Source organism: Mesorhizobium sp. M1396 (assembly GCF_040317725.1).
Lineage (GTDB): Bacteria > Pseudomonadota > Alphaproteobacteria > Rhizobiales > Rhizobiaceae > Mesorhizobium.
Genome location: NZ_JAMYLA010000054.1, coordinates 1 through 48,702, shown reverse-complemented (window position 1 = coordinate 48,702; position 48,702 = coordinate 1). Strand labels below are relative to the sequence as shown.

52 protein-coding genes are annotated in these 48,702 nt (G+C 63.0%); 31 read left to right on the top strand and 21 right to left on the bottom strand.

All coding sequences use genetic code 11. From position 1 onward, the window contains the following. The coding region (locus NKH02_RS27795; RefSeq protein WP_352882906.1) for an LssY C-terminal domain-containing protein at nt 1-456 on the bottom strand (456 nt) is incomplete at its 3' end. A gap of 111 nt (nt 457-567) precedes the next feature. Here NKH02_RS27795 and NKH02_RS27790 point away from each other — a divergent pair. Further along, a complete protein-coding gene (locus NKH02_RS27790; RefSeq protein WP_352863817.1) occupies nt 568-1,287 on the top strand; it encodes a gamma-glutamylcyclotransferase in 720 nt (239 codons plus the stop codon). A 5-nt stretch (nt 1,288-1,292) separates the two neighbouring features. Here NKH02_RS27790 and NKH02_RS27785 read toward each other — a convergent pair whose 3' ends face one another. The 3 genes from NKH02_RS27785 to NKH02_RS27775 all read right to left on the bottom strand — a co-directional run bounded on the left by NKH02_RS27785 (nt 1,293) and on the right by NKH02_RS27775 (nt 3,972). Then, on the bottom strand, nt 1,293-2,099 hold the full coding sequence (locus tag NKH02_RS27785) for an extensin-like domain-containing protein (protein ID WP_352882902.1): 807 nt from the start codon (nt 2,097-2,099) through the stop codon (nt 1,293-1,295). A 199-nt stretch (nt 2,100-2,298) separates the two neighbouring features. Beyond that, entirely contained in the window at nt 2,299-3,444 is a 1,146-nt protein-coding gene (locus NKH02_RS27780; RefSeq protein WP_352882900.1) for an extensin-like domain-containing protein, read from the bottom strand. 102 nt (nt 3,445-3,546) lie between these two features. Next, nucleotides 3,547-3,972 carry a DUF3775 domain-containing protein gene (locus NKH02_RS27775; RefSeq protein ID WP_352863811.1) on the bottom strand — a complete coding sequence of 142 codons (426 nt, stop codon included), beginning with the start codon at nt 3,970-3,972 and terminating at the stop codon, nt 3,547-3,549. Between the two features lie 145 nt (nt 3,973-4,117). On the opposite strand from NKH02_RS27775, the gene NKH02_RS27770 reads away from it, so the two are divergent. Further along, nucleotides 4,118-4,651 (top strand): tetratricopeptide repeat protein, encoded by a 534-nt coding sequence (locus NKH02_RS27770; protein ID WP_352882898.1) that lies wholly within the window; start codon nt 4,118-4,120, stop codon nt 4,649-4,651. Between the two features lie 264 nt (nt 4,652-4,915). Then, on the top strand, nt 4,916-5,389 hold the full coding sequence (greA, locus tag NKH02_RS27765) for a transcription elongation factor GreA (RefSeq protein ID WP_292183751.1): 474 nt from the start codon (nt 4,916-4,918) through the stop codon (nt 5,387-5,389). A gap of 224 nt (nt 5,390-5,613) precedes the next feature. Here the strand turns inward: greA and waaC are convergent, their stop codons facing one another. Genes waaC through rfaD form a run of 3 tightly spaced genes read right to left on the bottom strand, consistent with a single transcriptional unit; the run spans nt 5,614 to nt 8,548 of the window. Next, complete coding sequence (gene waaC, locus NKH02_RS27760; protein WP_352882896.1) at nt 5,614-6,603, bottom strand: lipopolysaccharide heptosyltransferase I; 990 nt, start codon at nt 6,601-6,603, stop codon at nt 5,614-5,616. After that, nucleotides 6,600-7,607, bottom strand: coding sequence for a lipopolysaccharide heptosyltransferase II (gene waaF / locus NKH02_RS27755; protein ID WP_352882894.1), 1,008 nt, complete (start codon nt 7,605-7,607; stop codon nt 6,600-6,602). Before waaF ends, waaC begins: the two co-directional genes overlap by 4 nt. Then, nucleotides 7,580-8,548 (bottom strand): ADP-glyceromanno-heptose 6-epimerase, encoded by a 969-nt coding sequence (gene rfaD / locus NKH02_RS27750; protein WP_352882893.1) that lies wholly within the window; start codon nt 8,546-8,548, stop codon nt 7,580-7,582. Before rfaD ends, waaF begins: the two co-directional genes overlap by 28 nt. Nucleotides 8,549-8,704: 156 nt before the next feature. Here rfaD and NKH02_RS27745 point away from each other — a divergent pair, with 156 nt between their 5' ends. From NKH02_RS27745 to NKH02_RS27725, 5 genes are all read left to right on the top strand, one after another. Beyond that, nucleotides 8,705-8,941 (top strand): type II toxin-antitoxin system Phd/YefM family antitoxin, encoded by a 237-nt coding sequence (locus NKH02_RS27745; protein ID WP_352828900.1) that lies wholly within the window; start codon nt 8,705-8,707, stop codon nt 8,939-8,941. A 442-nt stretch (nt 8,942-9,383) separates the two neighbouring features. Continuing rightward, entirely contained in the window at nt 9,384-10,016 is a 633-nt protein-coding gene (locus NKH02_RS27740) for a LysE family translocator (protein ID WP_352863801.1), read from the top strand. Between the two features lie 140 nt (nt 10,017-10,156). Then, complete coding sequence (rfaE1, locus tag NKH02_RS27735; RefSeq protein ID WP_352863799.1) at nt 10,157-11,650, top strand: D-glycero-beta-D-manno-heptose-7-phosphate kinase; 1,494 nt, start codon at nt 10,157-10,159, stop codon at nt 11,648-11,650. A 7-nt stretch (nt 11,651-11,657) separates the two neighbouring features. Continuing rightward, nucleotides 11,658-12,230 (top strand): D-sedoheptulose-7-phosphate isomerase, encoded by a 573-nt coding sequence (locus tag NKH02_RS27730; RefSeq protein ID WP_352863798.1) that lies wholly within the window; start codon nt 11,658-11,660, stop codon nt 12,228-12,230. After that, complete coding sequence (locus tag NKH02_RS27725) at nt 12,223-12,882, top strand: HAD family hydrolase (protein ID WP_352882892.1); 660 nt, start codon at nt 12,223-12,225, stop codon at nt 12,880-12,882. The genes NKH02_RS27730 and NKH02_RS27725 overlap by 8 nt, the downstream gene beginning before the upstream one ends. Before the next feature lie 4 nt (nt 12,883-12,886). Here NKH02_RS27725 and NKH02_RS27720 read toward each other — a convergent pair whose 3' ends face one another. Beyond that, complete coding sequence (locus tag NKH02_RS27720) at nt 12,887-13,681, bottom strand: glycosyltransferase family 2 protein (RefSeq protein WP_352882890.1); 795 nt, start codon at nt 13,679-13,681, stop codon at nt 12,887-12,889. Nucleotides 13,682-13,907: 226 nt separating this feature from the next. Continuing rightward, on the bottom strand, nt 13,908-14,387 hold the full coding sequence (locus NKH02_RS27715) for an Lrp/AsnC family transcriptional regulator (RefSeq protein ID WP_352863792.1): 480 nt from the start codon (nt 14,385-14,387) through the stop codon (nt 13,908-13,910). Nucleotides 14,388-14,639: 252 nt separating this feature from the next. Here NKH02_RS27715 and trxB point away from each other — a divergent pair, with 252 nt between their 5' ends. After that, a complete protein-coding gene (trxB, locus tag NKH02_RS27710; RefSeq protein ID WP_352882888.1) occupies nt 14,640-15,614 on the top strand; it encodes a thioredoxin-disulfide reductase in 975 nt (324 codons plus the stop codon). A 79-nt stretch (nt 15,615-15,693) separates the two neighbouring features. Beyond that, entirely contained in the window at nt 15,694-16,590 is an 897-nt protein-coding gene (locus tag NKH02_RS27705) for a LysR family transcriptional regulator (protein ID WP_352882886.1), read from the top strand. Between the two features lie 72 nt (nt 16,591-16,662). Here the strand turns inward: NKH02_RS27705 and NKH02_RS27700 are convergent, their stop codons facing one another. Both NKH02_RS27700 and NKH02_RS27695 read right to left on the bottom strand, forming a co-directional pair. Further along, entirely contained in the window at nt 16,663-17,166 is a 504-nt protein-coding gene (locus tag NKH02_RS27700; RefSeq protein WP_352863786.1) for a methyltransferase family protein, read from the bottom strand. 726 nt (nt 17,167-17,892) lie between these two features. Next, nucleotides 17,893-19,944, bottom strand: coding sequence for an elongation factor G (locus NKH02_RS27695; protein WP_352882884.1), 2,052 nt, complete (start codon nt 19,942-19,944; stop codon nt 17,893-17,895). Nucleotides 19,945-20,255: 311 nt separating this feature from the next. On the opposite strand from NKH02_RS27695, the gene NKH02_RS27690 reads away from it, so the two are divergent. Further along, nucleotides 20,256-20,651: a (R)-mandelonitrile lyase gene (locus NKH02_RS27690; protein WP_352863782.1), complete on the top strand. Its 396-nt coding sequence runs from the start codon at nt 20,256-20,258 to the stop codon at nt 20,649-20,651. Nucleotides 20,652-20,841: 190 nt separating this feature from the next. Here NKH02_RS27690 and NKH02_RS27685 read toward each other — a convergent pair whose 3' ends face one another. After that, nucleotides 20,842-22,044: a pyridoxal phosphate-dependent aminotransferase gene (locus NKH02_RS27685; RefSeq protein WP_352863779.1), complete on the bottom strand. Its 1,203-nt coding sequence runs from the start codon at nt 22,042-22,044 to the stop codon at nt 20,842-20,844. A gap of 218 nt (nt 22,045-22,262) precedes the next feature. On the opposite strand from NKH02_RS27685, the gene NKH02_RS27680 reads away from it, so the two are divergent. The 3 genes from NKH02_RS27680 to NKH02_RS27670 all read left to right on the top strand — a co-directional run bounded on the left by NKH02_RS27680 (nt 22,263) and on the right by NKH02_RS27670 (nt 24,811). Next, nucleotides 22,263-23,156: an EAL domain-containing protein gene (locus NKH02_RS27680; protein WP_352882882.1), complete on the top strand. Its 894-nt coding sequence runs from the start codon at nt 22,263-22,265 to the stop codon at nt 23,154-23,156. After that, complete coding sequence (locus NKH02_RS27675) at nt 23,153-24,001, top strand: EAL domain-containing protein (protein ID WP_352882880.1); 849 nt, start codon at nt 23,153-23,155, stop codon at nt 23,999-24,001. The genes NKH02_RS27680 and NKH02_RS27675 overlap by 4 nt, the downstream gene beginning before the upstream one ends. A gap of 201 nt (nt 24,002-24,202) precedes the next feature. Further along, on the top strand, nt 24,203-24,811 hold the full coding sequence (locus NKH02_RS27670) for a glutathione S-transferase family protein (RefSeq protein ID WP_352882878.1): 609 nt from the start codon (nt 24,203-24,205) through the stop codon (nt 24,809-24,811). Between the two features lie 437 nt (nt 24,812-25,248). Here NKH02_RS27670 and NKH02_RS27665 read toward each other — a convergent pair whose 3' ends face one another. Then, nucleotides 25,249-25,461, bottom strand: a complete 213-nt coding sequence (locus NKH02_RS27665; protein ID WP_010910991.1) for a cold-shock protein — start codon at nt 25,459-25,461, stop codon at nt 25,249-25,251. Nucleotides 25,462-25,739: 278 nt separating this feature from the next. Between NKH02_RS27665 and NKH02_RS27660 the strand changes: the two genes are divergently transcribed. Next, the gene (locus NKH02_RS27660) at nt 25,740-26,069 is read left to right on the top strand and encodes a hypothetical protein (RefSeq protein WP_352882877.1); all 330 of its coding nucleotides are present in this window, start codon (nt 25,740-25,742) and stop codon (nt 26,067-26,069) included. Between the two features lie 12 nt (nt 26,070-26,081). On the opposite strand, the gene NKH02_RS27655 is transcribed toward NKH02_RS27660, so the two are convergent. After that, on the bottom strand, nt 26,082-26,651 hold the full coding sequence (locus NKH02_RS27655) for a methylated-DNA--[protein]-cysteine S-methyltransferase (protein WP_352882876.1): 570 nt from the start codon (nt 26,649-26,651) through the stop codon (nt 26,082-26,084). 181 nt (nt 26,652-26,832) lie between these two features. On the opposite strand from NKH02_RS27655, the gene NKH02_RS27650 reads away from it, so the two are divergent. The 9 genes from NKH02_RS27650 (at nt 26,833) to NKH02_RS27610 (ending at nt 34,343) form a co-directional block, all read left to right on the top strand. Beyond that, the gene (locus NKH02_RS27650; RefSeq protein ID WP_352882875.1) at nt 26,833-27,726 is read left to right on the top strand and encodes a transglycosylase SLT domain-containing protein; all 894 of its coding nucleotides are present in this window, start codon (nt 26,833-26,835) and stop codon (nt 27,724-27,726) included. A 5-nt stretch (nt 27,727-27,731) separates the two neighbouring features. Then, entirely contained in the window at nt 27,732-28,220 is a 489-nt protein-coding gene (locus NKH02_RS27645; RefSeq protein WP_352882874.1) for a GNAT family N-acetyltransferase, read from the top strand. A 162-nt stretch (nt 28,221-28,382) separates the two neighbouring features. Continuing rightward, nucleotides 28,383-29,651 (top strand): ABC transporter substrate-binding protein, encoded by a 1,269-nt coding sequence (locus NKH02_RS27640; protein ID WP_352882873.1) that lies wholly within the window; start codon nt 28,383-28,385, stop codon nt 29,649-29,651. Between the two features lie 53 nt (nt 29,652-29,704). Continuing rightward, entirely contained in the window at nt 29,705-30,673 is a 969-nt protein-coding gene (locus NKH02_RS27635) for a carbohydrate ABC transporter permease (protein ID WP_352882872.1), read from the top strand. 1 nt (nt 30,674) lies between these two features. After that, on the top strand, nt 30,675-31,499 hold the full coding sequence (locus tag NKH02_RS27630) for a carbohydrate ABC transporter permease (RefSeq protein ID WP_352882871.1): 825 nt from the start codon (nt 30,675-30,677) through the stop codon (nt 31,497-31,499). 153 nt (nt 31,500-31,652) lie between these two features. After that, nucleotides 31,653-32,075 carry a lysozyme inhibitor LprI family protein gene (locus NKH02_RS27625; RefSeq protein WP_352882870.1) on the top strand — a complete coding sequence of 141 codons (423 nt, stop codon included), beginning with the start codon at nt 31,653-31,655 and terminating at the stop codon, nt 32,073-32,075. A gap of 137 nt (nt 32,076-32,212) precedes the next feature. Next, complete coding sequence (locus NKH02_RS27620; protein ID WP_352882869.1) at nt 32,213-32,956, top strand: DUF899 family protein; 744 nt, start codon at nt 32,213-32,215, stop codon at nt 32,954-32,956. A 70-nt stretch (nt 32,957-33,026) separates the two neighbouring features. Further along, a complete protein-coding gene (locus NKH02_RS27615; protein ID WP_352882868.1) occupies nt 33,027-33,581 on the top strand; it encodes a DUF4142 domain-containing protein in 555 nt (184 codons plus the stop codon). A 297-nt stretch (nt 33,582-33,878) separates the two neighbouring features. Further along, nucleotides 33,879-34,343 (top strand): cupin domain-containing protein, encoded by a 465-nt coding sequence (locus NKH02_RS27610; RefSeq protein WP_352882867.1) that lies wholly within the window; start codon nt 33,879-33,881, stop codon nt 34,341-34,343. A 7-nt stretch (nt 34,344-34,350) separates the two neighbouring features. Here the strand turns inward: NKH02_RS27610 and NKH02_RS27605 are convergent, their stop codons facing one another. Continuing rightward, nucleotides 34,351-34,671, bottom strand: a complete 321-nt coding sequence (locus tag NKH02_RS27605) for a DUF1476 domain-containing protein (RefSeq protein WP_352882866.1) — start codon at nt 34,669-34,671, stop codon at nt 34,351-34,353. A gap of 285 nt (nt 34,672-34,956) precedes the next feature. On the opposite strand from NKH02_RS27605, the gene NKH02_RS27600 reads away from it, so the two are divergent. The 4 genes from NKH02_RS27600 to NKH02_RS27585 all read left to right on the top strand — a co-directional run bounded on the left by NKH02_RS27600 (nt 34,957) and on the right by NKH02_RS27585 (nt 37,861). Next, the gene (locus tag NKH02_RS27600; RefSeq protein WP_352882865.1) at nt 34,957-35,349 is read left to right on the top strand and encodes a RidA family protein; all 393 of its coding nucleotides are present in this window, start codon (nt 34,957-34,959) and stop codon (nt 35,347-35,349) included. A gap of 213 nt (nt 35,350-35,562) precedes the next feature. Next, complete coding sequence (locus NKH02_RS27595; protein WP_352882863.1) at nt 35,563-35,955, top strand: RidA family protein; 393 nt, start codon at nt 35,563-35,565, stop codon at nt 35,953-35,955. A 67-nt stretch (nt 35,956-36,022) separates the two neighbouring features. Beyond that, on the top strand, nt 36,023-36,793 hold the full coding sequence (locus NKH02_RS27590; RefSeq protein ID WP_352882862.1) for an FRG domain-containing protein: 771 nt from the start codon (nt 36,023-36,025) through the stop codon (nt 36,791-36,793). 3 nt (nt 36,794-36,796) lie between these two features. Next, nucleotides 36,797-37,861, top strand: coding sequence for a DUF262 domain-containing protein (locus NKH02_RS27585; protein ID WP_352882861.1), 1,065 nt, complete (start codon nt 36,797-36,799; stop codon nt 37,859-37,861). A 14-nt stretch (nt 37,862-37,875) separates the two neighbouring features. Here NKH02_RS27585 and carB read toward each other — a convergent pair whose 3' ends face one another. The 4 genes from carB to NKH02_RS27565 form a co-directional block, all read right to left on the bottom strand. Next, nucleotides 37,876-41,379 (bottom strand): carbamoyl-phosphate synthase large subunit, encoded by a 3,504-nt coding sequence (gene carB, locus NKH02_RS27580; protein WP_352882859.1) that lies wholly within the window; start codon nt 41,377-41,379, stop codon nt 37,876-37,878. A gap of 245 nt (nt 41,380-41,624) precedes the next feature. After that, nucleotides 41,625-42,524 (bottom strand): SH3 domain-containing protein, encoded by a 900-nt coding sequence (locus tag NKH02_RS27575; RefSeq protein WP_352882858.1) that lies wholly within the window; start codon nt 42,522-42,524, stop codon nt 41,625-41,627. Nucleotides 42,525-42,701: 177 nt separating this feature from the next. Then, entirely contained in the window at nt 42,702-43,466 is a 765-nt protein-coding gene (locus NKH02_RS27570; RefSeq protein ID WP_352882856.1) for a metallophosphoesterase family protein, read from the bottom strand. Between the two features lie 91 nt (nt 43,467-43,557). Continuing rightward, nucleotides 43,558-43,914: an ArsR/SmtB family transcription factor gene (locus NKH02_RS27565; protein ID WP_352863740.1), complete on the bottom strand. Its 357-nt coding sequence runs from the start codon at nt 43,912-43,914 to the stop codon at nt 43,558-43,560. A gap of 190 nt (nt 43,915-44,104) precedes the next feature. On the opposite strand from NKH02_RS27565, the gene NKH02_RS27560 reads away from it, so the two are divergent. Next, nucleotides 44,105-45,283, top strand: a complete 1,179-nt coding sequence (locus NKH02_RS27560; protein WP_352882855.1) for an MFS transporter — start codon at nt 44,105-44,107, stop codon at nt 45,281-45,283. A gap of 22 nt (nt 45,284-45,305) precedes the next feature. Here NKH02_RS27560 and NKH02_RS27555 read toward each other — a convergent pair whose 3' ends face one another. Further along, nucleotides 45,306-45,764, bottom strand: a complete 459-nt coding sequence (locus tag NKH02_RS27555; protein WP_352882854.1) for a MarR family winged helix-turn-helix transcriptional regulator — start codon at nt 45,762-45,764, stop codon at nt 45,306-45,308. Between the two features lie 212 nt (nt 45,765-45,976). Between NKH02_RS27555 and NKH02_RS27550 the strand changes: the two genes are divergently transcribed. After that, on the top strand, nt 45,977-46,771 hold the full coding sequence (locus NKH02_RS27550) for an SDR family NAD(P)-dependent oxidoreductase (RefSeq protein WP_352882853.1): 795 nt from the start codon (nt 45,977-45,979) through the stop codon (nt 46,769-46,771). A gap of 209 nt (nt 46,772-46,980) precedes the next feature. On the opposite strand, the gene NKH02_RS27545 is transcribed toward NKH02_RS27550, so the two are convergent. Continuing rightward, entirely contained in the window at nt 46,981-47,580 is a 600-nt protein-coding gene (locus NKH02_RS27545) for a LysE family translocator (RefSeq protein WP_352863732.1), read from the bottom strand. Between the two features lie 98 nt (nt 47,581-47,678). Here NKH02_RS27545 and NKH02_RS27540 point away from each other — a divergent pair, with 98 nt between their 5' ends. Next, nucleotides 47,679-48,548, top strand: coding sequence for a LysR substrate-binding domain-containing protein (locus NKH02_RS27540; protein ID WP_352882904.1), 870 nt, complete (start codon nt 47,679-47,681; stop codon nt 48,546-48,548). Nucleotides 48,549-48,702: the final 154 nt, after the last annotated feature.

The following is a 48,702-nucleotide window of genomic DNA, read 5'->3' as shown; positions in this document are numbered from 1 at the left end:
CGGGGGGGGGCCTCTTGGGCGGGCTCTTTGGGTGGGCGTCAGGCCTACTTTTGCCCGCGGGGGGGGGGGGGCCCGCCCCGGCTTTTCGAAGGCGAGATCCTGGGCGCGGCCATCGAACAGCAGCCGGCTGACCGGCGCATCGGGGTAGGGGTGGTCGAACAACACGCTTTCGCCGATCTCGATCGCGGTCTTCAAGGTCACGGCGTCGGCGGTGTCCCAGCCGGCGACGGCGAAGGCATGGACCACCTCCTTCTGCGTGCCGACCAAGCCGACATTGATGGGGTCGCCCGGAATGCCCTGCGGCGTGTGTGTCACCATCTCGAAGTGCTGGGTGCGAAAGCCGCGGTCCCGGAACGTCCAGAATTCCGGCGCGGCGAAATAGGCGAGCGCCAGATAGGCGGCAAACAAGGCTGCCAGCCAGATTGCAATGCTTCGCCGAAAACTTCGCTGGCTCATGAATGCCGCTTCGATCTGTGCGTAGCTGTCGCCTGACAGACCTTGAAAATCAATGGCCAGCTGCATGCAGCTGGTCTATCGTCGGCCATCGTTTTTGCATTGGGGGCAGGAATGAAGCGAAAACCGCCAGGCCGCACTTCGATGGCGTTGACTGCCGATCTCGTCGCGCGAGTCGACCGTGTCGAACCAGACCCCGGCCCCGAGCCCGGAACCAGCGAGCATACCGAGGCTGAGTTCGACGGCCTTGTCGAACGGCTGCTTTCCTACCACCGGCCCGAAACGCTGTGGGTCTTTGCCTATGGCTCGCTGATCTGGAATCCCGAATTCGTCCATGTCGAACAGCGCCCGGCCACGGCGCCAGGGTGGCACCGCTCATTCTGTCTGAAGCTGACGCGCTGGCGCGGCACCCGCGATCTGCCGGCCCTGATGCTGGCCCTCGACCGTGGTGGCAGTTGCAACGGCATCGTTTACCGACTGCCGGCCGAAGATCATTTCGGGCAACTTGGCCTGTTGATGCGCCGCGAGATTGATGCGAACCCGCCAACCAACGTGCCGTGCTGGATCAAGGTCAGGACCAAGGATGGTCCGCTGCGTGCCGTGGCCTTCGTCGCCGCGCCAAACGGCAGGGCCTATGCCGGACGGTTGCCGCCAGAGCAGGTTGCGGACACGCTGGCGCGGGCCGCCGGACATTGGGGCTCATCGGCGCAGTATCTGTTCCGGACCGTCAGCAAACTGGAGGAAAGCGGTATTCGCGACAGGAATCTGTGGCGCATCCAGGATCTGGTGGCGCAACAAATCATCGCTTCCACCGGTAGCGCCCACCCTGTCTGATTTTCCTAGCGGCAGGCGCGATAACCGCTTTTGCGGTTCTTGATGTCGAAATGGAAATGGTTGCGGTGATCGTAATTGTAGCCGGGGCCGAGCACGGTGGTGAAGTACTGGCAGCCGTCGGCGCGCACATTGTTGAGGAAGCCGCGGGTGCGGAAGGCGAACAGGCCGGGCTTGCGCACGTCGATGTCGTCGCCATTGTTAAGTTCGATGCTCATGACGTCGAGTGCGTTGCCCTTGCCATGTTCCGACAAGACGCCTTCGCCAGCGATCCTGCGGCAGGAATAGCTGGAGCCCTGGTGGATGGTCTTGACGCCGGAGAAATAGCGCCAGCGGGCGGAGGGAACGAGTTCGTTCCTGGTCCAGCCGGCGAAGGTGGCGGCCATGTCGCAGGTCAGCGTCGCGGCGGGCTTCATCTGGATGTTGCCGATGGCCGAAACCTTGACCGGATAGTCGATGCCGCATTGGCCTTCATGGATCGGCGCCAGGTCGGTGAAGGCAACATCGAGGCGCTTCAATTGCTGGCGGCAGTCGGCTTCGCTGGCCGGCATCTGCTCGACCGGCGACATCGGCTCGTCCATGCGCGGATAAGCGGCCTGCGTCATGTAGGGGTTGGAGGGAACAAGCTTCTGCATGCCGGCATATTGCGGCACGGCTGAGGTCTGGGAGCCGACGTCGACAGCCGGTTCAAGTGACAGCACGCTGCCGGTGTTGCAGCCCGAAATCGCGACGAGGGCAAGGCCGGCGGCTGCCATCGCCGCATGTTTCGATTGGCGCGCGACGGCGAAAAACACGGCGCGAAATGTCCCGGCCATCGGCGGAATCCCTATTCCCGAACCTGATCCCGATCAGGTTCTACCTTTGCCTGACCACGATCTTTTCCGAAAACCGGTTCCCATTTTTCGGGATCATGGTTCAGATATCCGGCATTTTAACGATCAAGGGTAAAGGAAAACTCAGCGCCCGCGTTCATGCCTGCGGCCGAATTGGGGCACGTGGTCCGGCTAACCATGCTCACTGACAGAACGTTCCGCCATGCTGTCTAGGCTCGAGATCGAGATGGAAGTGCATGGAATGATCGGCATCGGCGCCCGGGCCAAGCACGGTCTTGAACGGCCCGCAGGCCGCCTTGCGCACGGCGTTGAGGAATTTGGCGTCCTTCTCGGGCGGCGCCGGACCGACCTCGATCTTCTTGCCATCCGACAGCGTGAAGCTGGCGATATCGAGCGCGTTGCCGAAGGCATGTTCCGACAGCTTTCGTGTGCCATTGCGTGGCCGGCAGATAAAGGCCGACGCCTGGTCGATCGATTTCAGGTCGGCACCGAATTCGGCTTTCGCGGTCGGCTGGATCACATCGGCGGCAAAACGCGCCGTCGCCTCGGCCATCTTGCAATTGAGCTCGGTGCCGGGGCCGATGGCGACTGAATTTTCAAGTGTCTTCAGCACGATCGGGTAGGGGATCGAACAGCCGATTTCGGGGTTGCTTTCCGCCTTGTGCTCCTCGAATTCGACGCCGAGCGTCTTCAGCCGCTCGCGGCAGGCGACTTCCTCGGCGGGCATCCTTCCTTGGGGCCGGTCAGCCGAGCGCGGATCGGCGAGCATCTTCTCGCCTGCATCGGCGGGCTTTTGCGGCGGCTGCGGGGCGACCACCGGAGGCTCAACCTCGGGCTCTTCTTCGACGTCAGGTTTCGGTGTCGGTGTCGGCGCAACGGCTGGCGGCTCCGGCTCGCTTTCCGTATTGGCTGACGGTTCTGGGGCGGACGACTCGGGGCGTGCCTGCTCTTTCTGACGGGATTTTTCTTCATTGAACCGATCGGGCGCTCCGGTGGTCTTCGGACCTTTCGTCTTTTGCCCTTCCGGCGCCGCGGCATCGGTCTTCGGAGCATCCGCCGGGCGTGGCTCGGGCACCGGAATACCGGGCCCGGGCATCGGAACATCGGCAGGCGAGGGAAGCGGTTCCTGCGTTTTCTGCCGTGTCTGGTTCGGTGCGAGCTGCCGTTTACCCCGCGATTTCAGGCGCTGTCCGCCTCGCGGTTTCAGGGGCTGATCGACCCGCGGTGTCAGCGGCTGCTCCGCCCGCGGCGTCAGCGGCTTGTGATGCCGATGGCGATGTCGAGCGTCGGCCGGCACCACCAGCAAGGCCGTGACGGCCATGACCAACGCAATCCTGCATGTTCGGGAAAAGACAAGCGACCGCATGGCCGTCAACGGCGCCGACGCAAGGAGGTTGCCTGCGCCGCATCACGAACGGTAACCACCTCGTTACGCGCCGATCGCTTCCAGCCCTTCCTCCAGCCAGTCGGCAAGCAGCGGCATGCCAAGCAGGTATTTTGCGGTGCGCTTGTTGGCGCGTTCGCGCGCCGTGGCAAGCGCGTCCGCCCATTCGGTGGCGTCGTAGTCGCCGCGACCGACCCAGGCCAGCGCGATCAGTTCGGCTGCTTCATCGACATTGAGGTCATTGATCAGTTCGCGCAGCTCTTCCTCGGTAAGGTTTTCGGAGCTCTCCTCGGCGAGGCCGTCATGGTGATGGTTGGCATGGGACTCGCCGTCGAACTCGACCTCATGCTCGGCGCCATCGGCATAGTCTTCGTTGACGGCAGCGCTCAGCGCCTTGGCCTTGAGGATGAACAGGCGCACGGTATCGGGGCCGATCGAAAGCTCCCAGTCCTTTTCAAGCCGCCGCTGCACGAGCAGTCTCCCAGTGCCGAAATCCTGGCTGATGATAGCGGATTTGCGGCATCCGTCACCTGATGTTCTTCGGCACGCATTTTTCCGGGATGAAATGCAAACCATCCGGCGTTAGTGTTGCATTCTCACCCTCAAGGAGGCTTCGATGCATAAAAGAATGCTGATCCAGGCGGCGACTGCCCTTGTCGCGCTGCAGTTCCTTGCCGTTCCGGTGTTCGCCGCCGGCAGTGGTGGCAGCGATGAGACCGTCACCCAGTGCAAGAAGGGCGAGGTCTGGGACAAGAAGAAGAAAAAGTGCGTCGCACCCCAGGAAGGCATGCTCGACGACGACAGCATCTATGACGCAGGCCACGCGCTGGCGATGGCCGGGCGTTATGACGAGGCGATTGCCGTGCTTAGCCTCGCCGCCAACAAGCAGGATCCGCGCATCCTCAACTATCTCGGCTATTCGCACCGCCATTCCGGCCGCGTTACCGTCGGCCTCGGCTATTACGAGGAAGCGCTGCGCATCGATCCCAACTACACGCTGGTGCGCGAATATCTCGGCGAAGCGCATCTGCAGATCGGCGATCTGGCCGGCGCCCAGCAGCAGCTGGTGGAGATCGAGAAGCGGACCGGCAAGGGTTCGCGCGAATACGGCATGCTGGCCGAGCAGATCGACCATTTCATGCGGAGTTGAAAGGGCTCTTCGAAGCGGCCGCGAGCGCGCGCGGCCGCTTTTTTGTCACCCCTCAGTCTCATTAGCCGCCCCGACTGATGAAAGCGGGGATGATTTTTGCAAAACCAATTTTTGGGCGTGAAAAACCCGCGAAGATTGCTATATTCAGGGAAATTGCGGTGACACGGTTCCGTTAGCCCGAGGCTGCCGGACCGTTTTCTTTTTGTACCCATCGACAAGGCTTCCCCCGAAACGCGGGGGTGGCGGCAGGAAAGGTCAGGTATCATGAACAAGGTCCCGATGACAGGCGAGGGGTTCGCGTCATTGAAGGAAGAACTGCGCTGGCGCCAGCAGGAAGAGCGGCCGCGCATCATCGAGGCGATCTCCGAAGCGCGCTCGCATGGCGACCTGTCCGAAAATGCCGAATACCATGCCGCCAAAGAGGCGCAGAGCCTCAATGAGGGCCGCGTCAACGAGCTTGAAGATTATATCGCGCGCGCCGAGGTGATCGACGTCACCAAGCTCAGCGGCGACAAGATCAAGTTCGGCGCCACCGTGGTGCTCGTTGACGAGGACACTGAGGAAAAGAAGACCTACCGGATCGTCGGCGACCAGGAAGCGGACGTCAAGTCCGGCCGCATCTCGATCTCCTCGCCGATCGCGCGAGCGCTCATCGGCAAGGAAGTCGGCGACGCCATCGAGGTCAATGCGCCGGGCGGTGCAAGGGGCTATGAGATCGTCCAGGTGCAGTTTATCTAAGGGATTACCAACGCTTGCGCTGCCCCTCATTGCCCTGCCGGGCATTTCTCCCCGTATAGTGACGGGGAGAAAGACGCCTTCACCGGTGATTTCGCTAATTTCCCAGGCCATAAGAGCGCCGAGGCTGCCTCATCTCTCTTCTCCCCGTCACTATTACGAGGAGAAGGTGCCGGCAGGCGGATGAGGGGCAGTGCCAACCTTTCCGATTGAATTGATTGAATAAATCAATTCTTGCCAGTGACGGCCTCATCACGCGCCTGGCGCTCCAGCAGCCTGTCAGCCTCCGCCATCACATCAGTCGGCGCAATACGCCCCCCAGGTGCCGCCAAGAGCGTCGATGCATATGGGCCGCGCGGGCCGGTAAGGCCGGGCTCGGTCGCCAGGAACACCGCGACCGTCGGCAGGCCGAAAGCGCTGGCGAGGTGGGTCAGCCCGGTGTCGGCGCCAATGACCAGCGTCGAGCGGCCGATGATGGCGGCGATGTCTGCCAGCGATGATTTGGGCACCACGACCGTTGACGGCACAGCTTTCGCGATCGCTTCGGCCACGGCTTTTTCGCGGTCGTTCGACCAGGTGGTGACCGGCGTCAGGCCGCGCTCCACAAAGAGGCGGGCGGTTTCGATCCAGTCCTGGATGGGCCATTTCTTGTCTTCGCGGCTGGTGCCGTGCAGCAGGAAGGCGGTTTTTCCAGCGATGCCGGCCAGAGTGCCTGCCGGCGCCACAATGCCGGAGTCCAGCCTCGAAAGATCGGGCTGATAGCCGAGCGCCAGCCCGAACAGCCGTCGCGTCCGTTCGATGGCGTGCAGGTTGCGCGGCACGGCATTGGTGACGTCGTAGAACAGAGTTGCCGACGGTTCGCGCGCGCTGGAGCGGTCGAAGCCGGCAATCGGAGCGCCGGCTTGTCGCGCCACCAGGGCCGATTTCAGCAGGCCTTGTGCGTCGATGACCAGATCGTAGCGGCAATCGCGCAAGGCTCGGCGCAAGGTGGCCGCTTCGCGCCAGGTGCCGCCGTCGAACAGCGCCTTGCGCCAGCGCCGGATCGCCACCGTGTGAATTCTGTCGATCGCCGGATGCAGCCCGACGATGCCGGCGAACGCCTCTTCGACGCACCAGTCGAAGGTCACGTCCGGCCGGTTAAGGCTGGTATCCTCGACAGCCGGAAAGGTATGGATGACATCGCCCATCGAGGATGTCTTGACGATGAGGACCTTCATGCCGCGGCCGGGATTTCCAGCAGGCGGCCCGCCGCCGCCGCGACCTGGCCGACTTCAAGCGTCTTCAGGCAGTTGAGGTGGCCGAGCGGACAGATTTTCTGGTGGCAGGGCGAGCACGACAGCCCAAGCCAGACCAGTTCACGGTGCTCGGCCAGCGGCGGCGTATTCTCGGGCGAGGTCGAGCCATAGACGGCCACGATCGGCGTGCCGACGGCAGCGGCGACATGCATCAGCCCGCTGTCGTTGGACACCGCCAGCCTTGCGGCAGCGATCAGGTCGATGGCGTCCTCCAGCCGCGTCTGGCCGGCGAGATCGACGACGCCAGGGGCGAGCGCGGCGATCTCCGCCGTCACGTCGCGGTCGTTCTTCGAGCCGAACAGCGCGACCTTCAAGCCCTTTTCCATGAAATCGCGGGCAAGGCCAGCGTAGCTTTCGCTCGGCCAGCGCTTGGCCGGGCCGAATTCCGCACCAGGCATCAGTGCCGCGAATTTTTGCGGCGTCAGCCCGAAACGGTCGAGCAGGTCAACCTGGTTTTTCGTGTCCACGCTCAGTCGAGGCGCCCGGAAACTGCCGCCCCGGGCGAGGCCGAAATAGGCCTGCGCGGTGCGTCGTTTGAGGCTGTCGGGCAGCGGTACGATGTCGGTCAACAGACCATAGCGCATCTCGCGCAGATGACCGACACGGCGCGGAATGCGGGCAAAGAACGGGATCAGCGCCGACTTCCAGCTGCCCGGCAGGATATAGGCCATGTCGTAGCGGCCGTGCAGCAGGCGGCCGAAGCGGCGACGATGGGTGAATTCGAGCGCACCGGGTTTGAGCGGAAAGTCGATCTGCTGGCGGATTTCGGGCATGCGCTTGACCAGCGGCGCGGCCCATGCCGGTGCCAGCACGTCGATGGCGGCGTTGGGATGCAGCTCCTTCAGCGCCGAAAACAGGCACTGCGCCATCACCATGTCGCCCACCCAGCGTGGGCCGATCACGAGGATCGTTGGGCTTTCAGCCATTCGACATAGTCTCTGACGCCGGTTTCCACTGTCCGGAATTGGCCATTGTAACCGGCCGCGCGCAAACGTGACATATCAGCTTGCGTGAAGCTCTGGTAGCTGCCCTTGAGGTGATCGGGGAATTCGATGAACTCGATTTCGCCCTTGCCCAGCGTGTCGATCACCGTTTCGGCGATGGCGCGGAAGGGCTGGGCGCGGCCGGTGCCGCAATTGAAGATGCCGCTCAGTTCCCGCTTCCACAGCCACAGATTGACGTCGGCGACATCGCTGACATGGATGAAGTCGCGGCTTTGTTCGCCAGGCCCGAAGCCGTCATAGGCGCCGAACAGTTTCGGGTTTTCGCCGCGTTCGACCTGGTTGAACAGATGGAAGGCGACCGAGGCCATGGCGCCCTTGTGCGCTTCGCGCGGGCCATAGACGTTGAAATAGCGCAGGCCCGCGACCTGCGAATGGTCGGTATCGAAGACCGTGCGCCCGGCGAACACCGTTCGCCTGACATAGTCGTCGAACAGCTTCTTGGAATAGGCGTAGACGTTGAGCGGCCGCTCGAGCGCCGTATCCTCGCGAAACTCCGAGCCGCCGCCATAGACGGAAGCGGAGGAGGCGTAGAGGAAGGGCACGCGCAGCGCCTGGCTTGCATGCAGCAGCCGTTTCGAGAAGGCGTAATTCACCTCCATCATGAATTTGCCGTTCCACTCGGTGGTGGTCGAGCAGGCGCCCTGGTGGAAGACGGCCTCGATGCGGCCAAGCGAGCCGGCCTCCATGCGGGGCAGAAAATCATCCTTGTCGAGATAGTCGGCGATCCGCAGGTCGGCGAGATTGGCGATCTTGTGGCCGTCGGTGAGATCGTCGACGATAAGGATGTCGTCATGGCCTTCGGTATTCAGAGCGGCGACGATGTTGGAGCCGATCATGCCGGCGCCGCCCGTGACGATGATCATGTTGCTGGCCCTGATACGCGTTTCACTTGCCGATTCCGGCCCTTATAAGGGAGGCTGGGTGGGCTGTCGATAAAGCAGGCGTGGTCGCCAGATCTGCATTCCTTACGCTTGTCTGTTTTGTCTGTTTTGTCTATTATGTGCAAAACGGAGTGGCCTATGAAGCGCTATCCATCGACCGATCTGAAACAGAATCTTGGAGACGTGCTCGCGGCTGCCAGCCAGCAGCCCGTCTCCATCACTCGTCACAACAAGCCGAGATACGTCCTGATGAGCATAGAGACCTACGAAGCTCGCTTCGTCAACGATAGCCGCCGCGTCTACGCGACCGAAGACGCCCCACCCGAACATGTCGAGATGCTTGAGGAATACATGGCGGAGTTGGATCGTGATTAGACCCATCGCCGCCGACGTCTGGAGATATCCATATCTGTGGTATCGCCAACACGGAGACGGCGAGACCGAAGGCCGCAAGACACGACCTGTCGCCTTCGTGGCCGTCCTTCCTGGGAAAGCCGGCGTACGAATCTCTTCATCCTTGCAATCACTTCCACGCAGCCGGGCCGCGATCGCATTGCCGCCAGCATCCCGGAAATTGAACGCCGCCGCGCAGGCCTCGACCCTATCCCTCTTTGGGTAATGGTCGATGAGTACAACCACGATATTCTAGAAACGTCAGCCTATTTCGAACCGGGTGCGCGCATCGGCGCATTCAGCCCATCATTCCATAAGAAAATCATGTCCGCTTTTATCGCGGCCGTCCGCACGGGTCAGTCCAAAGCCATCCCGCGCGCGGACTGAACCGACAGGACAGAGGCATGATCGTGAGGGACCAATAATGCCGTCGACCGAACTGCTCCTGGCGTTTTTCGCCACCACGGCGATCTTCGCCTACATCCCAGGCCCCGCTATGCTTTATGCCGCCGCACAGACGATGGCACGCGGCCGCTGGTCCGGCCTCACTGCGGCACTTGGCATCCATCTGGGCGGTTACGTGCATGTTTTCGCCGCTGCCGCCGGTCTGTCGGTGCTGTTTCACGCCGTGCCGACGCTCTACATGGCGGTCAAGCTGGTCGGCGCGCTCTATCTGATCTGGCTCGGCGTCTCGCTGTTGCGCAAGCGTGCGGAGGGCGATACGGCGCTGCCCGCGATCGAGCGCAAATCGGCACGACGTGCCTTTTTCGAGAGTATCACCGTCGAGGTGCTCAATCCCAAGACGGCGATCTTCTTCATGGCGTTCCTGCCGCAGTTCATCGATGCTTCGGCGGCGTTTCCGGTCTGGCTGCAGTTCGTCGTGCTGGGCACGATCGTCAATCTGATGTTTTCTTCGGCCGATGTCGTCTGCGTGTTCCTGGCGGGTGCCGTGATCGGCCGCTTGCGGCGTTCGAGCCGCGCACAGCGGCTGATGCAGCGGGCCGGCGGCGCGGTGCTGGTTGGTCTCGGTGTCCATGTCGCCTTGCAGAAGAGCTGACCGCCCGGGCCGTCGCGGCCATGCCCTGCCGTTGCGCTGCATGGAATTGCGGTATATCGGCTTCGCCGTGACCGACCGACCTCGCAATTCGAGCACTGTGACCTATCTGAGATCGACTTTTCCCGCGCGCCGCAGATGACATGATCAAGCACAATCCTCCTTCTCCCGAGCCCCTGCACCGCGCCATTGCGCGGTTCGGCCAGGCCACCGTGCTGGTGGTCGGCGACTTCATCCTCGACCGTTTCGTCAATGGCGTCATCGAGCGGATCTCGCCGGAAGCGCCGATCCCGGTGCTGCACGGGCGCGGCGAGACCTCGACGATGGGCGGCGCCGGCAATGTCGTGGCCAACATCGTTTCGCTCGGTGCCACCGCTGTTCCCGTCTCGGTAATCGGCACCGATGCGGCGGGCGACAGCCTGGTTCGGATGCTTGGCGAGCTTGGCGCCGACACGACCGGCCTGGCGCAGGAGCGCGGCCGCATGACCTCATCGAAGAGCCGTTTCAGCGCGCTCAACCAGCAGGTACTGCGCTTCGACGAGGAGGAGATCAAGCCGCTGGGTGCCGCGGAGCGCGCCGGCTTGATCAGGCATTTCCGCGCCGCGCTGACACGCGCCGACATCGTCATCCTATCCGACTACGGCAAGGGCATCCTGCTTGACGGCGTCGCCGCCGACCTGATCGCCATCTGCCGCGAGGCGGGAAAGCCGGTGCTGGTCGACCCGAAGGGTCGCGATTATGCGCGCTATGCCGGGGCGACCGCCATCACCCCCAACCGTAAAGAGCTTGGCGAAGCTGTCGGCCATGCGGTGTTCGCCGATGACGAGATCGTCGGCGCGGCACGCCAACTGATTTCGGCGCACGGCTTCGACTTCGTCGTCGCGACGCGCAGCGAAAAGGGCATGAGCGTGGTCGGACCGGCCGAGGCGCGCCACATCGCGACCCAGGCGCGGGAAGTGTTCGACGTTTCGGGCGCAGGCGACACGGTGATCGCGAGCTTCGCGCTGGCGTTGGCCGTAGGCGCCGATACCGTCATGGCCGCCTCGATCGCCAATGCCGCCGGCGGCCTCGTTGTGGGAAAGCGCGGCACTGCCCGGCTGACGGTCGAGGAACTCACCGGCGCGCTGTTCCGCTCGCATGGACCGACCGCCCATAAGGACGCCATCCTCGATGCCACATCGGCCGCACGCATGGTCGCGGCGTGGAAGGAAGAGGGCCTGAGCGTCGGCTTCACCAATGGCTGTTTCGACATCCTGCATGCCGGCCATGTCAGCCTCTTGCATGCGGCGCGCAGCCAGTGCGACCGGCTGGTGCTAGGTCTCAACAGCGATGCCTCGGTGCGGCGCCTGAAGGGCGCCGGGCGCCCGGTCAACGACCAGCACGACCGCGCCTGCGTGCTCGCGGCCCTTGCCTCGGTCGATGCGGTCGTGGTGTTCGAGGAGGATACGCCGCTGGCGCTGATCGAAGCGCTGCTGCCCGACATACTGGTCAAGGGCGCCGATTACACGGTCGACACCGTGGTTGGCGCCGATGTGGTGCGGAAGGCCGGCGGACGGGTCGTGTTGGTCGATCTCGTCGCAGGCAAGAGCACCACCGGCACGATTGGCAAATTGCGTGCCGGCGGCACCACAAACTGAGGTTTTCATGTCCGACTTGAACGATTACCTGGTCCGCTCGGCGGCTGCCATATCAGCCATGGTCGAGCGCGACCTCACCAGCGAGATGGAGCGGGCGGCGAGCGCTGTGGTGACGGCGCTTTCCTCGGGGAAAGCTTTGCTGATCGCCGGCAATGGCGGCTCGGCCAGCGATGCCATCCACATCGCCGGCGAACTGGTCGGCCGCTTCCTCAAGGAGCGTAAGGCCTACAATGTCATCGCGCTGCCGGCCAACGCCGCGGTGCTGACCGCCTGGGGCAACGACTATGGTTTCGACACGGTGTTTTCGCGCCAGGTCGAGGCGCATGGCGCGGCCGGCGGCGTACTGCTGGCAATCTCGACCAGCGGCAATTCGCCGAGCATCCTCGCCGCCGCCGAACAGGCGCGAATGATGGACATGACGGTGATCAGCCTGACCGGCGACACCGGCGGCAAGCTGAAGCCGCTCACGGACATCCTGCTCAACGTGCCATCGACCTCGACGCCGATCATCCAGCAGGGGCATCTGTGCCTCTATCATCATCTGTGCGAGATCGTCGAAGCGCGCCTCAGCAATGGCTGACCCCACGACGTCTGGCCGCTATCCGCTGGCGGAACCCGGCCTGTGGGTCGAGCGGGTCGGATCGAGGGTGTTTTCCGCCGGTACACCGGCGCTGTTCCTCGACCGCGACGGCACCATCAATCTCGATACCGGTTATCCTGACGATCCGGGCGAAATAGTACTGCGCGAGGATATCGCCGCGGTGATCGCTGCCGCCAACCTGGCAGGCATTCCCGTCATCATCGTCACCAACCAGTCGGGCATCGCGCGGGGCTATTACGGCTGGGCCGATTTCGCCGCCGTCAATGGCCGCGTGCTCGAGCTGCTGCGCGCCGACGATGCGTGCGTGGATATGGTCCTCGCCTGCGCCTATCACGAGGCGGGCTCCGGCCCGCTCGCGGTCGCCGATCATCCGATGCGCAAGCCCAATCCGGGCATGCTGCTGGAGGCGGCCAAACGCCTCGGGCTCGATCTGCGGCGTTCGCTGATCGTCGGCGACAAGCCGGCCGACATGGAGGCTGGACAGCGCGCCGGCCTCTCGCGGGGTTGGCTGGTCGACGGGCAAGCGGCTGTTCAACCGGGCTTCACCGTCAGGCCCTTGCGCGACCGCGAGGATTTCGACGGCCTGCTCGCCGCGATAGCGGCACTTGGCGCCGTGTCGGGCCAGCCGTGACGGCTCACACTGGATCGTTGTCTCGCCAGGCTTCATAAAGCTTGGCCTCGGTGGCGAACGAATACACCATCACCATCATCGAATAGACGAAGCCGTGCCGGCCGCACAGGAAGTAGCGCTTGGCCAGGTAGAACTTCAGGAAGTTGCCGAGCGGCGACAGCACCAGTTTCACAAGGCCAGGCTTCTTGCCTCTTTCGAGCAGCGTGGCAACCTTGAGACCGGAATAGGTGTTGGCCCTTGCCAGGTCCTCCGCGACGGTCATTTCGCGGCGATGCAGCAGCACGCCATTTTCAATCGTGCCGGTTTTGCCCGGCACCTCGAACGATTCGTGGACCCGCAAGTTGAGGTCCATGGTGGCCTTGTCGCGGCGGAAAAGACGCAGCAGCCTGTTGTGCAGCACCCAGCGGTGCGCATAGCCATAGCCTTTCAGCTTGTCGCGGCGTCTTATGTACCATCCGTCGATGGCGTCATTGCGAGGCTGCGTCACGTCCCTGATCGACTGCCTGAGCAGATCGTCGATGGCCTCGTCGGCTTCAATCGAAAGGCACCATGGCCGCGTGGCCTGATCGAGCGCGAATTGCCGCTGGCGTGGAAAACCCGGCCAATCGTTGTGAAACAGCCTTATCGGGTAGCCCTTGGCGATGAACTCCTGGACGACATCCAGGGTGCTGTCCGTCGAGCCTGAATCGACGACGATGATCTCGGCGCAGAAGTCGACGCTTTCCAGGCACTGGCCGATCATGTCGGCTTCGTTCATGCAGATGATGAGCGCCGATACCGGGCTAGCAAATCGAGTCATGGTCCCACCCCCGCGGCACACTGTCCTCGGAATTCGCGTTGCTTGCGCCATTTGTTTTTACGCAATTCCCGACGGAAAACCGTTACACACTTTTCCTGGAATTGCTCTAGGAAACCAACAGGGCGGGCCATGGCAGAACGATCCGGCTTTCTACACGAGAGCCTATCGAATGCCAAAGCGGCCCTGATATGGCGAAGCCGGGAATTCGCATCGCCATTCGACCGGCTCAAGCCTGTGCGAACGAGACCAGCCCTTCATCCTTGACCCGGCGGATTGTGAGCGCGGTGCGCACCGTGTCGACATTGGGGGCCGAGGTCAGCTCCTCGATGACGAAGGTCTGGAAGGCGCCGAGGTCGCTGGCCACGCAATGCAGCAGGAAATCGGATTCGCCCGACACCATCCAGGCGTCGCGCACGATCGGCCAGCCTCGGGTACGCTCGGCAAAGGTGCGCAGTTCGGCGTCGGCCTGGTGATGCAGGCCGATCAGGCAGAAGGCGACGACATCGAGGCCTAGCGCCGGCGCGTTGAGCAAAGCGCGGTAGCCGCGGATGATGCCGGCTTCCTCCAGCCGCTTGACGCGGCGCAGGCATGGCGGCGCCGAAATGCCGACCCGGTTCGACAGTTCGACATTGGTCATGCGACCGTCGCCCTGCAATTCGCGCAGGATCTTCCAGTCGATGGCGTCGAGATCGGCCTTGAGTGGCATGAGAGTTCTCGAGAAGTCAGCGGCAACGCGCAAGAATCTTGCGTGATTTTGTAATTAAACGACTTCGCTGTCCATTCCATCCCTCGCCCCGGAATATTTCGCAGGATCAAGCGGGGGGAAGGGTGCGACAAAGCTTTCCGGGGACGAACGCCAACTTGCCTTGCTGGCGTCGTGGGCAACACTTACATTACGCGCGATAGCGACGAGTTTTCCATGCCGCAATTGCTGGCGGCCCCTCCACAGAGGCTTTAGATGACCACCAAGCACGCGCCCGTTCTCATCATCGGTTCCGGCCCGGCCGGCTATACGGCGGCGGTCTACGCCGCCCGCGCCATGCTGAAGCCGATGCTGGTCGCTGGCCTGCAGCAGGGCGGCCAGCTGATGATCACCACCGATGTCGAGAACTATCCCGGCTTCGCCGACCCCATCCAGGGTCCGTGGCTGATGGAGCAGATGCTGAAGCAGGCCGAGCATGTCGGCACCGACGTCATCAACGACATCATCACCGAGGTCGACCTCAACGTGCGGCCGTTCCGGGCCAAGGGCGATTCCGGCACCACCTACACCGCCGACGCGCTGATCATCGCCACAGGCGCGCAGGCCAAGTGGCTGGGCATCCCGACCGAACAGACCTTCATGGGTTTCGGCGTCTCGGCCTGCGCCACCTGCGACGGTTTCTTCTATCGCGGCAAGGATGTCGCGGTGATCGGTGGCGGCAATTCGGCGGTGGAAGAGGCGCTCTACCTGTCCAACCTCGCCAGGAGCGTGACCGTCATCCATCGGCGCAGCGATTTTCGAGCCGAACGCATCCTGCGCGAGCGGCTCTTGAAGAAGGACAATGTCCGCGTCATCTGGGACACGATCGTCGACGAGATCACCGGCCGTCCCGGCAAGACGCCGCTGCCGCCTTCGGTCGAAGGGCTGAAGCTCAAACATGCGGTGACCGGCCAAGAAACGCACCTCAAGGTCGACGGCGTGTTCGTGGCGATCGGTCACGCACCGGCGGTCGAGCTGTTCGCCGGCAAGCTGAAGCAGAAGCCGAACGGCTATCTGTGGACGGCGCCGGATTCGACCCGCACCGACGTGCCCGGCGTGTTCGCGGCCGGCGACGTCACCGACGACATCTACCGCCAGGCGGTGACGGCGGCCGGGCTCGGCTGCATGGCCGCACTCGAGGCGGAGAAGTATCTGGCCGGTATCGAAGTGCACCGCGAAGCGGCCGAGTAGAGAGTTCAGAAAGCGGCTTGGAAACGCCGTGTAAAAGCCTGATTTTTCATTCAGACGCCAAAACAGAGCGAGGGGAATCATGGCGTTGGACTGGGACAAGCTACGCGTGTTTCACGCTGCGGCGGAGGCAGGGTCTTTTACCCATGCGGCCGAGACACTGCATCTGTCGCAATCGGCGATCTCGCGGCAGGTCAGCGCGCTCGAGCATGATGTCGGCGTGCCGCTGTTCAACCGCCATGCCCGCGGGCTGGTGCTGACCGAGCAGGGCGAGATGCTGTTCCGCACGGCGCATGACGTGCTGATGAAGCTGGAGACCATCAAGTCACGGCTGACCGAGACCAAGGACCGCCCCTCCGGCGTGCTCAGGGTGACGACGACGGTGGGACTGGGCGCCGGCTGGCTGACCGAGCGGGTACAGGAGTTCATCGAGCTCTATCCCGAAATCAGCCTGCAGCTGATCCTCGCCAACGAGGAACTCGACCTCACCATGCGCCAAGCCGATTGCGCCATTCGGCTGCGCCAGCCGCAGCAGCCGGACCTGATCCAGCGCCGCTTGTTCACCGTGCATTTCCATCTTTACGCGGCGCCTTCCTATGTCGCCAAGCACGGCAAGCCGGCTTCGGTCGCCGAGCTGAAGGCCCATCGCATCGTCACCTTCGGCGTGCCGGTGCCCGCGCATCTGTCGGAACTGAACTGGCTGGAAACGGTCGGCGATTTCGAAGGCGGACAAAGGGTGCCGACGCTGCAGATCAACGACATATTGTCGATCAAGCGCGCGGTGCAGGGTGGTGCCGGCATCGCCATGCTGCCCGACTACGTGATCAGCAAGGACTCAGACCTGGTGCAGTTGCTGCCGGAGACCGAGGTGCCGTCCTTCGACACCTATTTCGCCTATCCCGACGCGATGAAGAACCAGGCCAAGCTCCACGTCTTTCGCGACTTCATCATTGCCAAGGCCCGAAGCTGGTCCTTCTGAGAGGCATATCGATATTCAGGTGATGCCGGCCTGACCTGAATCTCAACATGCCCCATGTGGCTCTGCTTTGACCTAATTTAGCTCCCGCCAGGGCGTCAGCCGAGGCAGCCAGCCCGGGACATTGCGGCGGTAGGTCTCGTATTCGGCGCCGTAGCGGCGGGCCAATGTCGGCTCCTCGTAGAGCCGCACGAAGGAGCCCATGGCGATCGCGCCGATGACGGCATAGGCGACCAGAATCCAGCTCGAGAACAGCAGTGCCTGGCCGAGGATGATCGACAGCACGGCGACATACATCGGGTTGCGGACATGGCGGTAGATGCCGCCGATCACCAGTCTCTCGGTCGGCGCGACCGGAGCGGGCGTGCCCAGGCCTTCGAGCGCAAAGCGGCCGAACGCATGCAGGAGTGCTGCGATCGCGGCGACGATCAGAAGCCCGCCTGCGGAGACAAAGCCCGGCAGGTTCGACCACGGCAAGCCCCAGCGGTCGGTCAACAGCCAAGGCACCAGCCCGGCAACCACGCCGGGGACTGCAATGAAGAAGGCCGCACTGCCGGCGATCGCCGAAAACGTCCGCATTGGCTGCCTCCTCTCCAATTGCCTTAGAAATGAACGCCCGCTGCCCGCTTCCACGCCATTACGCAGTTTTGGCATTTCGAGCCGAGAACCAGCGACGATTGGGATTCTGTAGTGGCAATCGCCCAGTTCATGGCTCCATTTGGACGATTTTGCTGGTCCTATTGGCTTCTGGAACGGGTTAGACCACAGCCTGTGTCTTTTTGCATGCGTGTGTTGCAAAATAGATGCTTGTTTCTTGGGCATGATGAGCACATATATAGATCATCTCCTGGGCGCGTTCTCCTCCCATTAGCGCCCTTGAGTGTTCCCCTCTGGAGGTTAGCCTTAACAGGCACTTCCAATCAAACTCAGCCGGATCTTCGTTGATCCGGCTTTTTTGTTGCCTGTTCCCTGCTGGGCTGGCCAAAAAATCCATCACAATTGCCACGTAACAGTGACATGTAACCTCTGGTAACATATCGCGGACGCCCGCGACCTGCTACGCCGATCATAGGACGCGGTGTGGTTCGGACGGGAGATGGGGGCATCACTCGGACGGCCCGGGCTCAGGCGGCTACCGCGTCCGAACCGTTTCTTCCGCCGACGTTCGGCGGCACCAAATGCGGCGGACCTCCGTTACCTCCCAAGGAAACGGTCCGCAAACAAAACGACGCCCGGTCCCCGCCGGGCGTCGTTTCTTTTTTGCCCCTCGAACCGGGTTCGAGGGGCGTGTGACGGTGCTATGGGTCAGGCAGCCTTGCCGTTGGTGTTCATCGCCTCGTCGGCCAGACGGCCGGTGAGTTCGGCCATGTGGTCGAAGACGGCACGGTAGCTGGCGACGCCCGAAGTTGCAGAGCGCAGTTCGATGATCAGGTCGCCGATCTCGGCCTGCGGCATGGTTGCCTCGACGACATCCCAACCAGGCCAGCCCGGCCTTGCGTCGTAACCAAGGATCTGGCCGCGCCGCTGCGGGATGAGCGCGATGATCTTCGAGGTGGCATCGGACGGCGTGACGATCTCGACCTTCATCACAGGTTCCAGCAGCACCGGCGAACAGGCGGCCATGCCTTCCCTCATCGCCAGCTTGGCCGCCATCTGGAAGGCCATGTCGGAGGAATCCACCGCGTGATACGAGCCGTCCGACAGGTTGACGGCGACATCGACGACGGGAAAGCCGAGCGGCCCGGACTTCAGATAATCGCGCACACCGGTTTCGACCGACTGGATGTAGGTCTTCGGCACGACGCCGCCGGTAATGGTGTCGGTGAACTGGAAACCGGAGCCGCGCGGCAGCGGCTTGATCTCGATCACCACGTCGCCGAACTGGCCATGGCCGCCGGACTGCTTCTTGTGACGGCCGCGCTGCTGCACCGGTTTGCGGATCGTCTCGCGATAGGGCACCGCCGGCGCATGGCCTTCGACCGGTATCTGGTTCTTGCCTTCCAGCCGCTCGCGCACGACCCGTAGATGCATCTCGCCATGACCCGACAGCACGGTCTCGGCCGAGTCCTGGTTGTGGCGCAGGCTGAGCGAGGGATCTTCCTCGGCCAGCCGCTGGATGGCGGCCGACATCTTCACTTCGTCCTTGCGTTCCTTGGGGCGCAGCGCGAAGGCGAAGACCGGCTGCGGCGGCTCGAGCTGGATCAGCGGCTTGATGCCGCCCTTGGTCGAACTCAGGGTCTGGCCGGTCTTGACCTCGTCCAGCTTGCCCAGCGCCACCGTGTCGCCGGCCTTGGCGATGGTCAGCTTGACCTGGTCCTTGCCGAGCATTCGGTAAATGCCGGAGACCTTGGCCGTATCGCCGCCGGGCAGCCAGAGTTCGGAGCCGTCGACGACCTGGCCGGAGAGGATGCGCGACACCGACAGTTTGCCGCCATGCGGCGTGTGGATGGTCTTGATCACCTGGACCACGGTGGCCGCGCCGTCGGGTGCGCCGAGCCGCTTGCGGGTTGCCTCGATGTCGGGTGCGTCGTGGCGGATCGCCTTCAAGAGGCGCAGCACGCCGTTGCCTTTCTCGGCGGTGCCGATCAGCACCGGCGTCACCGCGCCATCGCGCAGATCGGCGGCAAGGTCGTCGAAGACGGCATCCTTGGGCGGCTCGATTTCTTCGAGCAGCTGTTCCATCAGCTGGTCATCATGGTCGGCCAGCGTCTCCAGCATAGAGAAGCGTGCCTCGAGTTCGCGCGCTTTGTCGTCGCCCGGTATCTGAGCCACTTCGCTCTCGGCATATTCGCGATAGATGTAGGCACGCTCCAGCGCCAGGTCGATCGAACCGATTACGACGCCGTCCTTGCGCAACGGAATCTGGCGCAGCAGCAACGGCACCGAGCTTGCCGGCTGTAGCATCTTCAGCGTGTCGCGCACACCGGTGATTGCCTTGTCGACCTTGTTGAGAAACAGGATGCGCGGCACGCCGAGATCGTCGAGCTTGCGCATGATCAGCTGCAGGGCAGGGATCTTCTTTTCGTCGGCCTCGGCAACGACCACAGCAAGGTCGCAGGCTGCCAGCACCGGCTCGGCCTCGAAGGAGAATTCGATGGAGCCGGGACAATCGACGAAGGTAATCTGCTCGCCCATGAATTCGGTGGTGGCGATTGTCGCCTCGACGCTCATGGCATGAGCCCGCGCCTCGGGCGAATAATCTGAAACGGTATTGCCTGATGAAACGGGATTTTGTCGGGGAATTGAGCCCGTACGGGCCAAAATGGCTTCGAGAAGTGTCGTCTTACCGCTTGCGAAGGGACCGACTATGGCAATGCATTTCGGTCCCGTGCGTCGTCCTCCGGCGCGAGTACCCATGACTGACCTCCACTCAGGCGTTTCCCGTAGGACCGACTGGCATTCATGGTTCAGGCGTGGTCAATCGGTCCTGGAGCGGCGGCCGGCCTGTTCGACCGTCGCGGGCGGTTCTTTTCGTTTCGCTACCTGCCCAAAGCCATCGTCCCACTTGTTTGCCGGCAGGGCAAGAAAAATAGAAATCCGGCACCCGGCCGCGGACACGCGCTGCTCGGACGCTGGGCGTCTGGCGGTCGAACACTGTTGCACGTTGGCCGATATCGGTCGAAACTGGGATGGGCGACCCGTCGCCCTCCGTTCAAGGACCATAGACCATGAAGATCATTGCCTGCGGCAGCGTGCCGACCATCGTAGCGCCAGACAAATATTTCACCGGCCGGGTGCTGCAGACGCCGATCATCGAGAAAGAAGCGCCGGCGCGGCTGCGGGCCACGCTGGTCAGCTTCGAGCCGGGCGCGCGCACCCACTGGCATACGCATCCGCTTGGTCAGACACTCTATGTCACCGTGGGCGCCGGTCTCGCGCAGACATGGGGCGAACCGATCCAGGAGATCAGGGCCGGCGACGTCATCTCGTTCGCCCCCGGTGAAAAGCACTGGCACGGCGCGGCGCTTACATCGTCGATGACGCATATTGCCATGCAGGAGGCAATCGACGGCGTCCATGCCGATTGGCTGGAAGCGGTGACCGCGGAGCAATATGGCGGCTGAGTGCCGAGCCCGGCGGGTTCCGCGCGGCGATGCCGACAGCGGCGATTGCCGCGTTCCTCACCACCCACCGCACGGCTGGTCGCCGTGCTGGCTCCGGTCGAGGCGCACTCGGGCAAAGAGGCGAGAAGGCTCACAGCGCGATCAGAAACCCGGCGGTGAAGCCGGGTTTCTGTTTCAGGTGCTGGCCTGATCAGGTCAGCGATGCCGTGAAGCGCTGGATGCGCGTGCAGGCTTCCTCCAGCAGCGTCTCCGAGGTGGCGTAGGAGATGCGGAAGTTGGGGCCAAGGCCAAAGGCCGAGCCGAACACCACGGCGACGCCCTCGGCCTCGAGCAGTTCCGAACAGAAGGTCTCGTCGGTGTCGATCAGCTTGCCGGCTTTAGTCTTCTTGCCGATCAGCTGGGCGCAGGAGGGGTAGACGTAGAAAGCGCCTTCCGGCGACGGACACGTGATGCCGCGCGCCTGGTTGAGCATCGAGACGACGAGGTCGCGCCGCCCTTGAAAGATCGCCTTGTTCCTGGCGATGAAGTCCTGCGGGCCGTTGAGCGCCTCGACGGAGGCCCATTGCGCGATGGTGCAGGCGCCCGATGTCTGCTGGCCCTGGATCATGTCCATCGCCTTGATCAGCTGGACGGGACCGGCCGCATAGCCGATGCGCCAGCCGGTCATGGCATAGGCTTTCGACACGCCGTTCATGGTCAGCGTGCGTTCGTAGAGTTTCGGCTCGACCTCGGCGATGGTCTTGAAGACGAAGTCGCCATAGGTCAGGTGCTCGTACATGTCGTCGGTCAGGGTCCAGACATGCGGGTGCTTCAACAGCACGTCGGCCAGCGCGCGCAGTTCGGCTTCGGTGTAGGCGGCGCCCGACGGGTTCGACGGCGAGTTCATCAGCAGCCACTTTGTGCGCGGCGTGATCGCCTTTTCCAGCACAGAAGCGGTCAGCTTGAAGCCGTTGTCGATGGAGGTGTCGGCAAACACCGAGGTGCCGCCGCAGATCGCCACCATCTCGGGATAGCTGACCCAGTAAGGGCGGGGGATGATGACCTCGTCGCCCGGGTTCAGCGTCGCCATGAAGGCGTTGAACAGGATTTGCTTGCCGCCGGTGCCGACGATGGTCTGCTCGGGCTTGTAGTCGAGATTGTTCTCGCGCTTGAATTTCTTCGAGATCGCCTCGCGCAGCGGCACGATGCCCGAAACCGGCGGATACTTGGTCTCGCCCCGGCGGATCGCCTCGATCGCAGCATTCTTGATGTTGTCGGGCGTGTCGAAATCCGGCTCGCCGGCGCCGAGGCCGATAATGTCACGGCCGGCATTTTTCAGCTCGCGCGCCTTCTGCGTCACCGCGATGGTGGCGGAAGGCTTTACGCGGGAAAGGGTGTCGGCAAGAAAGGCCATGACCTTGAACGTCTCCATGGAAGATCGGTGCGACCGGGAGCGGCCGCGGCGCTTCTCATGTCGCATGATTTCGCGCAGTGCAAGCATTGTCGGCTGATCCAGCCGTCAATGACCCGTGATCGGGACCGTGATCGGCAACAATAAATTCATTAACGAGCGGTAGAGGCTTGAGTGGCAGGATCGCAGACCAATTCCGCCAGGTCGCGGAGCGAGGAACCGTGTCGCGCAGCATCGGGCTTGCCCACATCATCCGTCAAGACGACGGCACCTCCACCGGTGTCTGGAGCATCTACACGCTGCGGAGTGCCTTCCAGCCGATCTTTGCCTTCAACGAAGGCAAGCTGTCGGTGGTCGCGTTTGAAGGGTTGATCCGGCCGTTCCGCGACGGCGAGCCGCAATCGCCGATGAATTTCTTCTCGACCTGCCCAGCCGCCGACCGTTTGCATATCGAGGCGCTGACCAGGACGCTGCATCTTCTGAACGCCGGCGCCTGCCTGCCACAAGAGGCGTCGATCTTCGTCAATTTCGACCCGTCGGTGTTCACTGAACGCCCCGTTGCCGACGCCGCCTTGCGCGAAATGCGGCTGGTGCTGCATGAGGCCGGCATCGATCCACGCCGGGTCGTCTGCGAAGTGACCGAGCAGCGCTCGGCGTCGCAGGAAACCCTGCACAGTTTCGTCGCGGCACTGAGGGCCAACGGCTTTCGCATCGCCGTCGACGATTATGGCGCCGCCGATTCCGACATCAACCGCGTCAAGGAGTTGAAGCCGGATATCGTCAAGTTCGATGCCTATTGGATCACGCAGCTGATGGAATCCGGCGCCGGCTTCGCGCTCTTGACCACCATGGTGAAAAGTTTCGAGGCACAAGGCATCCGCACGGTGTTCGAAGGTATCGAGGAGAGCTGGCAATTGGAGCTCGCCGAGAAATCGGGAGCGTCGATGGTGCAAGGTTTCGTGCTGGCGCGGCCCGAACTGGCGCCGACCAGTTTTGGCCTCCTCGACAAGAACAGGCAGGCATCCGTCGCCGCTGCCGCCGACACGCCTGCTCCCGCTCCGGCACCGCATTCGGCGCGGCAGGTGAAGGCGTTCGGACGCAGGGTGACGCCATGAGGCTTGAGCGGCGGCGCAATGTCGGCGATGCGATCTGGGTCGACGAAGTCGGCATCGCATACGGCATTCATGGCGAGTTCCGGCTGCGCAGCGCCTATCAGCCGATTTTCGCGCCGCGTGGCCGATTCCTTCACGCGGTCGCGGTCGAAGCCCTGATCGAGCCGCACCGCGCCGGGCGCCCCGGTGCGCCACGGGTTTTCTTCGACAGCATTGCCGCCTCGGATCGGCTGTTCGTCGAGACCATGTGCCGGGCGCTGCACCTCAGGAATTTTTGCAACATCGGCGTCGACGGGCTCGACCTGTTCTTCAACTACAATCCGCTGATCAACGATCATCCCGGGCGGGCGCTGGCCGAGATCCGGCTGATGACCAGGCACCTCGGCGAGTTCGGCCTCGCGCCGGGCATGCTGGTCTGCGAAATCACCGAACAGGCGGCCGATGACACGCTTCTTGCCCGGTTGGCGCGCGAAATGCGGCGCGACGGCATCCGCATCGCCATCGACGATTTCGGCACCGGGCACTCGACCGAGGAGCGGGTGAACCTGCTCAAGCCCGACATCGTCAAGATCGACGGCACATGGTTCGCGGAGTTCTGCCGCCACGCCGCCGCCGAACGGTTCTTCCGCCCGCTGGTTTCCAGTCTGCATGACCGCGGCGCCAAGGTGCTGGTCGAAGGCATCGAGCAGCCCACCCATCTGCGCGTCGCGCTCGAAGGCGGCGTCGATCTTCTGCAGGGTTTTCTTCTCGCCCGTCCGGCGCTTGCCGGCACGATATTTGATGAAAAGCCGCTGCACATCGACACGCTGCTTGGCAATGTAGGCAATGTCATCCCGCTGTTTGGCTAAAGCGCGTCGCGTTTGAACGGATTCAGGCGACGCGCCTTAGGTCTTTGTTTTTATGCATGTCGTCCTCCCAAAACCGAGGTCATTAGGTCGCCGGTATTCACACATCAGCGGCGCTGATCGTCGTACCAAAACAAATCATTGGTTGAGGGCGCCGCCGCTGCGATAATCGCGGCAGCAGAGACAGCGCTCCGGGGAACAGCCATGATACTTTACGGCATGATCGACAGCGGCAATTGCTACAAGCCGCGCCTGCTGATGGCCAAGCTTGGCCTTGCCTTCACCAATGTCGAGGTGAGTTCGCACACCGGCGATACGCGCAAAGCCGATTTTGTCGCCAAGAACCCGAACGCCATGGTGCCGCTGCTCGAACTCGACGACGGCCGTCGCCTGGCCGAGTCCAATGCCATCCTGCTCTATCTCGCCGAAGGCACGCGCTTCCTGCCGGTCGACAGATACGAGCGGGGGCTCGCTTATCAATGGCTGTTCTTCGAGCAGTACAGCCACGAGCCCTACATCGCCGTGCGCAAGGCGCTGCTGACCTTTCCCGAAAGAGCAGGGGATGCGACTCCGGAGCGGCTGGCGGTGACGCTGGAGCGCGGCAACAAGGCGCTGAGCGTGATGAACAAGCATCTGGAAGACAATGCTTTCTTCGCCGGCGGGGCGCTCAGCGTCGCCGACATCGCGCTCTATGCCTATACGCATACGGCGGAGCAGGGCGGCTTCCAGCTCGACGCCTATCCGTCTGTCGCCGCCTGGCTGAAAAGGGTGGAGGCCGATCCGGGGCATGTGCCGATCGAGTGGCTGGGGTAAGCTTTTCGGCGATTGGCGAAAACCTCGGCGAGGCGTCCTTCTCCCCGTCTCTATACGGGGAGAAGATGGCGGCAGCCAGATGAGGGGCGGCGCCAGCCTTCGGTTGTGTGCTTGGCTCTGCGATCGTCCCTCTTGAAGCGTCGGCGCTGCCCCTCATCGCCCTGCCGGGCCCTTCTCCCGTATAGAGACGGGGAGAAGGACGCTGTATCGCCGGTTTCGCCAATTGTCGCCACCTCAACCCCAGACAGCAAAAAGGCGGGAAAAATCCCGCCTTCCATGCTTGGTAGCCTGATCGGGAGCGTCCGGTCCGGGCTGGCAGCTATCTGCTGATCCAGCTTGTCGGGTCTTCCGCTCCGGCGCGCTTCTCGCGCGACTGTCAGTACATCCGTGACTTGCCGCGCGCCCCGGGCTCTCGCCCGGCGCGCGCTATCGCAAAATCAGGCTGCCTTGCTCAGAGATCCAGCGGACGACTTGCCAGTGCGGCGGTCCTGCTCGATCTCGAAGTTGATCTTCTGGCCTTCGACCAAGGTCGACAGCCCAGCACGCTCAACAGCGGAGATGTGGACGAAAACGTCCGCGCCGCCCGCGTCAGGCTGAATGAAGCCGAAGCCCTTGGTGGCGTTGAACCACTTGACCGTTCCTGTTGCCATTTTAGATAGTCCTTCAACATTTGCTTTAGATTGACCGGACCGAAGTCCAGCCGGTGTGCATCGAGATTTTGGAGATAGACGTCAGCAAACGCGAAGATCGCGAGGCCCGGATCGATCGGCCGAAATATCAATGGAAGGCATATAGGCTGGTTTCGCATAAAATACAAGACTGCGTGAGAAAACCGTGATCGAGGGGCTGCCCAACGGCTGCCCCAATCTGCTGAAAACGTTGCGGCAGGTCGCGCTGTCCTCGAGCGGCGGATCAGGGGGAGAGGACCATGAAAACCATTCTACTTGCCGGCTGCCTGACGCTGGTGGCGGCCGACGCGCAGGCGATCTCGCGCTACGATCCGACGCATATGAGCTGCGGCAAGGTTCAGGCGACGATAGCCCGGCAGGGCGCCGTCATCCTGCGCTACCAGTCGACGCGGGTGCCGGGATTGCCGCTTTACGACCGCTATGTGCAGAGCCAGCAATTCTGCACCATGGGCGAGGTGAGGACGCGCGCCTACGTGCCCAGCGCCGACACCAAGTCCTGTTCCGTCTATAACTGCAAGCGCCCGGACAATGACCGGCATTTCCGCAGGCGGTTCTTCCACAACAACTAGAACTTGTCCGCGTCAGAACCCGAAGGAAACCTGCGCCGGTGGCGGCGGGCCGACGCGCACGCCTTCCATGGCCAGCATCTTCTCCTTGGTGACCGAGCCGCCGGGCGCCGAGAAGCCGCCGATTTTGCCGCCGGCGGCAAGGATGCGATGGCAAGGAATGACCAGCGGCACCGGATTGGCGCCGAGCGCCGCCCCGGTTTCGCGGGCGAGCCCCGCATGGCCGGCGGTTTTGGCCAGCTCGCCATAGGTGGTGGTTTCGCCGAAGGAGAGTTTTCGCGCCGCGTCATAGATGGCGAGGCGGAAATCGTCGACGCCGTCGAGATCGACCGGCACGCCGGAGAAATCGACGTCCTCGCCCGCCGCATAAGCCTTGATCGAGGCGATCAGGTCGACCACCCATGGCGGCTGGGCCGTGGAGGCGGAAACGACTCCATGGCGCAGCAGGCGCCGCTCCACCGCTTCGCGGCTGCGTTCGGGCAGGCAGAGCCGGATCAGGCCCTTTTCGCTCCACGCGATGCCCATGAAACCGATCACTGTTTCTAACACTGCGTGGCCGGCCGTGATCGAAGATGTCGTGTCCATGCCGCGTTCCTTTCCGCAAAGTGGCGAAAACCGGGATTCGTCCCGGTACATATCCAGAACAATATGGCATCAGAGGCCAAGTCTCGCCACCCGAAAACCACCTGATGGCCCCGATTGCCGCTCATGAATCGGTGGTGTAAGGGATTTCTTAACAACCCGACAAATCGGACCCGAGCGCGGCTTGCCAGCAAAACTCAACCTTATCGCGATCGGCGTGATCCTGGCCGCCGCCGGCGTCAGCGGCTGCACGTCGACCTCGCAGATGAAGTCCGCGCCTGCTCTTACCGAAACAACAACCGCCGCCGGCGCTGATGCCGGCTTCACCGTGCCGCTGCCGGAGACGGTTTCGGTGCTGCCTGAATCCTCCGGTATCGCTCCCGTTCAGACGGCCGAGCCGCCGCTCGATCCCGCGGCACAACCGGCGGCAGTGACCGCCGCCTTTGCCGGTTCGACGCCGGCGGCACCAGCCGTGATGACCGCCAATGCCTGGCAGGCGCCTGCGCCAGCCAATGCGGGCGAGCCGGTCCAGGCTGCCGAGACCTATACGACCGCGGGGCTGGTGATGCCGGCGACCGCCAAGGGCGACCGGATGCCTGGCGTCCAGCAGGTCGCCTATGTCGTGCCGCAGAACCCGGCTGCCCTGGTGCAGGGTCCCGTCGGGCCGACGGAAGAACATGCGACGGGCGTGCGTGGCGATGTCGAACGGCTGATCGAGAAATATGCCGCCCTCTACCAGGTGCCGGTGGACCTGGTGCGCCGCGTCGTCAACCGCGAGAGCACCTTCAACCCGAAAGCCTACAACAATGGCCATTGGGGGCTGATGCAGATCAAGCACGCGACGGCGCGCGGCATGGGCTATGACGGACCGGCCAAGGGCCTGTTCGACGCCGAGACCAATTTGAAATACGCGGTGAAATATCTGCGTGGCGCCTGGCTGGTGGCCGGCGGCAACGCCAAGAAGGCCGACTGGCTCTACCAGACCGGCTACTATTTCGACGCCAAGCGCAAGGGCCTGCTCGAGGCGACCGGCCTTGGTGTCGACCGTCAGCGCCGCCGCCTGCAGCCCGACGCCTGAGCGCGATGCCGGAACCGCGTCCGCCGGCTTTGAACGACATCCGGCTGCGCAAGATCCTCGACGAGACGCTGGTTCCGCCGCACTGGCCGGACGGTTTCGTCATGCGCTGCTTCGAGCCCGGTGATGCGCTGCCCCTGCATGCGCTGTTGACCGAAGTGTTCGACGACGGCGCCGATGGCCCATTCGACGAATGGTGGCCGCGTATCGCGGATGATCCCGAATTCGACCCGGCGCTGTGCTTCCTCGTCATCGATGCCAAGGGTCGGCTGGCGGCGGCGGCGCTGTGCTGGACCCGCGCCTTCGTCAAGGACCTCGCCGTTCATCCCGAGGCGCGCGGCAAGGGCGTTGCCGAGGCGCTGATGTGGCACGCCTTCGCCATTTTTCGCGAACGCGGCGCCGGCCATGTCGACCTCAAGACCAACACGGTCGAGAACGCCGCCGCCGTCCGGCTCTACGAGCGACTGGGAATGATGCCTGTCGCCTGGGAAGGCTGAAACCATTCCAGCCGCGCGAATCGGCCCGATCGCCGATCACAAGGAATGACTCGATTTGGGAACCCAAAGCGCCGCTTCGCATTCATTGCAGGGTGGGGTCTGACAAGCTGCCGGCGCGGGGGAGGATTTTCCGTCGCCGGCCGCGGAGGGACATCCGCCATCATGAATCTTTTTCACGCATTTCTGGCGCTCGGTGTCGCCGCCATGCTGGCTGCTGCTCCGGCGCGGGCCGTCGAGTTGTCGATCGTGTCGGGCGATACCGGCGACGGCATCAAGGTGCTGCGCGAGATCCTCGACCGTTACGAGAAAGACAGCGGCAACAAGGTCAACATCGTCGTCATGCCGACGTCCGGGACCGACCAGTTCGGCCAGTACCGGCTTTGGCTCGCCGCGGGTAACAGCGACATCGATGTCTATCAGACCGACGTGATCTGGGCGCCGCAGCTCGCCAGCCAGCTCGTCGATCTGACCGCCGCGACCAAGGATGTCGTCGGCGCCCATTTCCCGTCGATCATCCAGTCGCAGACGGTCGATGGCAAGCTCGTCGCTCTGCCGATCTTCACCGATGCGCCGGCGCTCTACTACCGCAAGGATCTCCTCGACAGATACGGCGCCAAGGCGCCGGCCACCTGGAAGGAACTGGCAGTTACCGCCAAGCTGGTGATGGACAAGGAGCGTGCGGCCGGCAATCGGGATATCTGGGGCTTCGTCTTCCAGGGCAATGCCTATGAGGGGCTGACCTGCAACGCGCTCGAATGGGTGATGTCGAATGGCGGCGGCCAGATCATCGAGCCGGACGGCTCCATCTCCATCAACAACCCAGAAGCGGCGGCGGTGCTCGATATGGCCAAGGGGTGGGTCGGGACCATCGCACCGCCCGGCGTGCTTGCCTACCAGGAAGAGGAATCGCGCGGCGTGTGGCAGACCGGCAACGCGGTGTTCATGCGCAACTGGCCCTATGCCTACGCGCTCGGCAACGGCGAGGGCTCGCCGATCAAGGGCAAATTCGACGTGGCGCCGCTGCCGGCCGGCACGGGCGAAGGCGCCCGGCCGGTCGCGACCCTGGGCGGCTGGAACCTCGCCGTCTCCAAATATTCGAAGCATCCGGATGCCGCGATCGAGCTGGTCAAGTTCATCGCCTCGCCCGCGATGCAGAAATACCGCACGCTGAAGACGTCCAACCTGCCGACCATCCAGGCGCTGTATGACGATGCCGACATCGCCAGGCAACAGCCGATTGTTCCGCGCTGGAAGCAGATCTTTCTCAATGCGGTGCCGCGCCCCTCGGCCGCGACCAGGATCAAATACAACGAGGCGTCGAGCCAGTTCTGGAACGCCGTTCACGACACGCTCTCGGGCGACGGCACTGCCGCCGACAATCTGGCCGACCTCGAAGCGATGCTGACCAAGCTGAAGGGCCGAGGCTGGTGACGCGACGATGCTGGCGCATCCGCCCGGCGGAAACCGCGACGAGGGGGTGCGAGATGACAAGAGTGGAACCGGTACCTGAAACAGCCAGGGCCGCGCACTCGCCGTTGAAGGCACAGCGCGTTCGCTCGGCGTGGCTTTTCCTGGCACCAATGCTTCTGGTGCTCGCCGCGGCGGCCGGCTGGCCGCTTGCCCGCACGGTCTATTTCAGCTTCACCGACGCCTCGCTGGCCGACCTCGACGCGCGCCAATGGGTCGGCTTCGCCAATTATTTCTCGGTTTTCAGCATGCCGAGCGGACGGGTCCTCTACGATGGTCTGCTCGTTGATCCGGTCTGGTGGCGTGCCGTCTGGAACACGGTGCGCTTCGCCGTGGTCTCCGTGACCTGCGAGACGATCCTCGGAACGATCGTTGCGCTGGTTCTCAATGCCAAATTCCCAGGCCGCGGCATCGTCAGGGCGGCGATCCTGATCCCCTGGGCCATCCCGACGATCGTCTCGGCGAAGATGTGGCAGTGGATACTCAACGACCAGTTCGGCATCATCAATGTCGTGTTGCTCAACCTCGGCCTGATCAGCGCCAAGATCGCCTGGACGGCCAACGCCGATACGGCGATGGCGGCGATCCTCATCGTCGATATCTGGAAAACGACACCATTCATGGCGCTGCTCATCCTGGCCGCGCTGCAGATGCTGCCGAGGGAGATCATCGAGGTCGCCAGGCTCGACGGCGCCAACCCCTGGCAGATCTTTTGGCGGGTGACCTTGCCGCTCATCCGCCCGGCGGTGATGGTGGCCGTGATCTTCCGCGCGCTCGATGCGCTGCGCATCTTCGACCTGATCTATGTGCTGACGCCCAACAATGCGCATACCAAGTCGATGTCGGTGTTCGCCCGCGAGAACCTGTTCGAGTTCGACAAGTTCGCCTATGGCTCCGCCGCCTCGACCTTGCTCTTCCTCATCCTCGCTCTGCTCACCATCGCCTATATCCGGATCGGCCGGGTAAGCCTGGACGGAGGCCGCTGAGATGTGGGTGCTGAAGCGAACGGCCTTTTATCTCCTGGTCGCAGGAATCGTCTTCGTCGCGGTGTTCCCGTTCTACTACGCCATCGTCACCAGCCTGAAATCGGGGACGGAGCTGTTCCAGGCCGATCTGTGGCCGACGACGGTCAGTCTTGCCAACTACCGGAATGTGCTGACCGAGGGCAGCTTCGTGCGCAATCTCATAAATTCGCTGTTCGTCTCGGGCGCGGTCGTCGCGCTGTCGCTGTTGCTCGGCGTCACATCAGCCTATGCGCTGGCACGCATCCGCTTTCGCGGCCGCTCGGCCCTGCTGTTCACCATCCTGTCGGTCTCGATGTTCCCGCAGGTGGCGCTGCTGGCCGGGCTGTTCGAACTGGTCCGCATGTTCGGCCTCTACAATTCGCTGTTCGCGCTGATTTTCTCCTACATGATCTTCACCTTGCCCTTCACCGTCTGGGTGCTCACCACCTTCGTCCGCGACCTTCCGGTCGAGCTCGAGGAGGCGGCGATCCTCGACGGCGCGACGCCGTGGATCATCGTCACGCGGGTGTTCCTGCCGCTGATGTGGCCGGCGCTGGCGACCACCGGGCTGCTGGCCTTCATCGGCGCATGGAACGAGTTTCTGTTTGCCCTGACATTCACCTCCAACAACGCGCAGCGGACCGTGCCGGTGGCGATCGCGCTGCTCTCCGGCAACTCGCAGTTCGAGATCCCGTGGGGCAACATCATGGCCGCATCGGTGATCGTCACGGTGCCGCTGGTGGTGCTGGTCCTGATCTTCCAGCGCAAGATCGTCTCCGGCCTCACGGCCGGTGGCGTCAAGGGGTGAGGCGGTGTCATCGTGCGGCGCGTTTGCCGAGCTGCCGCGAGAATCAGGCAAGTAAAGGAAATGTCCACCAACGCGGCAGGCCGCATCTTGCCTGCACTCGTCCGGTTGCTAAGCTTCGCCTGCGTGGGGCGTTGCTGAACCGGAGGAAACGTGATGCGGTTTCTGCTCTCCAGCCTTGCCACCCTGATACTTGCCGCCCCGCTCTTTGTGAACACCGCGCGGGCCGCCGACGACTGCGCCAATGCGCAGGACCAGGCGACCATGAACGAGTGCGCCGGCAAGGATTTCGCGGCGTCCGACAAGAAGCTCAATGACGCCTACAGGCAGATCGAGGGCAGGCTGAAGGACAATGCCGCGTCGAAGAAGCTGCTGGTCAATGCGCAGCGCGCCTGGGTCGCTTTCCGTGACGCCGAATGCAATTTCCAGGGCGGCCCGCCCGAAACCGCCGGCAGCATCCGTCCCATGGTGATCGCCAATTGCCAGGCCGGATTGACCGAAAAACGGCTGAAGGATTTTCAGGGTTACCTCCATTGCGAGGAAGGGGTGATGGACTGCCCGGTGCCGGCGGCGCAGTAGCGTTCGCCGGTCCTGCGAAAGGCTCCGCCGTTGTCGTCTTGCCGCGCGCAAAAATGTCGGAGTCGATCGTCGCCAGACGTCCTTGGGTCGTAGAGCAACCGCGCCGGGACGCCGGCGCGACGACCAAGGAGACGATCATGATCACCTTTCCCAACGAGTCCGCCAGATACCGCACCGCGCGTGAAAAACTGCTGCGGAAGGAAATGGAGCTGCGCCGCGCCATGGAGGACGTGGCCGAGGCGCGGCGGGCGCTGCCTCCCGGCGGACTGATCCGCCAGGACTATGAGTTCGACGGGCTGGATACCGATGGAAGGCCAGCAAGGGTCAAACTTTCGGAGCTGTTCGCACAGGGAAAGAACAGCCTGATCCTGTACAACATGATGTTTCCGCGCCATCCCCAGGAGACGCGCGAGGTGGCCACCAGCGGCGGCACGGCGAAGCTGGCGCGACAGGACCAGCCATGCCCGTCCTGTACGGCGCTGCTCGACCAGTTCGACGGCGCGGTCGGCCATCTCGAGGCGGCGGGTTTCAATTTCGCGGTGGTCGGCAAGACCGCGCTCGAAAACCTGGTCACGCTTGGCCGCGACAGGGGCTGGCGTAACATGCGGCTGGTGTCTTCGGCCTCCAACAGCTTCAAGCGCGACTACAATGCCGAGGATGCCGACGGCGCGCAGATCCCGCTGCTGTCGGTGTTCCATCGCGACGCCGACGGCATCCGCCATTTCTGGTCGTCCGAACTCGGCTTCGCGTCGCCGGAACCCGGCCAGGACCCGCGTGCCATCGGCACTTGCGAGATCCTGTGGAACCTGATGGATTTCACGCCCGAAGGCCGGCCGAACTGGAACGAACAGCTGCAATATGGCGAGGCGTGCTGCCATTGAGGGCCAAGCGAAGCGCAACTTCATTCTGTCTGCCGCGTTGGGCCTTTGGGACCCAACACGGAGAGTTCAGATGAGACCCTATCTCACCATCGCCACGCTGGCCCTTCTGGCCGGCGCGCCCACGGCTTTCGCGCAGCAGGCAGCACCCGCCGGAGTGCCGCCGCTTTCGGAAAACAAGGTCGACACCGAGACCTTCTCCAGGACGCTGGCCAGCGCCAATCGTTTCGAGATCGAGAGCAGCAAGCTGGCTGAGGAGAAGGGCGTTGCGGCGGACGTGAAGGATTTCGCCGGGCTGATGGTCAAGGACCACACCAAGGCCGGCCAGGATTTCAGGATGGCTCGGGAAAAGAGCCAGACCACCGCGTCGGTGGCACCCGAAGGCCCACCGCTGCTGCCGAAGGACCAGGCGATGCTGGACCAGCTCAAGGCTCTGGATGGCGAGCCCTTCCAGGCCAAATACATCGCCCTGCAGACCGAAGCGCACAAGCAGGCGGTGGCGCTGTTTTCCACCTATGCGCGGTCAGGCGACGACCCGGCGCTGAAGGAATTCGCCAAGAAGACGCTGCCGACGCTGCGGATGCACGAGAAGCACGTGAAGGAACTGGCGGTCGCGCACCAGGGTTGAAGGCGGTTCAAGGTCGGCGCCCTACGGCGCCCCCCTCTGTCCTGCCGGACATCTCCCCCACAGGTGGGGAGATTGGCAGCTTCGGCGCCGGCGCTCTTCTTGCAACGGTGAAAATTAGCGAAGGCCGCAGTGACGGCCAATCTCCCTCCTTGTGGGGGAGATGTCCGGGAGGACAGAGGGGGCGCCGTAGAGTGCCACGTTGGATGCTAGCCTGTTGGCAAACCACTGCCGCAAGCTGGCCCTGTGCCTCCGTCCTCCATGAATTAGACTGCGGCAATCAATCCGAGGGAGACACCCATGCCCAAGGTCGATCTATCAGCCGTTCCCATCCGCAAAGGCTCCGGCTACCCCGCACCCTTCGATGCCCCCTGCGCCGAGCGCACGCGCCGCCGCCTGGGCGATGCAGGCGGTCTCACCGATTTCGGCGTCAACCTCATGACCCTGCCACCCGGTGGCTGGTCCAGCCAGCGCCACTGGCACAGCCATGAGGACGAGTTCGTCCATGTGCTGGAGGGCGAACTGACGCTGGTCGAGGATGACGGCGAAACGCCGCTCAGGGCAGGCGACTGCGCGACCTTCGCCAAGAACAGCGGCAACGGCCACCATCTGATCAACCGGTCGTCGACGACGGCGCTCTATCTGGAGGTCGGCTCGCGCGACCCGGACGATGTCATCACTTGCTCCGACATCGACATGATGAGCCCAAGCCCCGACGGGCGGTTCCTGCACAAGGACGGCACGCCGTATCCGGGGCAGGGCTGAGCGATGTTCAGGTCGATCTGATCTGTTCGACCGCGGTCACCAGCAGGTCTTCCATGGCGGTGCGTATCTGAGCATCCGACTGGGCGATGCCTGCCGCGTCGAAATCGGCGCGTACCTTGCGGAACACATCGTTGTCGCCGGTCTCCTCGAAGTCCGCGTGCACAACCTCCTTCGCATAGGCGTCGGCGTCCGCACCGGATTTGCCGAGCTTTTCGGCGGCCCACAGGCCGAGCAGCTTGTTGCGGCGCGCCATGGCCCTGAACTTCGTTTCCTCGTCCATAGCAAACTTCTTTTCGAAGCCTTCCTGACGGTCTCTCATGCTGCTCATGGTTTGCCTCGTTTTGATGTGAGTCCGGTCTTCAGCGTGGGAGAAGAGCGGCCAGGAGAGGCGAGAGTGGCGCGCATGGATGTCATTAGCAAGGCAGGGTCGTTCATGCGGCGATAGAGCGGGCGCTTGGCGGCGCGCGCAAATAAGCGGGCGTTCGTCGCGCTGCTGCGGACCTCCGTGCTTCTCACCGGACGGTTCATCGGTTTTCTCTAGCCAAACCGAGCATCGGCACTGGCCTTCCCAAGGCAGGCAGATAAGCTCCCTGCAAATGAGAGGGAGATTGCCGTGAAGAAGGAAGTCATCGAAGTGCCGGTGCTGTCGGCGGCCGTGCGCACGCTGGGCGTGCCGCTGTCGCTGGTGACCAGGGCCGCAGGGCTGGTCTTCGTGTCCGGCACGCCGCCGCTCGATATTGCGACCGGCAGGCTGGTCAAGGGCGATATCGAAACACAGACCGAAGCGTCGCTGAAGGCGCTGAAACACTGCCTGGAAGCGGCGGGCACCTCGCTGGAAAACGTGGTGATGGTGCGCATCTACGCCGTCAATTCCGGCTTCTACAACGCCATCAACCGAGTTTATGCCAGGCATTTCCCCGAAAACCCGCCATCACGGACCTTCGTGCCAGTGGCGTCATGGCCGATGGAGTTCGATATCGAGATCGAGTGTGTGGCGACGGCTTGATCTTCCCTTCTCCCCTTGTGGGCCCACAAGGGGAGAAGGGAGGCGCGCTCCCCATCACTTGCTCTGACATCAGTCTGATGAACTGCAACGCCGACATCCGCTTTCTGCACGCCGCATCCGGGCAGGGGTGAGCGGCTGGCTCTGGACCATGCGTCGGCGCTGGCGTTCCATTGGCGCCGGGATAAGCTCCCTGCAAACAAAGGGAGGATTGCCATGAAGAAGGAAATCATCGAAGTGCCTGTCATGTCGGCCAAGGTGCGGGCGCTTGGCCTTCCCTGCTCGACAGCGGGGAGGGCCAACGGCTTCGTGTTCATCTCGGCGACGCCGCCGGTGGACATGGTGACCGGCGAGATGGTGCGCGGCGACATCGAAACGCAGACCGAGGCGTCGCTGAAGGCGCTGAAACACTGCCTGGAAGCGGCAGGTACTTCGCTCGACAATGTCGTGATGGTGCGCATCTACGCCGTCAATTCCGGCTTCTACAACGCGATCAACCGGGTTTATGCGAAGTACTTCAGCGTCAACCCGCCGGCGCGGAGTTTTGTGCCGGTGGCGTCGTGGCCGATGGAGTTCGATATTGAGATTGAGTGCGTGGCGGTGGCTTGAGGGGGATTGGAACGACGACGGTTTAGACGTAGCGTTACTTAGGGCATCTGGAGGGGGGCCGGTCTCTATGGCAATAAAGTCATTTTCAGAATTCATTTCTAGCATCGAAAAATTTCGGAAATTAGCGGCTAACTCTGAGCTTTGGTACAGAGGTCACGGTGCGGAATTCTATATGTTGCAACCCGGATTGCATCGCTCACCAGTGCCCCTTGTCAAAGAATTGGTTGTTGCACGAGAGAACACTACATACGACGAGTTCAACCGCCGTTCACCGCTATTTGATCGCCCAGGAGGAAGAGATAGATGGGACTTACTTTTTCTCATGCAGCACTACAGAGCGCCGACGAGACTTTTGGATTGGACGTCTAGTCCACTTGTTGCCTTGTTCTTTGCGTTGCTTAGTGGGCGCGATACCGAAGATGCAGTACTGTGGTGTCTTGATCCTGCCGAATGGAACGGCAAGATGTTGAGCGATATAGGCGAGGCACCAAAAATATTCCCTACGGATGATAGCATGATTGTGCAGTATCATCCAAAATTCGATGGAAAAATTAGCAGAAATGAGCCTTTAGCAATTCAAGGAATAGTTAATAATCCAAGAATAAATGCCCAAAAAGGAAAATTTATAATATTTGGCTCGGAGCCGAAGACAATGGAAGATTTTTCTTCCGATTTCAAAATAAAGCATAACGGAGGTATATTACGACGGATACAAGTGGAGTCTAGGAAAAGAAAAATTATTATGAATGATCTTGAGAGCTATGGAATGACGTACTCAACGGTTTTTCCGGACCTTGAGGGGCTGGCTATAGAAATTAGTAGAAAACAAAAGGGATAAATTATGTTTGAGGTCCAGCATCGGCAATTCATGTCCGCGAAATGGTGGCATTCCAAGCGATCGCAAATTGACATGGATCCAAAGTACCAGAGGAGCGGAAGCCTCTGGAAGTTAGAAGATCAGCAGTCGTTGATTGATACGATGATAAACGGCTTCGACATGCCGAAGTTGTATTTGGCTGATTTTACAACACTTAGGACTGATTTGAATGAAAAAAATATGAGATATGCGGTTGTTGATGGAAAGCAAAGGCTGAGTGCGATATTTTCCTTTCTAAATAATGAGATTCCTTTGTCTCCTTACATCGCTTTCTTAGATGACACGGACGTCAATTTGGGAGGATTATTCTATAAGGATTTGCTGGAGACCGCATCTGAAATAGCAAGCCGGGTGGAGGAATTTCCAATGCCGGTAATGCATGTCGTGACGGATGATGCGATAAAAATTCGCGAACTGTTTTTAAGATTGAACAAGGGCCTTGTGCTGACAGGCCCAGAAAAGCGCAACGCGATGTTGGGCAGCGTGCCCGACGCCATTACGGCAATTTCGGCTCATGAATTTTTTGGCAACTGCACATCATATCAGAGTTCAAGAGGACAACACCTGAACAATGCGGCGAAGTTGCTCGCCTTCGAACTCAAAGATGGCACTGCAGATACGAAGAAAGCGGCGTTGGACAATTTGGTCGAGGAATACGCAGATTCTGAAACGGAGTTAGCAGTAGCAAAGTCGGAAATCTTAGAGCTGCTCGATAGGATGATGCTAGTGTTTGGCCATCGCGATAGCCTTTTGAGATCTGCAGGCAGTGTTCCTGCCTTCTATTGGTTCGTCCGAGATATCAACCTTGACTCGTTGAAATCAGCCAGGGCATTTCTCAATGAATTTCACTTGGATCTTAGAGACAAGAATAAAATAGAAGAAGATAGTGAGTTTGGCAAAGATTTGCGTGAATATCAGAGAGCTCTCAGAAGCATTAATGACAAATGGTCTCACGATCTTCGCTACGAAACGCTCAAAAGAAATTTCGACAAATATCGAGAAAGAATTCGCCTGCGGCGTAGAGGTTAGTATTTGTAATTCTATCACGCAAAATACTCCTGCAGCGGCCTGACCTCCAAACTCCCCGCCTTCAGCGCCGCAATCGCCTCCGCCACTGCTGCCGCACCCGATAGCGTCGTATAATACGGCACCTTCTGCATCAGCGTCGCTCGCCGCAGCGACTTGGAGTCCGACACCGCTTTCTGGCCATCCGTCGTGTTGAACACGATCTGCACCTGGCGGTTGCGGATGGCGTCTTCGATGTGGGGGCGGCCTTCCAGCACCTTGTTTATTTTCTCGGCGACGACGCCGTTTTCGGCGAGGAAGCGGGCGGTGCCGGAGGTCGCCATGACCTTGAAGCCGAGGCCGGCGAGGCGCTTGACCGCCGGCAGGATGCCCTTCTTGTCCTCGTCGCGCACCGAGACGAACAGGGTGCCGGAGCGTGGCAGGTCGACGCCGGCGCCGAGCTGGCTCTTGGCGAAGGCCAGCGCGAAATCGCGGTCGAGGCCCATGACCTCGCCGGTCGAGCGCATTTCCGGGCCAAGCAATATGTCGACGCCGGGGAAGCGCGCGAAGGGGAAGACGGCTTCCTTGACCGCGATGTGGCCGGGGTTCCTGGGGTCGGGCATGGCGCCGTAATGGGCGAAGGCGTTTTCCAGGCTCTCGCCGGCCATGATGCGGGCCGCAATTTTTGCAATAGGACGCCCGATGGTTTTTGCGACGAAAGGCACGGTGCGGGATGCGCGCGGGTTGACCTCCAGCACATAGACCGTGCCGTCCTTGATCGCATATTGCACGTTCATCAGGCCGCCGACATTGAGCGCGCGGGCAAGGGCTGCCGTCTGGCGCTCCAGCTCGTCGACCAGCTCCGAAGGCAGCGAGTGCACCGGCAGCGAGCAGGCACTATCGCCCGAATGGATGCCGGCCTCCTCGATGTGTTCGAGAATGCCGGAGACGAAGGTCGCCTTGCCGTCGCAGAGGCAGTCGACATCGACCTCGATGGCGCCGGAGAGATAGGTGTCGAACAGCAGCGGGTTCTTGCCCAAGAGCGTGTTGATCTGGCCGGTCTTGTCGTTGGGGTATTTCTGCTTGATGTCCTCCGGCACCAGGCCGGGCACGGTGTCGAGCAGGTAAGTTTGCAGCATGCCCTCGCTGTGGATGATCTGCATGGCGCGGCCGCCGAGCACATAGGAGGGGCGCACAACCAAGGGGAAGCCGAGCTCGCCGGCGACGAGGCGGGCCTGCTCGACCGAATAGGCGATGCCGTTCTTCGGCTGGCTGAGGCCGAGCTTGTGCAAGAGCTTCTGGAAGCGGTCGCGGTCTTCGGCCAGATCGATCATGTCGGGCGAGGTGCCGAGGATCGGGATGCCGGCCTTCTCCAGCGCATCCGCCAGCTTCAGCGGCGTCTGGCCGCCGAACTGGACGATGACGCCGACCAGTTCGCCCGAGGCCTGTTCGGCGCGCAGGATCTCCAGCACGTCCTCGGCCGTCAGCGGCTCGAAATAGAGCCGGTCCGACGTATCGTAGTCGGTCGACACGGTCTCCGGGTTGCAGTTGATCATGATCGCCTCATAGCCGGCGTCGCGCAGCGCAAAGGCGGCATGGCAGCAGCAATAGTCGAACTCGATGCCCTGGCCGATGCGGTTGGGTCCGCCGCCGAGGATGACGACCTTCTTGCGCGACGAGACCTGCGCCTCGTTGGCCAGCGCGCCGGCAAACGGCACTTCATAGGTCGAATACATGTAGGCGGTGGGGGAGGCGAACTCGGCCGCACAGGTGTCGATGCGCTTGTAAACCGGATGAACGTCGAGCTTGTCGCGGATCTTGGCAATCACCTCGACGTCGGTCTTCGTCAGCGAGGCGAGGCGGGCGTCGGAAAAACCCATCGCCTTCAGCATGCGCAGGTTGACGGCGTCCTCGGGGATGCCGTGCTCGCGGATGCGGGCTTCCATGGCGAGGATGCCGGCGATCTGCTCGAGGAACCACGGGTCGATCTTGCACATGGCGTGCACGTCTTCCAGCGAGGTGCCCATGCGGATCGCCTGCGCCACCATGCGCAGCCGGTCGGGCGTCGGCGTGCCGAGTGCGGCGCGGATGGCGTTGCGGTCGTCGGCATGGTTGGCGGTCGCCGCACCATAGCCGAGGCCGGGAATTTCGATTTCGTCCAGACCCGTCAGGCCGGTCTCCAGTCCACGTAGCGCCTTCTGCAGCGATTCCTGGAAGGTGCGGCCGATGGCCATCACTTCGCCGACCGACTTCATGGCGGTGGTCAGCACCGGCTCGGCGCCGGGGAACTTTTCAAACGCAAAACGCGGGATTTTGGTGACGACGTAGTCGATGCTGGGCTCGAACGAGGCGGGCGTCGCCCCGCCGGTGATGTCGTTCTCCAGCTCGTCCAGCGTGTAGCCGACGGCAAGCTTGGCCGCGATCTTGGCGATGGGGAAACCGGTCGCCTTCGAAGCCAGAGCCGACGAGCGCGAGACGCGCGGGTTCATCTCGATGACGACGAGCCTTCCGTCCGCAGGATTGACGGCGAACTGCACGTTGGAGCCGCCGGTCTCGACGCCGATCTCGCGCAGCACCGCGATCGAGGCGTTGCGCATCATCTGGTATTCCTTGTCGGTCAGCGTCAGCGCCGGGGCGACGGTGATAGAATCGCCGGTGTGCACGCCCATCGGGTCGATGTTCTCGATCGAGCAGACGATGATGCAATTGTCCGCCTTGTCGCGGACGACCTCCATCTCATACTCCTTCCAGCCGAGCACGCTTTCCTCGATCAGCACTTCGGTGGTCGGCGAGGCGTCGAGGCCGGACTGGACGATCTCGTAGAATTCGGCGCGGTTGTAGGCGATGCCGCCGCCGGTGCCGCCCATGGTGAAGGACGGGCGGATGATGGCCGGCAGTCCGACATGGTCGAGCGCCTGGGCTGCGATCGCCATGCCATGGCTGATGTAGCGCTGCTTGCGGTCGCCTTCGCCGAGGTTCCAGCGGGTTTCCAGCGCGTCGAGCGCGGCGTCGAGATCGGCAGGCGCCTCGGCCTTGACCGCGGCGCGCTCGGCCTCATGCGTCTTGCGGTCGGTGTTCTTGACGTCGGTGGCGTTGGCCAGCATCGACTTCGGCGTTTCCAGGCCGATCTTCTTCATCGCCTCGCGAAACAGCGCCCGGTCCTCGGCCTTGTCGATTGCCGTGGCGTCGGCGCCGATCATCTCGACATTGTAGCGCTCGAGCACGCCCATGCGGCGCAGCGACAAAGCGGTGTTGAGCGCGGTCTGGCCGCCCATGGTCGGCAGCAGCGCGTCGGGCCGCTCCTTGGCGATGATCTTGGCCACGACTTCCGGAGTGATCGGCTCGATATAGGTGGCGTCGGCCAGTTCCGGGTCGGTCATGATGGTGGCCGGGTTGGAATTGACCAGGATGACGCGGAAGCCTTCTTCCTTCAGCGCCTTGCAGGCCTGGGTGCCGGAATAGTCGAACTCGCAGGCCTGGCCGATGACGATGGGGCCGGCCCCGATGATCAGGATCGACTTGATGTCGGTGCGTCTTGGCATGTCATAGGTCCGTTCGGCGGGCGGCTTGCACAAAAAACCGGGACGGGAAGACCCGGCCGGTTGTGCTCGCGATTCTGGTATCAGGCTAGGAGGGCCTTATAGGGAAGAGTTTTGACTGATGTAACCCCGAAAATGCGAGAGAGTAGGCAGTAGGCAATAGGCAATAGGCAGTAGGCAGTAGGCAGTAGGCAGTAGGGGAGGTTCAAGCGCCTAATGCCTATTCCCTACTGCCTACTGCCTGATCCCTAATCCCCCAGCGCCAACTGATCCGTGATTTCGAAGCGTTCCGACACCCCGACGCGGATCATGTTGAGGCTGCCTTCGCGGGTGAAGCGGAAGTCGCCAGGCGCGTCGGAACTGGCCGGCTTGCCAGCGACGAAGGAGATGATGCGCGTGCCGCCATCGGGCCAGGTGACCGTGATGTCGGTCTTGTCGGCGGCGCGCACGGCGCTGACCTTGCAGCGCTCCATCGGCTGGCCGACATAGCGGGCGCAGGGAATCTCGTCGGCGGCAGAAGCGGGCGGCCGTGACGCCGCGACGTCCTGGACATCTTCTGAGGTTTCGGTCGCCGCCAGCGCCAGGCCATAGGCGTCCCGCATCGCGGCGTAGCCGATTTCAGCGGCGGATTTCGGCATGTTTTCATTTGCCGGGTCGGTGCCGCCAAGCCGCGCCGTCAGGTCGGGCGGCGGCTGAGCGGAAACGGCGGCTTCAACGGCGGCTGCGGCCTCCGGCTTGCCCGCCTCATCGCCAGTGGAGGCAACCACCGGCGCATCGGCCGGTTTCGCCGTGCCTTCGACATAGGGGGCCGGATTGAGGGGGGTGAGGTAGCGCGCCGGCGCCCATCCGCTCAGCTTCTCCTTGCCCGTGCTCTCGACCTTGCACCATTTGTAGCCGTTGATGTCGTTGCAGCCGAGATTGGTGACCCTTTCGCCGCCGGTCAGGCGCATCTCGACCTTGGCGATCGGCGACGCGGCCGTGCGGACGTTGAGAAGATCGTCCGGCGCCAGGCCGGTCACGATGGAGATGACGAGATCCGGCGCCTCTTCAGCCATAGTGGGGGCAATGGCCGGCCATGCCGCCATCAGCAGCAGAGCGGCAATCAGCGCATGCAGGGTTGTTCGGAGCGTAACTGTGCGCCTCATCATTTGGCCGTGCGCTGATACCATGCCGCGGCGAGTTGAGCCCGCCGCATGCCCGGCCGGTTTTATAAGGGACGACGCGCCGCCATGTAAGCCCGAAAATTCGACCGCCGTTTCGCCACTGTCAACCCGGTCCGCCAGGCCGTGAGCCAACTGAGCTGGACGGCATGAACGCAAGAGCGTTCAGCCGGGTAGGGGCATGAACCCCGTTCTGAGCGCGTGGGCCCATTCCGGCCGGCCCGCCTGTTCGGCCTGGCGCGCCGCTACCTCATGGTCGTAGTCGACGGCGATGGCCTCGAAGCGGTCGGGCTGACCGGCGCTGCCCAAGGTGACGATGCCGTAACGGGCGTGTGGCGAGCCTTGCTCGGAGACATGCGCCGGTGGCGTCGAATCGTCATAGGCGGGGCAGCCGATGCTTCCGGGATTGAAGATGACCGGACCATCGGGGATGCGGATTAGCTCCGTCCGGTGGCTGTGGCCGCACAGTGCGATGCGGCAGGCGGGATCGAGCGCCTTCAGCCGGCGCCGGATCGCCGCCAGCGGCGCGCGCACCAACTGGCCATTGACGATCGTATCGAGCAGATATTTCTCGTCGTGGTCGGGACGGGCGTGGAAGGCGATCACGCCCGGCGCGATCTCCAGCGTCAGCGGCTGGGCAAAGAGGACTTCGCGCTGCGCCTGTGTCAGCCGCTGTTGCGCATAGACATCGGAGGCCCACATGGTTGCGTCGGCCGGGTCGGCGGCGACGCGGCGGTCGTGATTGCCGCGCACCGTCGGCGGGTCGAGCGCCTCCAGCCGCGCAAATGTCTCGCGCGGCCATAGCGGGCCGGAAACGCTGTCGCCGAGATTGACGGTCAGGTCCGCGCCGCCGCGCTGGCGCAGATCCTCAAGCACGGCGTCCAGCGCCAGCACATTGCCATGGATATCGGCGAGGACGGCAATGCGCATGCGGCGGGCTCCGTGGGTTGACTGGTCACGGGAAGGCGACCTTGCAGGACTTGGGTTCCTCGCCCCCACTTCGCGAGGGAGAGGAAAAAGGCTAGGCAGAAATCTCGATCTCGTGGCCACCAACCGCCGGCAGCGCCGGCTCAGCGCCGGCCGCGGCGATGACGCTGTCGAGCAGGCCGGGGAAGCGGGCGTCGAGATCGGCACGGCGCAGCGTGATCATGCGGTTGGTGCCGACCACTTCGGCGCGGGTGACGCCGGCCTCGCGCAGTTTGGCCAGATGGTAGCTCAGATTGGTCTTCGAGCCGAGATCGAGGAACTGACTGCAATTCAGCGGCACGCCTTCCTTGCTGGCGAGATACCGCACGATGGCGAGCCGCGTCGGGTCGCCGAGCACGCCGAGCACGATGGGCAGGCTGATCTGGTCCGTATTGGGGTGTGGCAAGGTCATGGTTGGAAACTAAGCACAGTTCGGGCCGATTTCAACGCATCCATCCCGCCGCAGCCGTCCACACTGTTCTGCGTGATCCATGCTGACACAGGGCTGTCAGGAAGGTTCAGCTAATTTTCCCTCGCTTCATTGACATCATGCCCTTTTGTGTCCAATTGTTCAATAACTGTTGAACTAAGGACATCGCCCCATGGACAAGCGCCTCTTCTGGCTTGCGCTCGGATCGTTCACGATCTCGACTGAAGGCTTCGTCATCTCCAGCCTTCTGCCCGACATCGCGGCGGATGCCGGCATTTCCATTCCGCTGGCCGGCACGCTGATCACCGCCTTCGCGCTCGCCTACGCGGTCGGCACGCCGATCCTGGCGACGCTGACCGGCGAATGGGACCGGCGCCGCGTCATCCTGTGGACGCTGGTGTTCTTCGTGCTCGGCAACATTGCCGCCGCCTTGAGTTCCTCCTTCGAGCTGCTGTTGATCGCGCGCATCGTCATGGCGCTGTCGTCGGGCCTATTCGCGGCGACCGCGCAAGGCACGGCGGTGGCGCTGGTCGATGACCATCACCGGGCGCGTGCCATAGCCGTCGTCGTCGGCGGCACTACGGTGGCCGTCGCCGTCGGCGCGCCGCTCGGCGCTCTCGTTGCGACGATCGCCGGCTGGCGCGGCACGTTCTATGCCATCGCCGGTCTCGGCGCGCTCGCCGGCGCCATACTGTGGTACAGGCTGCCGCGCGGCATCGTCGGCACCAGGCTGCCCCTCAAGCGCAGGCTGGCGGCGGCCCTTCGCCCCGGCGTGATGCCGATCCTGGTGACGACATTGCTGGCGCTGACCGGTGCCTTCACCGTCTTTGCCTTTGTCGCCCCGCTTGCCATCGAGGGCGGCGGGCTCAGCCAGATCGCGCTGCCGGGCATGCTGCTCGCCTTCGGCGCCGGCGCCGTCATCGGCAACATTGCCGGCGGCCAGGCTGCCGACCGGTTCGGCGCGACCCGCACCGTCGGCTGGTCGCTGGCCTTGAGCGCCGCCATGCTGGTCATGCTGTCGGTCATCCCGACCTTCCTGCCGCCCCATATTGCCGGGCCGGCACTGATGGCGATGATGGTGCCGTGGGGCATTGTCGGCTGGGCGTTCCCGCCGGGGCAAGCGAGCCGCATCATCAAACTGGCGCCCGACGCCGCCCCGATCGTGCTGTCGCTCAACGGTTCGGCGCTCTATCTCGGCGTGGCGCTGGGGGCGGTGGTCGGTGGTGCGGTGCTGCGCTATGGCGCGCCGGCCGATCTCGGCATTGTCGCCGCGGTCTTCCCGATCGTCGGGCTCGGCATCCTGCTGGCGGGCCGCTGGGCGGCCAGAACGGTCGCCATGCCGGCCGAATAGAGTCTGTTGGTAACGCCGGCCCTCAGGGCGTGGCCGGCGGCAGATCGAAATCCAGCGCGGCGATCTCATCCAGCGCCGCGCGCAGCCTTTGCGCCTGTTCCTTGCCGGCCACGTCCTCGAAACGCTGCTGGGCAATTTGCCACAGCTTCATCGCCTCCTCGAGCTTGGCCAGACCCTGCGGCGTCAACCGCACGCGCTTGATGCGGCGATCGCCCGGGTCGGCAAAGGTCTCGACATAGCCGTCGCGGATCAGCGGCTTCAGCGTATGGCCGAGCGCCGACAGGTCCATGATCAGCGACGCTGCGATAGCGCCCATCGCCGGCTCGTTGCCGATATGGATCTGGTAGAGCAGGCCCTGCTGCGTGGCCTTCAGGCCCGAAGGCGCCATCACATCATCATAGAACTGGCCGAGCTTGCGCGCCGAACGGCGCAGCGCGGCGTTATTGCAGAGCGTCAGGCCGGGCAGGGTATCCTTCGACATAATGGGTCCTTGGCGCCGGCGAATGACGTCCGGCCGCTCTCCGTCAAATAATCCTCGCTTCGATCATTGACAAGATAGTGGCATATACCTACTTCATATTTAGTGGCATATACCACTAAATGAAATCAGATGACCTTTCGACAGAGCGAGGCAAATGCCCGCGCGCCGGTGGTCAGGTCGAAACGAACAACTTAAACAGAAGGAACAGCACAATGAGCGGACAGAGCAACAAGGGCACGGCGGTCGTCACCGGTGCTTCGGCAGGCATCGGCGCGGTCTATGCGGACCGGCTGGCGGGGCAGGGCTATGATCTGGTGCTGGTGGCGCGGCGCGCCGACCGGCTCGAGGAACTGGCCGAGAAGCTGCGCTATGCCTACAACCGCAAGGTCAGCGTGATCAGTGCCGATCTGGCCGACGACAATGACGTGCGCCGCGTCGAGCAGGCGATATCGGCCGACGACAGCGTGACGCTGCTGGTCAACAATGCCGGCCTCGGCGGTGCGCAAGTGGTGGCCACGGCGGACGCCGACGTGGCCGAGCGCATGATCAAGGTCAATGTCGTCGCCTTGACGCGGCTGACCCGTGCCGTGTTGCCCGGCCTGATCGCACGCAATCGCGGTGCCATCGTCAACATCGCCTCGGTGCTGGCCTACGACACCTCGTTCGGCGGCATCTACAGCGGCACCAAGGCGTATGTCGTCAACTTCACCGAGGCCCTGCAGCGTGAGGTCGCGGGTACCGAGGTGAAGGCCCAGGTGGTGCTGCCCGGCGCGACCCGGACGGATTTCTGGGAAATTGCCGGCAGTGATATCGACCAGCTTCCGAAGGAAATCATCATGACGGCCGACGATCTGGTCGATGCGGCGCTTGTCGGCCTGGCCAGGGGCGAAGCCGTCACGGTGCCGGGACTTGCCGATGCGGCCAAGCTGGACACTTACCTTGGTGCCCGGCAAGCCTTCTACGGCAGCCTGCACGCCAACAAGCCGGCGGCACGCTACGCGGCTTGAGGTGGCAAAGGCTGGTTCGCTTTGCGAACCAGGACCCCCAACCCGCTGCTTCGCAGCGACCCTCCCCACAAGGGGAGGGTGAGGAAGCGCCTCGTCCCCCCATGCGACAATGGTCTTGTCGGGTGCGAGAAAGCTGCGCTCTCTACCTCCCCCTTATGGGGAGGTAGACCGAAGGTCCGGGTACTGGCGCGGATTGTGGCTTGAGCGCTCTAAGCCGTCCGCCACATCGGGATGATCGAGGCGGCCAGCACCAGCGCTAGCACGATGTTGAGCGCGCGCCATTGCCGTTCGGTCTTGAGCAGCCGGGCCAGCAGCATGCCGGCCACGCACCACAGCGACAGCGAGACGGCTGCAGCGAGGCCGAAGGTGGTGCCGAGCAGCAGCGCGAGTTGCATCGGGCCGCTGGCCAATGCGGCGAACGAGGCCGCGGCGCCCAGCCCCATCGCCCAGCCTTTCGGATTCATCCATTGAATGCCGGCACCGCCGAAAAAGCTGTTCGGCCTGGCCATGGTCACATCCAGATTGGGCGGCCCGCTGCGGCCAATCTTGATCGCCAGCCAGACGAGATAGAGCGAGCCGATGACCTTCATCGCCAGTTGCAGCGAGGGCACGGCAAGCAGCAGGCCGGCGAGCCCAGCCGCCGTTGCGCCCGTCACCGTGGCGAGGCCGGCGGCGCTGCCGACCAGCAAAGGGACGGAACGGCGAAAGCCGAACTGCGCGCCGGAAGCGGTCGACAGGGTCGTGGCGATGCCGGGCGTTGTGGTGGCAACGATCGCAAACAGGATGAGCGGGATGATGGGCTCGAGCATGCGGCTTCCTCTGTTCGGAAGTTGCCATCGTAGCTGTGTACGAACTTCAGTAAATGCAATGTTTGCCATGCTTGGCATTAGAAGGCATAATGCCAATCATGATACGAAATCTCGATATGGCGCTGATCCGCACCTTCGTCGCCGTCGCCGACAAGGCCAGCATGACGGCGGCCGCCAATGCGCTGCATCTGACGCAGGGTGCCGTCAGCCAGCAGGTCAAGCGGCTGGAGGAGGCGCTCGGCTCCAGCCTGTTCGAGCGCGACAGGCGCGGCTTGCGGCTGACGCGCGCCGGCGAACAGCTGTTCGGCAAGGGCAAGCGGCTGCTCGGCCTCAATGACGAGATCTGGGCCGAAATGGCAGGCAACCCGGTGGCCGGCCAGGTGCGGCTCGGCGTGCCCTACGATCTTGTCGGCACCTTGCTGGCACCGGTGCTGAAGACCTATGCCGAGACCTATCCGCAGGTCGAGATATCGCTGGTCTGCGCCTCGTCGCCGGAACTGACCGCTGCCCTTTCGGCCGGGACCATCGACCTTGCGGTGATCGAGGAACGCGTCGGCCCGTCGGCGGGCGAATGCCTTGCCATCGACCGGCTGGTCTGGGTCGGCGCCAAGGGCGGAGTTGCCCGCGCCAAGCGGCCGCTGCCGGTGTCGATCGTCGCCGACACCTGCGCCTTCCGGCCGGCGGTGCTGGCGGCGCTCGGCGAGCATGGGCTGGAGTGGCGCACGGTTTTCGAAAACGGCAACATCGATGCGACGACGGCGACGGTGCGTTCCGACCTTGCCGTCACCACCTGGCTCGCCTCCACCGTGCCGGCCGATCTCGACATATTGCCATCCGAGTCCGGGTTGCCGCCGCTGCCGAATTTTGCCATCAACCTGCATTTGCCCAGGCATGGGATAGGGCCGGCCGCGCAGGAGTTCGCGCGCCACATCCGCGATGGGCTGGCGCGGCGGCCGCAGGCGGCTTGAACGCCTTGCTCCGCCGGAGCACCCCTCATCCGTCTCGGCGCTGCGCGCCAATCCACCTTCTCCCACAAGGGGCTAGCGTGCGCACACATTTGCTTCGGCGCAGTTCTTGAAGGCGCCAGATAGGGGTTGAAGAAGTTGAATCGTCTGTGATTCT

Excerpts from the sequence above, each read along its gene's own strand:
- NKH02_RS27790 (WP_352863817.1), top strand. The coding sequence starts at position 568 with ATGAAGCGAAAACCGCCAGGCCGCACTTCGATGGCGTTGACTGCCGAT.
- NKH02_RS27785 (WP_352882902.1), bottom strand. The coding sequence starts at position 2,099 with ATGGCCGGGACATTTCGCGCCGTGTTTTTCGCCGTCGCGCGCCAATCG.
- NKH02_RS27770 (WP_352882898.1), top strand. The coding sequence starts at position 4,118 with ATGCATAAAAGAATGCTGATCCAGGCGGCGACTGCCCTTGTCGCGCTG.
- greA (WP_292183751.1), top strand. The coding sequence starts at position 4,916 with ATGAACAAGGTCCCGATGACAGGCGAGGGGTTCGCGTCATTGAAGGAA.
- waaC (WP_352882896.1), bottom strand. The coding sequence starts at position 6,603 with ATGAAGGTCCTCATCGTCAAGACATCCTCGATGGGCGATGTCATCCAT.
- waaF (WP_352882894.1), bottom strand. The coding sequence starts at position 7,607 with ATGGCTGAAAGCCCAACGATCCTCGTGATCGGCCCACGCTGGGTGGGC.
- rfaD (WP_352882893.1), bottom strand. The coding sequence starts at position 8,548 with ATGATCATCGTCACGGGCGGCGCCGGCATGATCGGCTCCAACATCGTC.
- NKH02_RS27745 (WP_352828900.1), top strand. The coding sequence starts at position 8,705 with ATGAAGCGCTATCCATCGACCGATCTGAAACAGAATCTTGGAGACGTG.
- NKH02_RS27740 (WP_352863801.1), top strand. The coding sequence starts at position 9,384 with ATGCCGTCGACCGAACTGCTCCTGGCGTTTTTCGCCACCACGGCGATC.
- rfaE1 (WP_352863799.1), top strand. The coding sequence starts at position 10,157 with ATGATCAAGCACAATCCTCCTTCTCCCGAGCCCCTGCACCGCGCCATT.
- NKH02_RS27730 (WP_352863798.1), top strand. The coding sequence starts at position 11,658 with ATGTCCGACTTGAACGATTACCTGGTCCGCTCGGCGGCTGCCATATCA.
- NKH02_RS27725 (WP_352882892.1), top strand. The coding sequence starts at position 12,223 with ATGGCTGACCCCACGACGTCTGGCCGCTATCCGCTGGCGGAACCCGGC.
- NKH02_RS27720 (WP_352882890.1), bottom strand. The coding sequence starts at position 13,681 with ATGACTCGATTTGCTAGCCCGGTATCGGCGCTCATCATCTGCATGAAC.
- NKH02_RS27715 (WP_352863792.1), bottom strand. The coding sequence starts at position 14,387 with ATGCCACTCAAGGCCGATCTCGACGCCATCGACTGGAAGATCCTGCGC.
- trxB (WP_352882888.1), top strand. The coding sequence starts at position 14,640 with ATGACCACCAAGCACGCGCCCGTTCTCATCATCGGTTCCGGCCCGGCC.
- NKH02_RS27705 (WP_352882886.1), top strand. The coding sequence starts at position 15,694 with ATGGCGTTGGACTGGGACAAGCTACGCGTGTTTCACGCTGCGGCGGAG.
- NKH02_RS27700 (WP_352863786.1), bottom strand. The coding sequence starts at position 17,166 with ATGCGGACGTTTTCGGCGATCGCCGGCAGTGCGGCCTTCTTCATTGCA.
- NKH02_RS27695 (WP_352882884.1), bottom strand. The coding sequence starts at position 19,944 with ATGGGTACTCGCGCCGGAGGACGACGCACGGGACCGAAATGCATTGCC.
- NKH02_RS27690 (WP_352863782.1), top strand. The coding sequence starts at position 20,256 with ATGAAGATCATTGCCTGCGGCAGCGTGCCGACCATCGTAGCGCCAGAC.
- NKH02_RS27685 (WP_352863779.1), bottom strand. The coding sequence starts at position 22,044 with ATGGCCTTTCTTGCCGACACCCTTTCCCGCGTAAAGCCTTCCGCCACC.
- NKH02_RS27675 (WP_352882880.1), top strand. The coding sequence starts at position 23,153 with ATGAGGCTTGAGCGGCGGCGCAATGTCGGCGATGCGATCTGGGTCGAC.
- NKH02_RS27670 (WP_352882878.1), top strand. The coding sequence starts at position 24,203 with ATGATACTTTACGGCATGATCGACAGCGGCAATTGCTACAAGCCGCGC.
- NKH02_RS27665 (WP_010910991.1), bottom strand. The coding sequence starts at position 25,461 with ATGGCAACAGGAACGGTCAAGTGGTTCAACGCCACCAAGGGCTTCGGC.
- NKH02_RS27660 (WP_352882877.1), top strand. The coding sequence starts at position 25,740 with ATGAAAACCATTCTACTTGCCGGCTGCCTGACGCTGGTGGCGGCCGAC.
- NKH02_RS27655 (WP_352882876.1), bottom strand. The coding sequence starts at position 26,651 with ATGGACACGACATCTTCGATCACGGCCGGCCACGCAGTGTTAGAAACA.
- NKH02_RS27645 (WP_352882874.1), top strand. The coding sequence starts at position 27,732 with ATGCCGGAACCGCGTCCGCCGGCTTTGAACGACATCCGGCTGCGCAAG.
- NKH02_RS27640 (WP_352882873.1), top strand. The coding sequence starts at position 28,383 with ATGAATCTTTTTCACGCATTTCTGGCGCTCGGTGTCGCCGCCATGCTG.
- NKH02_RS27635 (WP_352882872.1), top strand. The coding sequence starts at position 29,705 with ATGACAAGAGTGGAACCGGTACCTGAAACAGCCAGGGCCGCGCACTCG.
- NKH02_RS27630 (WP_352882871.1), top strand. The coding sequence starts at position 30,675 with ATGTGGGTGCTGAAGCGAACGGCCTTTTATCTCCTGGTCGCAGGAATC.
- NKH02_RS27625 (WP_352882870.1), top strand. The coding sequence starts at position 31,653 with ATGCGGTTTCTGCTCTCCAGCCTTGCCACCCTGATACTTGCCGCCCCG.
- NKH02_RS27620 (WP_352882869.1), top strand. The coding sequence starts at position 32,213 with ATGATCACCTTTCCCAACGAGTCCGCCAGATACCGCACCGCGCGTGAA.
- NKH02_RS27615 (WP_352882868.1), top strand. The coding sequence starts at position 33,027 with ATGAGACCCTATCTCACCATCGCCACGCTGGCCCTTCTGGCCGGCGCG.
- NKH02_RS27610 (WP_352882867.1), top strand. The coding sequence starts at position 33,879 with ATGCCCAAGGTCGATCTATCAGCCGTTCCCATCCGCAAAGGCTCCGGC.
- NKH02_RS27605 (WP_352882866.1), bottom strand. The coding sequence starts at position 34,671 with ATGAGCAGCATGAGAGACCGTCAGGAAGGCTTCGAAAAGAAGTTTGCT.
- NKH02_RS27595 (WP_352882863.1), top strand. The coding sequence starts at position 35,563 with ATGAAGAAGGAAATCATCGAAGTGCCTGTCATGTCGGCCAAGGTGCGG.
- NKH02_RS27590 (WP_352882862.1), top strand. The coding sequence starts at position 36,023 with ATGGCAATAAAGTCATTTTCAGAATTCATTTCTAGCATCGAAAAATTT.
- NKH02_RS27585 (WP_352882861.1), top strand. The coding sequence starts at position 36,797 with ATGTTTGAGGTCCAGCATCGGCAATTCATGTCCGCGAAATGGTGGCAT.
- carB (WP_352882859.1), bottom strand. The coding sequence starts at position 41,379 with ATGCCAAGACGCACCGACATCAAGTCGATCCTGATCATCGGGGCCGGC.
- NKH02_RS27575 (WP_352882858.1), bottom strand. The coding sequence starts at position 42,524 with ATGATGAGGCGCACAGTTACGCTCCGAACAACCCTGCATGCGCTGATT.
- NKH02_RS27570 (WP_352882856.1), bottom strand. The coding sequence starts at position 43,466 with ATGCGCATTGCCGTCCTCGCCGATATCCATGGCAATGTGCTGGCGCTG.
- NKH02_RS27565 (WP_352863740.1), bottom strand. The coding sequence starts at position 43,914 with ATGACCTTGCCACACCCCAATACGGACCAGATCAGCCTGCCCATCGTG.
- NKH02_RS27560 (WP_352882855.1), top strand. The coding sequence starts at position 44,105 with ATGGACAAGCGCCTCTTCTGGCTTGCGCTCGGATCGTTCACGATCTCG.
- NKH02_RS27555 (WP_352882854.1), bottom strand. The coding sequence starts at position 45,764 with ATGTCGAAGGATACCCTGCCCGGCCTGACGCTCTGCAATAACGCCGCG.
- NKH02_RS27550 (WP_352882853.1), top strand. The coding sequence starts at position 45,977 with ATGAGCGGACAGAGCAACAAGGGCACGGCGGTCGTCACCGGTGCTTCG.
- NKH02_RS27545 (WP_352863732.1), bottom strand. The coding sequence starts at position 47,580 with ATGCTCGAGCCCATCATCCCGCTCATCCTGTTTGCGATCGTTGCCACC.
- NKH02_RS27540 (WP_352882904.1), top strand. The coding sequence starts at position 47,679 with ATGATACGAAATCTCGATATGGCGCTGATCCGCACCTTCGTCGCCGTC.